Origin of the sequence: Evansella tamaricis (assembly GCF_019042215.1) — a bacterium.
In the GTDB taxonomy this organism is placed as follows: domain Bacteria; phylum Bacillota; class Bacilli; order Bacillales; family Salisediminibacteriaceae; genus Evansella; species Evansella tamaricis.
The window spans coordinates 1-46,915 of the sequence record NZ_JAHQCS010000162.1; the positions used below are offsets into that span (position 1 = coordinate 1).

Here is a 46,915-nt window from a genome sequence, read left to right on the forward strand (position 1 = left end):
CTCCTGCGATTACTCGTCGCAAGGCAGCAAGGATGCAACTCAAGTAGCAGCCTGCCTGAAGTGATCCGAGCCCGTAGGCGCTGGAGCTAGACAATATGAAAAGCGCAAGCGACTATGGTCACGAGCGTAGGGTAGTGGAGGAATGACAACTAGAAGTCCGCTCTTTGACTTCGGTTGTCACTTCCGAAGTGCCCCGCAGCAAGTAGGCGCTGGAGCTAGACATTGCCCGAAGGTGCAAAAACTTATACTTTATCTTTTAAGAAAAGCGCAAGCGCCTATGTGTCTTCCTATTAACCATAATACTGAAATGGGTCCTTCCATGGAATAAACGACACGTCCTGCGGCATCCCGCATATTAGGGATAATAGATGATGAAATCATTAGCTCCGGAAATATTTTTTCCTTTGTTTGATTATTGTTCGGATTTTCAAGTAACACTTTAATTGTTTCTCCGTCCCCGTTCACTAGTAACATCATTCTTCAAACAATTTTTCACCCCGATGTAGTCTCATTGCGATTTTCGCAGTATGGGGCACTTCCCTAGATGTGGGGGCATGTGCTGCTAAATAACGGGTGAGTGCCACTATCATTGTTTCCTGTGCCTTTTTTGCTATAGAAGAGCCTTCTTCTGACCACAAATGATGCTCAATGATTGCACCTTCGAACATTTGGAAGGAATGAAATTCTGCATCTTCACGTAGTAGGGCATGACCAAGTACATTAAATAACTTCTTCTTTTCTCCACCACGTTCTAAGTAGTTAACTACCCATTTCGCCGCTTCATCCGTTTGCTGTTGTAGATTTAAGAGTTCTAGAAAGTCCATTGCTTCCGGTGGCGGATCCATCGAAACACTAGGTTTTGGCCTTTTGGCAGAAGGGATATTGAGGAACCTGTCTAAATAAATGCTCATCGCTCCATGATAAATCGCCCTGACGAGTTCTGAAGTTGTGGATCTTCGTAATGCTTGATGAACTGCATGGGCGTGGGTAAAGGTATGCAGTACGGTTACCCAATCTCGGAATTCATTTTGAACATGAAATCTCGCAACCCTCTCTGCAGCGGCAAGGGTAACCAATTGTGATAAACGGACAGGGGACATACCTTTTTTTAACATTTCTGTCAGCTTGTTAATCGTCTCGATGGGAGTATCACTTAGAAGTTGCTCTACTGTTTCTTCTTCATCAAATATCTCCTCGTGATTACCTCTTCCAATCCCATCATTATACTCAGGAATCTTCTGAAATGCATCTTGTAGTGGCTTTACTAAGTTGATTGGTGACTTCCAGCTATGAGACTCCTCACTCCTGGAAGCGTCTCTTAATTCAGGTAACAAAGAGGTTAAAGTGTATTTGCGGTGTTCATCTCCTAGGTGAGATAGCATTTCAAACGCTTTATTATGGAAGTCAAGCGTATGACCAACATTCATATAAAAGTGATCAGTTATGGAAGTGAACATCATATCAGATAATTGTTCGGTTGATGCACCAAGTTCTATCGCTGTTAACAAAACCCTTTCTGCACCTTGAACATCACGAACTTCCACATTATTTCTATACCATTTAGATAATTGCTCAATTGATGGATGTTTCTCTCCATTTCCCACTGGTAATGGTCCAAGTAAAAACCTTGTTCCCATCCCCGCACTTTCACGGGCAACATGGACCATCCCATGATAGAGAGCCAATATTTTACCGTTTTTATCAAGATATGGAAGGATATTAGTCATTGCGGTTAAAATGGTAAGACCAGACCTCCAGCCATTCCATCGATGTTTCGTTCCATACTCTACACCTATTCTCGCAATGTTTTCTGCTGGTTCTCCCGCTTCCAGCAATCCAACAACTGCTTTCCCAATAACCAGACTTATATTTTGTTCTAATCCATCCATGAGTCTTTTTCTCAGTTTACTGACCGTTTGTATACGAGCAGGTTCCGGATAAACCCAAACTTCCTCACCTTTTATTTCAACTGGATAAGTGGGAACGTCATCTGCCCATGGGTCAAGTGTTCCTCCGCTTTTAATATCAAATCGCGCATGATGCCAATGACATGTCAGAATGCCATCGCAGGAGGTGCCCATATGCAATGGGAATCCTAAATGTGGGCAGCGATTGTCAACAGCATATATTTCGTCACAATGATAAAACACAGCAATCCCGTGTCTTCCTCCTTTGACAACTTTTACACCTTGCTTCATTAACTCTTCTCTTGAAGCAACAAACACTAATTCGCTCATATTTCCTACCTCCATTGATTAAGGATATGGCCCTTGATAATAAGCGCTCACATTCATGATATCATAAAATTCTGAATTTTAACCGACGTATAAGGAAGGGGATTTAATTTCAAGAACAACAAAGGGAGGCTATTGCCCCCCTCCATTTTTCAAATACAAAACAACCGGACAGTGATCACTTCCCAACACATGTGAGTGAATTTGAGCTTCCTGAATGGTGTTTTGAATACGTTTTGACACTAAAAAATAATCAATTCTCCAACCAATGTTACGTTCCCTCACATCTCTCATGTATGACCACCAAGTATAACACTCTTCTTTATCCGGATATAAATACCGGAAGCTGTCAACAAAACCGGATTGGAGCAATAGTGACATCTTATCTCGCTCTTCCTGTGTAAAACCAGAGTTTTTCCTATTTGATTTCGAATTTTTAAGATCGATTTCATTATGAGCAACATTCATATCACCACAGACAATCACCGGTTTTTTCTTATCTAAATCTACCAGATATGCCTTAAGGGAATCCTCCCATTCAAGGCGGTAACTAAGACGACCGAGATCTCTTTGAGAGTTTGGTGTATACACATTTACTAAGTAGAAATGATCAAATTCCAAGGTGATGATTCTGCCTTCCTCTTCCTGCTGCTCGTTTCCAACTCCACCTCTTACAACGGATAATGGTTCTCTTTTTGTAAAAACTGCAGTTCCTGAATACCCTTTTTTAGTAGCATAATTCCAGTATTGATGATAACCATTTAATGTCAACTCGATTTGACCAGCTTGAAGTTTTGTCTCTTGGATGCAAAATATATCCGCATCTGTCTCTTGAAAATAAGTTAAAAATCCTTTTTTTACACATGCCCTAATCCCATTTACATTCCAAGAAATAAGTTTCATATATTATCCCCTTACTACAAATTCATAATTTCATAGATTTTACACAGACAATATCATACTACATGGGGATTTCAAGCGCACGGAATTTCAATCTCAAAATTATACTTTTGGTATTTGCCTTACTCCCATAGCAATGGCCCGAATTTCTCCATCACCATTAGATCTAAACTGAACTAACTGTTCTGATTCTTTCACAAATAAAACAAATCTATTTTTTCCTACTTGACGAAGCTGTATATCAGTTCCATCCTGGGAAAGAATCAGTTGGTCATCTTCCATCTTGATAGTAATAGTTGCCCCTTCTTCCGTGGCATACTCACCTACATAATCAGTAAAGGAATCCTTTTCAGCTTCATATTCTGGATAGCTTATGAACGGGGTTTCTACAGGTAATCCCATTTCCCCATTCAATGCACCTAACATCATCTGAAATGTGGGAACACCCACAAGATTAGTTAACATTATTCCAGCAATCCCCTTTTCAGGAATCATACTAAGCTGGGAAGAGATCGCCTTGAGGCTTCCACCATGTTCCACTAACGTAACGCCATGATAATTGGGAGTCACCATGAGTCCATATCCATACCAGCGGGTTCCATCAATGGCAACATGTGGCTTCATCATTTCAGCCACACTTTCCTGGGACAAGATCTGCGTCTTCCCTATAACACCATTGTTCAAATAAATTTGGGAATAAAGGAGCATATCCTTCATCGTAGAACGTAAGAAACCCGCTCCCCTCATTGCAGGAGCATCCCACCAAACTGGAGCTTCATACACTTCTTTTTCTTTTTCTTTTTCCTGGCTTGCACGAATGGAATACTGGACCGTTACATCCTTTGATGACAGGACATCGCCTAAATAAAAGGTACTGTTATTCATTCCTGAAGGTACTAAGATATTCTCCGTTATAAATTCTTCATATGTTATACCGCTCACTCTTTCAATGATTGCTCCAAGTAAAGCGTAACAATCATTGGAATAACTAAACTCCTCTCCAGGTTTTCCTAATAATTTCACATTACTTTCGCTTATGTGTTCCATTAACGCCTCATACGTCTCAATAGGATTCCCTTTTTTTCCTGCCAAGTCGAGGCCGGGGTAATCCTTTGCAGAAGGATCCCTGTCCATAGTCTGTTTCATTGCATATGCTAAGGAAGATAGAGGCGGTAAGCCTGTCGTATGGGTCATAAAATGATGAATTGTTACTTTCTCAGTATGTTCCGGTTGATCAGGTAATAGAAATTCTGGAAGATACTTTATTACTTTATCATTCACAGAGAGTCTTCCTTTTTCCTGAAGAAGCATTATTCCAGCACAGGTAAAAGATTTTGTAACCGATGCAATTCCAAAAATAGTATTTGAAGTAACTTCCAGTTTTTCATTTAAGTTTCGATAGCCATAGCCATTTTCAAAAAGAGGGTCCCCATTTTTTATGACACCAACAGCAATACCTGGAACATTGTATTTCTGTTGCATTTTTAAAATATAGCCATCATAATCGTCATACCAAGAAGTTTTATCCATATTACATCACCTCAACATATTCTTTTATTTCGTGTTTCTAATTAATTCTTCATGTATTTCCTTATTCCTTCTAAAAAGTTTAAAAGAAAATTATGGCAAATATGATGATTTATTTTTCTGAATTTTAGTATAATTGTAAGAGCGTAACTTTTTTCACTGTAAGGAGTGATTCATAGATGGGGAGTTATCCAGGTATTAGGCGATTAATTAGACATAAATCGAAGGTTCTACTAGGGGCATGTTTTTTATCTATACCTGAGACGATAAAGGTAAGTGAGTTACATAAAATAAAAGTCATGCTGACAACCCGGGAATATAGGCCGTTTGACAAAGTAAAGCAAATTCAGATCGGAGAACATGCCTTTCTACGGTGGCAGGAAAGGGTTGGTCCCCGAATTTCCATTCAAAACCTTTCTAAATTACTACAAGAACTATTATTACTTCCATATCATATTCAAAGAATAACTGACGATACAGGCATAATAGATGATGATATCTTGTTTACTTTTATCATGATTGACCCAGAAACCATCTATATTACAACATTTTACGGAAGACGGTCATTGAATCCAGGTCTGTTTAATATAAAAGATCTTCGTCAATATAATCAAACACAAAATGAATATGTGAAATTGAAAACAGATGAAAAAACGATTAAAAAGCAGAATCTGCCTCCGGTTCCAAAACAGTTCTTACATTTTGGTGGTAGAAAAACGAAGTATACACTGGAAATTTTTCGAGATAAACGCCATACAAAGGAATATTACTTTGCTGTTTTAGTAACATATCACTTGGATCAGGTGGATGGAAAAGTCATCGATTTGCAAAATAAGGGGGAACACGCTCTCACAAAATCTGTACTCCAGGCTTTATATCGCCTTGGCTTTGATGATTTTGTTTTTCATCATTTAAAGTTTCACAAACCAGAACAATTAGAAAAGCTTCAACAAAAAGAGGCCGAATGGAAGAAAGTGAACCAACCAATCTAAAATACGGGAAAAAGGATACGAGTTACTAAAATTTCACTCCATCCTCTTCCTGTTTTATGGAAACTCATCAAAAAAGTCGTATTTTCTCCTTTCTTTCCTGGTCCAATGGCAAGAATCACATATTTGATATTTAAATTCAAAGGGTAAATTTCTTCCACAATGTTTACATTTCTTACGAATTTTTTTTACATCTGTCTTTAATTTTTCATGGACATCATCACTGATTTCTTCTCTCAACCTTTCCCAATAGATGGCTTCTGTTACCCGTCCAAGTCTATACAAAAACAAAAGATGAAGTCCTAGGGCCTTATAGGATAGCTCTAGTTCCTCCAAGCCCCCCGTTTTAATTTGTGGTTCTGGAAGTTCTTCCCCTTTGACTAATGCCTCCATCGTATCCCGCCACTGTTTTATTAGGACTACTTCTTTTGTAGAGAAAGGGAGGTGTAGAAAGCCATATAATTCCATCAAAGGAAGTCTTGCCTCAATTTCTGTATTTTGAACGAAGGTGTACAGTTCCCTTTCCTCGGTTAACGATGCTTTCTTTGTGCCTTTCGGACTTTCGAATTTATCCCACAAGTGAAAAAAATATCCCATATCCCTTGAATAACGCTGAAAACGTTCAAAGATGGCAGTGGTAGGTGCAACTGTAAAGGTATGAACAGGTTCATCTACTTGTTCTAAAAGGCGTGTCATAACTTTGATATCAGTCATGAATGCCACTTTTCCAACATTATAAATCCCTTTCCTTCCTGCACGTCCAGCAATCTGTTTCACTTCCTGGGAGGTCAATCTCCTTCGCCCAGTTCCATCAAATTTCTCGTTTTCTAAAAAAACAATTCTCCTAATGGGTAAATTCAATCCCATTCCAATTGCATCAGTAGATACAATCACTGTAGCCTCTCCATTGATAAAACGTTTCATTTGCTTCTTTCTTGTTTCTGGTGGCATACTCCCATAGACCATACTGACAGAGTGTCCTTCGTTTTCTAATAAAGAAGCAGTTTCCAATACTCGTTTTCGTGAAAAACATACAAGTGCATCCCCTTTGACTGTATGCTTCATCCGAAAAAGTTTTTGTTCCACTTCAAGAGGTACATCCCGTCTGTATTCCTTCACATCCACTTGTGCATCCCCAAGTAACTCCAGCACCATATCTTTTGAATTAAGACTCCCAATAATGTGCACTTCTTTGGCATTTGCTTTTGTAATTGCTTTAAACCATGAAAAGCCTCTGTCTTTATCAGTGATCATTTGCGCTTCATCGATGACAATCACTTCATAAAATTCACGTTCATGGAACATCTCTACAGTACAGGAAAGGTGACTGGTCCCCTCCACCTCTTTTTCCTCTTCCCCGGTTTTTAATCCGCATGGAATCCCTTCTGAATTTAACTTATCGTAAACTTCCAGTGCAAGGAGGCGTAGTGGAGCCAAATATAATCCACTGCTAGCCCGCTTCATTTTTTCCAATGCATGATGGGTCTTACCTGTATTGGTTTCACCGATATGTAATACATATTGTATATTTCTTAGATAGGATGGACTATATTCTCTTCCAAAGATATCTTTTAACATCCGATCTTCTGCTACTTTTTCCCTTTCGATTGCTTCCGCCTCATTCTTTTTCCTCTGTTCCTTCTTCTCCAAATCCAGTTTATAAATTTCTTCGTGAATAACCATATCAAATGGAATTGCTGCTAGAGTGATTAAATCCGCTATATACTCTTCTTTTAGTTTTTCCATAAAAACTGTTTGAATATTGTTGAGTGGTTCTGTCAAAATTTCATAAATATGCCAACAGGATAAGGTTTCATTTGTAATATTGAAAAATTTCTCTTTAAGGGAAACAGGTAATTGATTTAGAATCTTCTCTGATATGTTATCTAATAAAATCTCTTCCAACATTCTGTTGTATTTATCAAAATACCTTTCATATTCCCAATAGATCGTTTTTTCCGTTGACCCTGTTAGTTCATATAGAAAATCTTCCACATTCTTATAATCATTCTCGTTAAAGAGACTGTCAGAAATTAATTTATCACCGTAGTGTCCTTCGTCTACTAATCTATACTTAGAAGTTCTCAAATCTTTTACTATTTGCTTTGCAAGTTCATAACGTAAATAAAGATATAATTTGCTGTTTTCTTTTTCCAAGATGGAGATAACGGATTCATTAAGATGAGAACGAACCTCCTGCTTTTCTTTTTCTAATTGTTCTTTCTTTTGATTTTCTAAAAATTCTTCTCTAGCTTGTACATAACGTTCCTCCCATTTATTTCCCTGATTTAAAAACGTCTCCTTAAGCCAACTCCCTACATCAAAAGGATCATAGGACTTCATTTCGGTCCGAAACAAATGATTAATGTATTTCCGTGGGGCTCCATCCACCTCAAAGTTCCGTTCTTTAAGATATAATTTTTTTTCTTTCCTTGATATATCATTGGATACTTTGTTTAACCAAACATTCATCCATATCTGGTCTATGTAATGGCCTCTTTCATATAAATAATCCCGGAATGGCTGTAATTCTTCCTGTTTACCTAAATAATAATTAATATCCTCTAATACTTTTTCTTTTGTTCGTATGACGGCAAGCTGCCGAACTTCTGAAATAAGATCCATCTTTTGCTCCTTTCAGAAAAAACGAAAAATTATATTGCATGTTCTTAGTTCTTCTTCTCTTATCGTTCACAAATTGCTAAAAAGGATGTGAGTAGATTTTTTTAATTAAATTTTCCATCACGATAGTCTTTATAAGCCTGTTTAATTTCTTCCTCTGAATTCATTACAAATGGACCACCTGCAACTACCGGCTCATGTATTGGTTTTCCTGCATAAAGAAGCAGCTTTACCTTTTCTGTTTCTGTTCGACACACCAATTCACTTAACTCTGTCTGGGAAGAGGCTTCTCCTAACCACAATACTTGACCTTTACAACCTGCTTTTTCATTACTTCCAAAGTAACCTGATCCCTTTAATACATAAATAAAGCCATTATACTCCGATGGAATGTCAATGGAGCAACTCGAATGAACGTCCATCTCAATTTCCATCATAGTTATAGGAGTATGATTTAATGTATCAGAATGATTCCCTTTATACGTTCCCGAAAACAATCTAATTTTAGCGCCTTTCTCCTCAAAGGTTGGAACAGTACCTTTGGAAATATCCTGGTATCGTGGAGAAGTCATTTTTCTCTCGCTTGGCAAATTTACCCAGAGTTGTAGTGTGTGGACCATTGTTCCTTCTACTGGTTCTTCTGCATGAATAATACCGGATCCTGCCGTCATCCATTGTACATCACCAGACCGAAGTAGTCCTTCACCACCTTTATTATCCTTATGTTCCAATTCCCCATCAATCACATATGTCACTGTTTCCATTCCCCTATGGGGATGGAAGCCAAACGTTCCCCGTTTAAAACAGTCCTCTGCCATGAGTAAAAAGGGATCATATTCCGACCAGTGACCTGGTTCCAATATTAATCCTTTGCGATTCCCATTTTCACTTTCTTCGACACTCACATCCCATTTTTTTGAGATGTTTCTTTTATTCGCTTCGAACATGGTTAGTTATCTCCTTCCAAGTTAAATACTGTATTTATCTAAAAACCTATTCCATCTGAAAGAATTCGAGTAGAATATTTACGTTTCATACTATCACAGGAATGGTTTTAGGACATAAAACAATACTTGAATGAGTTAATCAAGAGTAGATTCCTCTTAAATTTATATTTTATCCTTCTATTTGTTACTAATAATTCATAATTTGTAACAAAAAACAGTTCCATTCTGTTATATAATAATAGCGTAACCATCATAACAAAAAGGAGATGGTAATATGTGGTTAGCCTTAATAATTGGATTAGCTGTTCTAATGGTTGTGTTTTCTGTAGTAAACTCCATTAAAAACAAACGTACCAATAAGGAAGGAGGCCCGGAAGAATCAGAGAGAAGTTGTAAAACTTGTATGAAAGAAATTCCTAGTGATTTTAGTAAAGCTTTATGCCCACACTGTAAAAATTTCCTAACTTAACCTCCACAGTCAACACTTACTGATGACCACTTCTCAGAATTCACTAACGAACTAATATACTTGTCTCTCATTTTCAGATTAAATTCTTCATCCTATGATGTAAGCGCTTCACTCAATAGTCCCAAAGTTGATGAAATACATTAAGAAAGGACTAATTCTCGTTAGTCCTTTTTCGTTTATTCTTTTAATAAAAAAGAAGAATCTATTCTTCGTCTATATTGAACTTGTAATGTTAATAAAATATCGATCAAAGCAACAGTTATTATTGCAGGATATATATAGTACCAAAATCCAGAGACCCGTTGGAACAGCATTTCTGCCATAGGGTGTAATAAATATAAGAATACAAGGGATAAAACAAGCCAGTAAAAAGAAAATAACAAGCAAACATGTCCACTTATTTGATAGGGCATTGATGAATAATCCCACCATTTTCGATTAAAAAATTTTTCGAGTAATAATCCACTAACATACTCCACTGTTGTTGGTACGAGCAAACACATTGCTAATACCATTAACAAATGAGTTTCTGGTGTAACTATATACAACAAAAATATAGGTGCGAAACCATACATAGGTTTTAACGGACTATAGAGAAACCCTTCTTTCATAAAAACACCTGTAGTGATGAGGCTATAAACGTTTTCAATAAGCCACCCCATAAATGAATAAAAGAAAAAATAGAAGATCAAAGCTACGAAACCTTCTGTTGCAACATGCGTCCAATCATAAAAAACAGCAATACCTTCTCTCATTTGCTGATCCTCCCTTAAAAAAGTCAAAATAATATCTTAAGGTTGCCAGAATAATAAGGTATTTATTCCTGTTTTAGGTAAGTGGAAGTTAACAAAATTAATTCATCAAATAATTTTATTTTTTGTTTCAATTAATTCGACAGTATCTCCCACTTGAATGGTACCGCCTTTGATAATTTTTCCGTATGCACCACCACGCCATTTAGGATACATCTCATTTTTTAATCCTGGGAAAACTTCATCCATTCTCTCACAAGGTTTTGTTTCACCATAAATTTGGATGGTACAAGTTCCAATTTGAAGAATTTTATTTCTACTATTTTCTAATTGAACCCCACTCACCAGTAAGTTCGCCCGTCGTAACGACGGGTCTAACGAGGTTCCTAAATCTTCCATTAATTCATCCCATACCTCTTGTTCAAGAATGGTAACTTGCCTTTTCCCACCCTGGTTTGCATTGGTTTCAATACCTTTACCCTCTATTAAAACTGCTTCGTTGACGTTGTCCATGGGACCACGCTTCATTCTTTTAATCCAGATTTTTTTTAATTCTCCTGACAAAAGTCTCACCTCCGTAGATATAATAAATGACATTCTGATACTCTTATTGCAAACAACAAAAAAAGTTTTGACTTTTAATAGAACGATTTTTCAGAGGGAAATAAGCCACTCCTATGTGATATTAACTAACCCTTGAACCAGATAATGTCATCGAATCCAAGTTAATTTTTGCTCCAACTTTCTTTAGAAAATCTAAACCGATGACCCCATCCACTTCCTTTCGATAATCATCAATCTCCACTTTAAAATCTTTTACTTTTAATGGACCGACACTAACATAATCAAGTTTCCTTTCCATAGGAAAAGAAAAAGTATTGCACTCAGAAGAAATTAGCCCGATGTCCTTAGCCAGCTTTACTGAAATGCCAGATTTAAGAGATGTTGTATTTACTAGGACTCTGCGCAGGGTCAGAGTTTGTCCATTATAAATTATTGACATCTCTGTATACAATAATCCTTTTTCTAGATATAAACTCTTCATACAATTCACCTTCTTCCAATTAAATGTTCCTTTTCATTATTTTATCATTTATGATTACTTAAAGCCCAAACATTCGGATAAAGTGTCTCATTTTTTCATTAAATTATTTACTGAATCGGTAATAAAAAATTGATATGCCACCCACCTCTCCACCGCTCCACTGATTACTGGCCACAAAATCGCTTTCTTGTTCAACAAGAAAAGCGCAAGCGCCTATGAACACGAGCGTAGGGCAGTGGAGGAATGACAACTAGAAGTCCGAACTTTGACTTCGGTTGTCACTTCCGAAGTGCCCCGCAGTAATTAAGAAGGAACTGAAAAAGTTTAAATCCACTTTTTCAGTTCCTTTTATTTGTATGGCAATGGCTGCGCTCGTCGCTCGCCTGATAGGAGAAAACCACTCCTATCAAGCTTTTTAAAGATTGCGACGGCTACGCTCATTGCTTAGGGACTGTAAAAGTGGAAAAGCACCACTTTTTCAGTTCCCATGCGAGTAGGCGGTGGAGCTAGACAACTTGCCCGAAGGTGCAAAAACTTATACTTTCTCACCTTTTAAATAAAGAAGCATGCATGGCACACTTCTTCCGTTGAGCTTCATTTTTTGTTAATTCATTCGTGGGATGCTTTCCTCCTCCATGCTTTTGGGATATAGACACAAGCAGGTTCACTTTCTAGATAATCCCCTGTTAGTGCATATGCCCTTGAACGGGAGCCTCCACATACATGTTTGTATTCACAAACCCCGCATTTACCTTTATAAGAATCAGGATCCCTTAGGGACTTAAATATTTCAGATTCTCGATAAATTGCCGATAACGGCGTTTCTCTAACATTTCCTGCTTTTATAGGTAATAATCCACTTGGATAAACATCTCCAATGTGCGAAATGAAGACAAAGCCATTCCCATCATTGACACCTTTTGGCGCTCTTCCAAGACCATCAATCCGACCTGTTTCTCCTTTTAACAGTACATCTTTGTATTTAAAAGGCTTATCCTCTTTTGAAAATCCTTTATCTCTCATTTTATTTTGAATAACAACTCTCCGGTAGTGTTGAGCAGCTGTTGTCTTTATATCAAATGGTACTTGTTTTGACAAATCATAAAGCCAATGAAATACTTTTTCATGTTCAACTGGAGATATCATATCTTTTTCTTGTCCCCGGCCAGTGGGTACTAAAAAGAACACACTCCATAACACACAATTAAGATCTTCAACTAGTGCAGCCATTTCATCTAAATAATCATAATTATATTTAGAGATTACAGTGTTAATTTGTATCGGCATCTTTAGTTCATGTAAATAGTTAATCGCATTCATAGTTAACTTAAAAGAACCTGCTGTCCCCCTGAAATGATCGTGTATGACAGCATTAGGTCCGTCCAAGCTAAAAGCCCACCTTGACAAACCGACTTCCTTTGCTTTTTCCATCGCTGCCTTTGTAACATTTGGTGTTGCTGATGGTGTCATTGAAACCCTTACGCCCTTATCAATAGCATACTTTGCTATATCATATACATCATCCCGCATGAGTGGATCCCCACCAGTGAATACTAGCATAGGATTGCCCATCGAATGAATATCATCTATCAGTTTCTTCCCTTCTTCAAACCTCAATTCCAGTGGATGACGTTTATGTTGGGCTTCTGCACGGCAATGTAAACACTTTAATTCACATGCCCGTGTTAATTCCCAAATAACAATAAAGGGATTTTCATTATAATCTTGAGCAAACATAGAATACCCTCCTATTCTTTCATAACTTAAGGGTACCTTTACACAAAAAAAATTGATGTGATTTACCTCACATAACAGAAGAATCAAATACCGTCCTTATTTGGTAATACTTTTATAATCTTTTTTCAATGGCACATTAGAAGGTATGAGACTGAACACTAAAGACAGAAGTTATTTTTAGCTATTTAGCTATTTTGAAAACAATAAAAAGGCTGCTCCTACAATAGAGGAACAACCTTGAATCCGGTAATCACCGTATGTATTCACTTTTTTTTCGCATATTCTTTATGGGTTAATACCGTTCTTGCTAGGGTTCCATTTTTTTGCATTTTATTTAACTCTACTGCAACAGAATTAGTATATACCGCAATTACCTTTGCCTCTTCCCCTTTATCTGGACCAGCAATTATCTTTACTGATTCTCCTATCTCAACGGGTGGTGGCGTATTCTGGTCAATTTTACCCTTTTCCTCTTCCATGACAATCCTCCTCCTTCCTTTGATAGTATTTCCAAGAACGTTCCGTTCAATCGAAAAAAGATAAAATAGGTTTGGGAATTATTACATCACAAGCATTGTATTAAAAATGGCTACCGTATTATATCATGGTTGGACATGCCTATAAATAGTTTATTATCACCATTTGGAGATCATACCAAGAATACTTTTATTTTTTGACTCTGTTATATTTTGTTGTTGATTTTCACTTCAGGCCGCTCGCTTTCCGCGGGCGGTTCGGGAGCCTCCTCGTCGCTGGCTCCTGCGGGGTCTCCCCTGAACTCGCTATTCCCGCAGGAGTCTCGCACCTTTCGCTACAATCAACACTATGTCAAAAAATCACCATTATCCTTTAACATAGCCTATTTTTTAAACCAGACTTTAGATATTTTCCCATTCACTACCTCATAAATGGCGATGGCAAAAACCTCTAATCCGTTTGCTCTCCCCGTTACATGTTCATGATCAATAACAATATTCCCATTTGTGATTCTTTCCAAAAGTGTTGCATGCTGGTTCGGGTTCTCATGAAATAATTTCGAATAAATAATTCTCATTTTTTCAACTCCCACATAAAGCAACTCATTCGAAGGAAAATCCCTAATCTCAACACTCTCACTATATACTGACAAAAATGTCTCTAAATCCTTTTGATTATACGCATCCAATTGTTTCTGAGCAAGTTCCTTCCCCTGCTGTTCAAGCTTTATTCGTTCCACTCTAATCCTCCTAGTTGTAAAGATAAAAATGACAATAATCTTCTTTTATAAGGCAAGACTATTTTACCATTTTTATATTCTACCCTATTCAACTTATCTCACATCTTTTAGATTTTTTTCTCTATCAATTAAATAATGAAAGCACTTAACTATGTGAAATATAAGCATTTTTTTATTGTGAGATAATCTAACTGCAAGCGAGATCCACTAAAGCACACCAAAGCGTTAAAGCTTAAACGCTTTGGTGTGTATATTTGCACGTCAGTTTAATTCATTCTATAATAGTTATCGGTGCAAATATATAACTATATTAAAATATGAATATAATAAATACATATTACTTCATGGGGGTGTTTAAAATACTTAGAATAATATATATGCTCTTAGGTTGTTTCATTGTTAGTGTTGGTATTCTTTTTCTACAAAACTCTGAAGTGATTACTGGAGGTACAGCAGGTTTAGCTTTAAGTTTCTCCTACTTGATGAATTCTTCTTTCGCTGTTGTTTTCTTTCTGATTAATCTTCCATTTTACATTCTTTCTTATTTTAAAATGGGTTGGAAATTTACCGCATCAACAATATTTGCAATTACTTCCTTGTCCATTATGTCAGAAATTGTACAGTTCTTCCCTTCTTTTACTATTCATCCTATTTTCGGATCAATTATTGGAGGAACCATTGCAGGTTTAGGACTTTCTATATTATTTATGAACGGATCATCTTTAGGAGGAGCAAACATCCTTTCTCTTTTCCTCCAACAAAGATTTAATTGGAATCCTGGAAAAACGATGTTCGCATTTGATTTTCTCGTTATCCTTACTGGACTATACTCCGTTGGGTTAGTTAGAGGTTTTTATTCCGTCTTATCGATTTTTGTTATTTCCTACATTATCAGCTTCTTCAAAGTTAAAATTGCAGCAAGGAACGTTCGTCCCAAAACGGCTGTTCAACCGGAACCAAGTGCTTCTTAAAATCAAATCATCATTTTAATTATAAGACTGCCCCTAAAGGTTTTTTTATCTTTAGGGGCAGTTATATATTTGCTATAAAACTTCCTTAGCTGGTTAAATTTGTTCCTATCCTTTTGTGAAAGAATCCACTAAAATAAAATGTTGGGAAGGGGGTTATAGCAATGGCGGAAACAAAACAATATATTTTCTTTGATTTTGAAATGCTCTGTTCCAATCGGGGGATGTCCTTTGAAGAGATGGAAGGAATCCGTTTAGGTGCTGTCAAATATGATTTGAAAACGAAAGAAGTTACCTACTTCGATCAATATATAAGACCATGTAATCCCAGACCTTTAAGTTCTTTTTGCAAAAAATTAACTGGAATTAAGGATGAGGAGTTACAAGGAGCTGAGACATTTAAAATAGTATTCGAAGAGTTCCTATCCTGGGTTCGGGGAATAAAGAAATCACGATTTTTCTCTTGGTCAACCAGCGATCTGACCAGATTAAAATTAGATGCAAAGAGACATGAAGTACCAATTACTACAATAAAAAAAATTGAAATGAGATATATCGATTTTCAAGCTATATTTACAAAGCGGGTTTCGAAAAATAATCCATCTGTAGAAAATGCACTTGAATTTTACGGATTATCGTTTATTGGTGAAAAACACAATCCTATGTACGATTCCTATAATACGTTAAGAATTTATTTAAACTTTTTAAATCTTCCCTTTCAAACTGACATTATCATGTTAAAGCAATTTATTTTTGACGAAGTACCTCCAGTAAAAGAAATTAATAATTTGTTAAATCAGGAGTTTCAAAAAGATATAAATGAGTTTACGCTGGATCTGAAGGAAATTTACCGTATGAAAGATGCGGGGAAAATAATTAAACGGACAAGACGAATGGTAGAAAAATATGAAAATATCCTAATTAATCGATCCGGTATCTTTTCTAAAGAAAACGTATGGGATGTGGGCTGTTTAGTGGAGTTTTACCATGAATTGTTGTTTACTTTCGAAGAACACAGTTTCTATTCATCCAAAGTTATGATTTTGGATGAGCATATCTTACATCCCATTCATCGTTTATATTACAAAGAAGGGTGAATACCCTTCATACATAGCATTTAATCTAAAGTGTTTTTCACTGCTGCTATCATATTCATTTCATATAAATCTTTACAGTATTCATTTGTAACATCAAATGAACCCGGCATTGAATTGGATTCAAACAACTTAAATATTTCTTTCCCCTTATTCAAATACCAATCCCCTTTTATCGGTTCTGGATTATCTATATTCTCCCATGCATGAGTTAGTGTTGGACTGTACATAAATGGTTTTCCCTTATCCCAACAACTGTGCCACTCCTCTTTGATTTGTTCTCCTTTTGAGAACATGTGTGGCCAATAATCTTCCCTTGAACCTGTGTGAGGATTTTCCTTAGCAAAAAAGTAACATTCCTTATAAATCACAGGAATTCCAAAAAGAATCAAATACAGTTGTTTACCGATATTCACCCTTTCTTCCACATTTCTAAAGTTCACCACTTTGTGACCAGCTATTCTCCGAATAGATGACTTAGTCGCATATGGAAAGAGAACATGTACGAGATGAAAAGCTTCCTGAACTTGATATTGCCATGTGTTAAAAACATTTTCTTGGAAGATGTGGTTCTGAACGATCCGTTCTTCAATATAATGTTGTTCATTTATAATGAGAGCAACTGTAAGGAGTTTTGAATTCTTACTCCTGATAAATTCTTCCCAAATGGGGATCATAAATTTAGAGACACCAAAGACAGGTAGCAGATGGGAATAACTTTTTTTGTCTCTTCTGCTTGCCTCATATAATAATAGTTGAGGATAAGCATCGTGAAAAATGGCAGCATTTGCCCTCTCTAAAAAAGTAAAATAACTTTTCTGTGCCCTTTCCGACAGAAAGCCTGATAGAATACTTCCTTTAAGATCAGTCATATTCCAACCACCGTTTCTAGAGACGAAATGAGCTAAAAGCGCCCAGTGAACTTCCGGATACTTATTGAAAACTTTTAAATAGGCAGATGTTCTTGTTAGATTATTTACATTTTCCTTTCTTACACTTGTTTTGATTTCTTGAACTATCTTTTTTTCATTCGGCAATATAACTATAGGGTTTGTATATTTATTAATATCATCCATGCTTTCTTTCAGTTTATCCAACAATTCTTGATCTATTGAAAGATCACTCCAACTTTTTTCGGTACTTTTTTCAATTCCAAGAGTTTCTAATTTTTTTTTTACATATGGAATCATTTTATTTGGAATTTGAGCAATATGCTCCAATAGTGTACTTCTCCGAAAAATTCCCATTTACATCACCTCTAGTGTATATATATCACTTGATCATTAAATTAGAAGTTGTGGTTTAGGGTGGAAAAGATGTCCTAACATATTTTCTCCTCGAAAAACTGATGATAATAATGTTTGGATGGTTCCAGTTCAAACAATACAATCTTAGGGGGATTCATCAAATGAACATGTTCGGGAAAAGGAAAAATAACCGAAATGGATTAATGATGTCATTGGTGGGAATTGGTATTGGTGCTGCAGCTGTTGGTATGATGCGAGGTCGCCAAAACAATAACGGAAATGGAAACAGTAATATGATGCAGCCAATCCAAAATGCTATTGACAAAATGCAAAATCAATATAGCTAAAATGGCTGACAGCTTTCGAACATATGCTGTCACTCCTTTAAATTCATGAGGTGAGTAGCTTGATTAAAAAAAAGGATCAAGAAACAGAAGCTTCTATTGCAACAGGCATTGATGATGATGAAGAATTAAGTCAAAGGGCCACAGAAGAAGAAATTAAAAAGGGTGAATATACACGGGTTACTTCATTAAGATATGACGAGGATCCCAGAGCATAATTACAAGTAATCAAGTAAAAGGTCGTCCCAAACGGTCATAAGAAGACCTTAGGGACGACCTCTCTCCTGATTAAATTATATGAATTCAGACAGTTGTTTTACTTCCCTTTCAATCGTTTCTATTATGGTTTTATCAGCCAGTTCCTCAAATCTTTTCAACTCATTATCACATGCATTATATAAGTTTTTCTTTATCCCTTTTTCTACTTCTGATAACTTAATGTTAAGCTCCCCATGTAAGTCATGAGACATTTTCTTAATTAAGCTGCCGGAAATGTCCACCCCATCAGCAACTAATACTTCCTTCAATTCCTTAACCCTTCCATTCTCAAAAAAGTCTTTTTTATTTTTTAAGTACGAGTAATATTTAGTAGGATCAAGGAACAATACGTGTTCAGAGAATTCCACATCGATCGTACCCCACTCCCATTCCAGTTCACAAGAAAGATGAGGTATGTTTTCCCGTATTTCCTGTAAACTATCAGAGAGCCAATTACGCGAAAGTTCTTTCATTTTCTCTTCGATGCGAATAGTAGTGGAATCCATTTCCTGTATTAAAAACGTTTGAGATTGGCTCAACCATTCTTTTATTGCTGCATCTAGTTGCTGATGTAGTTCTTTTTTTCTGCTCTCTGTAATAACAGCCACATTAATGGATGATGTGAAATAATCATTCATGACAAACTTCATACGTTCTTTTAAATACAGAGTTAATTGGTCTAATTCTTCAAGAACTTGCCTATTCACATTAGTAAAATTAAATTCTTGTATATGTGTTTTTTGCTCTTGGACAGTTTCTTTTAATTGGGAAAATCTTTTAGACTGACTGTCCTCTTCTTCCCTCAGATAATCGATACTTTCCTTCAGCTTTTCAAAAAATAATTGCACTTCACTCTTAATTATTTTAAGACTTAATTGCTTAAGCTCCACAATTGTTTGGTTATTAAAATAGGATTCAAAGTCAGAGAAGGTAGAGTCCGTTTGGTCTCCTATTTTTTTCTGTTTTTCCATTAATCCTTGTTTACTCGACAGATGAAATAGTCTTGGATTAGAAATGCCGTTTTTTAAGAGTTGTTCCCTTACATGATGGCGTACTCCATTTAATTCCCCATCACTGCCAGCCAAGTCAGATGCATTAATGACAAAATATAACTTATCATGCTGAAAACTTTCATTTACTTTCCCTATTTGCTGCAGGAAGTACTGATCAGCTTTTGAAAATGCATGATTATAATAGGTTAAATAAAAAATCGCATCAGATTTACGCATCTGCTGAAAAGCAACATTCGTATGACGTCCATAAATAGAATTAACACCAGGAGTATCTACTAATACGACACCTTTTTCTGTAAGTTCACAGTCATAATATATATCTACTTTTTCCACAAGACATGCCTTCTGTTCATTAGCGACAAAACTTTCCATTTCAGTTAGTGAAATGGATAGCGTACTTCCAAGTTCCTCCCAACGTGCTTGAATACTCCCTTGTATCGTGAGTAGATAAGTCACATACGTTTTTTGCCAATTGGAAATAAAATTTTTCTGTTTTGGATTCCATGTTATAAGACTTTCCAGATCAATGGAATATCCTAAATGCTCGCTGATAATTTTTACTTCTTTGTTTAACGATTCTCTCGTTTTAAAAGTAACCACTGCCGTACCATGAGAATATTCTTCGTTCCCCTTTTGAACTATATTTACTGTTGCTGTAGTAGGATTGGGGGAAACCGGCAATACAACCTCTCCAAGTAATGCATTGGCAAAACTTGACTTTCCTGCACTAAATGCACCGAATAAAGAAATCATATATTGTTTATTTTCAAACCTTTTCAACCTTTTCAAAATCCGATTTCTCTCATCTGACAAGTACCTTTTGTTCTTATAACTATGAAGAACTTCTTTCAATCCATGTAACCATAGATCTGATTTTGTATCTATGTACTCTGTATCAGATATATTAAATTGATCCGTCTCTGTTTTTTTATGAATCACACTATTAGCAGGAATAGAGATGTGCTGAAAACTCTCCCCTACCACATCTGGAAACGGTAATTTCGAAGCTTCCAATACCTCTTTTATAAAGAGATGATTAGGGGGTGTCTTGTTGATTTTATCTTCCATTTTTTCAACTAACGAATTGTAATAAGTTCCCGTTTCGTATAATTTATTACTGAATTCTTCAATTTGAGAAAGTTCTTCTTGGATATTTAATAGAGACTTTTCTTTTTGATAATAATATTCCTTCAGACCACTAATATACACATTAAGAACGTAATTAGCCTGTTTCCGGATCGCCTTTACAATTCTATCTGTCATGTCTTTTGTGAAAGTATAGACATAGTTTCTGCTGGCATGGTCAGCAGAAACGTATTTTTCAAATTGTTCTGGTGTAACCTCATATGTTAAATTATCAAGTTCTTCTACGAATTGATCTTTATTAGACAGTTTTGATCTATCCAATTGTTGAAAATAATCTCTAAGATGGAATAATAGTTGTGTTTTCACTTTATCTTGCAGATCAGTGACTGCTTTGTTTAATCTGTTCGTCTGTTCCTCTTGCGTTTTCTTTTTTGAAAAGAGTAATCCTACTTTAAATCCTGGCTGAATACTCTCTATCCATTGACGTGTAAAATCAGTTGTGGAGTATGGAAACAATGTCACGTTTTTAAATAATGAATCCGTCTTTTCCATAAAGTCCTTCTCGTATTTTCCCTGATAATTCCTTACTTTTTCTAAATTCTGAACAATTTCATGTCTTTTATGCAGTTGTTCTTCCGATAAACCCCTGTCAATCATTTCCTCCACTATTCTAGCTTTTTTATCCTGTTCTTCCTCCTTTATCCTCTGTTGAACAGAACGATAAAACCCCTTTTCCAGTTGACCCCACGCGCTGTCTAAAAGACTGTTACTATTAAATAGGATACCCTTTACTTCTTTCTCAAAGAGAGAAAACTCATTTAAATGGTGTTCTTTATCTTTCATAGTAGTAAAATATAGCTTTGTGAATTGGATTTCCCACTCTTGAAAGACTCGTTCGAGGGACATCTTATAATCAGCGAAAGGAATTTCCATTTCATTATGTTTATCAATTTGGTTAATGACAATATAAAGGAGTTTATTTTCAACAGACAATTGTTTCAAAAAGAATAAATTTGTTTCGGATTGAACATGATTATAGTCCATTACATAGACAATAATATCTGTAGTATAAAGTTGCTCCACCGTCATTTTTTCGTGGGTTTCGTCTGTAGAATCAACACCAGGTGTATCTAAAATTCTGCTGTTTTCCCCTAAAAACGGCAAGTTTGCTGTAATTGTCATTCCTTGAATATCATTACCATTCATCCCCCACTCGCGCACTCTATCCCATGGTATCTCTCCTGACCATTGTTTTTCTTCTTCGATAGAATGAACCTGTAAGCCAAGTTCCCCATTTTGAATAGTGATGATATTTGCACTTGTTGGGATTGGACTTGTTGGTAGAACTTCCGCTCCTAAAAATGTATTTAACATGGTTGATTTACCAGCGGAAAAATGCCCACAAAATGCAACCTCAAAGATGTTTTTTTGAAATTTATCCTCTAATCTTTTTAATCGAAATTTTTCTTCCGTTGTTAGTGAAACGATATCGTTATGATTAATTAGTTTTTTGACGTTCTGCAACTATGAACCCTCCTCATCCCTATTTACTATATCTAATTTTCACACTAATTTGAAGGGATATCTAATTTAAATACAGTATTAATATTAAAAAAAGGGCTATGAATGATTCATATACTTAAATTCAGATATATCTCAAGTCATATAAATAAGCAGAGGAGGACGGGTTTATAATATTCAGTTAAACAAACGCATAATTATACATTTATTTCTTAAGACTAAAGTTATTCCATCGATTCTAAGAAACCGATTTCATCTTATACGGAGGAATACAGGAGTATTTTAAAGAAAAATATTGTTTTCTTTTAATAAATTATATGTTATTATCAAATTTGTTGCTTTATGGTTATAAATGAGGATTCAGCACAATATAATTGTCGAATTTAGGAATAAAATAATTTATAGAAATATACAAAAAAACATTTTATTTTCTGCTGATTTCTTGTAATATACTCTAAGGGAGTATTTAGTTACCATATTAAATAATTTAATATACTATTTAAGTAATCATATAAAGTTGGTTATTTATGGGAAGGCAAATGGTGCGCCACCAGTTTTCAGCTGGTCCTAGTGGGTTCGATTCCCACCCCGGAATTTTTGTGCATTCGAAAAATTTCGAGGGTGAGTCTCACACAACAGGACTGTCCTCATTTGGAGGGATTAAAATGCTAAGAAAACGTGATCTTCAAGAATCTCATGCTCTTTATGAATTGATGGTGCACCCGGATGTCTTCCCTTTTGTACGCCAAAAAGCTTACTCACAAGAAGAATTTATTTTTTTAACAAAACAAACAATCGAAGCGGAAGAGCGTGGTGAATTGATTTCACGGACTATTCTTGATGAGTGGGGCTCTCCAATTGGAACAATTAATTTATTTGATATTGAAGATAATGCAGGATTCCTTGGTACATGGATAGGAAAACCTTATCATGGCAAAGGGTATAACAACCCAGCAAAAGAAGCGTTCTTTAATGAATTATTTTATGAAATGGGAATTGAAAGAATTTTTATGCGCATACGCAAAGTTAATGTACGCTCAAATAAAGCAGCTGAAAAATTATCCTATGTGACTTTAGCGAATGAATCCAGGAAATCATTATTAGATGAATTAAATGCTGGAGAGGATATATATAATTTATATGAAATCTCTAAAGATTTGTATACCCTACACACCATGCGTTCCGTTACTGTGTTAGAAGATCAACACCAGTTGAAAGAAGCTTAAGTCTTGTTTTATAACAAAACGTCCAAGAGCCACATGGCTATCCTAAACAGGAAGTCCATGTGGTTCTTTTCGGTTTGTTGTAATAATTTATGATAATTCTGAGTTGGTAAACTGAAACTCTATTTTTTCTCCCTCTTTATTCCAATGTAAGTGGGCGTTGAATGTTCTCTCACCCTTTTTAAATCCCTTGATAAGATCCGTTCTCCCCGTTGCTAATAATTGTTTTAGTATCGTTTGAGTAATATTTTTCCCTAAAATCCTTTTTGATATGGTGAAATCACACTTCGTTTTTGTATAATTTGAGCAACCATATAATTTTCCCTTATCCACTACATTTCCACCACATTTTTTACAAGTGCCAAAGGAAATGTTTCTCTTTTGTCCTTTACTCCATTTCCCTTTTGGAGACGAGGACTGAATACTTTCCACGTCATATTGATTGAAATCCCAATGCCCTGAATCTTTCACAGCTTCTTCAATCAAGCTGGCAGCAAGTTTTTTTACCTGCTCCATAAACACTTGTGGAGACGCCATACCATCTCCAATTTCTGTCAATCGTTGTTCCCATTTTGCGGTCATTTCAGCAGAAGCCAAAATACTTTCTCCGACAGCATCTATTAGTAACATCCCTTTTTCTGTAGAAAAAACTTGATTTTTCCTGACCTCAATATACTTTCTGTCTTTTAAAACACCGATAATACCAGCACGTGTAGCCTCTGTCCCTAGTCCTTCTGTCTGTTTCAATACTTTAACTAACTGTTCATCCTCAATATGTTTCCCAGCTGTTTTCATTAAGGTAATGAGGTCCCCTTCTGTATAACGCTTTGGAGGTTGCGTTTTGCTTTCTTTCACACTCCCATTCTCAACCGTACCAAGTTGACCTTCTTCGAGTAGTGGCAAATTTTGTTCCTCTACAGAACCGTCTTTCGCCTTTTGTGTCTCAAAAATAACTTTTCGCCATCCATCCTTCAAGGTGACCTTCCCCTTTGATACAAATGTAGCTCGCTTATCTACTAATGTTTGAATCGTCGTGGAATTTACGATTGCCTTTTCGTAATGGGCAGCAATTAATCTCCTAATTATCAAGTCATATATCTTCCCTTCTTCCTCCGGGAGCTTTGAAACATCCTTAACCTGCTCTGTAGGAATAATGGCATAATGATCCTTTACTTTCTTTTCATTTACATACCGCTTGTTCTCCATGATGGAAGGAACCGGCAATGGAAATAATAGGCTGTATTCCTTTAAATTGCTAATTTTTTCAAGAATTTCTGGAAATTGAGCCGCCTCCCCTTTCGTGACAAAATTCGAGTCACTTCTTGGATAAGAGATAATCCCCTTCAAATAAAGTTTTTGAGCAATATCTAAAGTTTTTTTGGGAGAATATCGATACATTTTATTGGCCGTTGCCTGAAGCGCCGAAAGATTAAATAAATAGGGGGGGTGAAATTCTTTTCTTTCCTTCTTTATCTCCAAAACTTCAGCAGGCTTGTCCTTGCAGAATTCCTTGATTTTTTCTGCTAATTCCTTCGTTTGAATTCTCGATTCACCGTCTTTATGCCATTTCCCACTATATTTTTTTCCTTCGATTTGAAAATCTGCGTTCACTTCCCAAAAGGGTTCCGATTGAAAATTTGCAATTTCAAGCTCACGTTTTACGATTAAAGCTAATGTGGGGGTTTGAACACGGCCTGTTGAGAAGACATCCTTCACTCCTTTCTTTTGAAGGAGAAGAGTATATGCCCTTGATGCATTCATACCAACTAACCAATCAGCACAAGCTCTGCTTATTGCTTCAAAGTAGATATTCCTCGTGTCTTCTTCATTTAGTAAATTTTCAAATCCATTGATAACTGATTTTGGAGTTAATGAGGATATCCAGAGCCGTTTCATTGGTTTACGGTTTTTCGCTAGAATAAGGATTAATCTAACAATTGCCTCACCTTCCCGTTCTGCGTCTCCTGCAATGATTACTTCATCTACTTCTTTCCGGTGAAGTAATTCTTTGACTTTATTAAACTGCTTGCCCTTTGATTTAACCACACGATGTTGAAACCGGTCTGGGATTATTGGAAGAGTCTCCATAGACCATTTTTTCCATTTCGGATCATATACTTCAGGCGGAACAAGTTCACACAAATGTCCAACGGCCCAAGTTACATATGCTCCATCTGGAAAAACATGATTCGCAGCAATTTCAAGATAACCATCTTTCTTTTTATGTGTAAAAGGAGTGGCTAATTTTGAGCCTTGGTCCGGTTTTTCAGCAACAATTAATTTCATCTGGAATTCACCTAGTTTCTATAATACTAATGTTCTATAAGTCTTAATTCTTTTGTCTGATAAAATTATTATAACTTATAACAGTAGGTAACTCTCGCAATAATAAATTGTCACTCCCATAATGCTTTTTTATCATACTTGGAAATACTTAAGTGGTCTAAATAATGAAGTAGTGTTCGGTTTACATACTCTTATATCATAGTATTCTCTTCGAGGTAGGATGGAAGTATAGGGGGCTAATCAGGAGAAAATCGTTTGCTAAATGACAGGTAGTACTCCAGGATTGTATTCTGTTTTGGAAAACTGATCTAGAAGCATTCCTTTAGGTAATTCAATCATACGTTAACACCTCCTCTATTAATTAACTCTATTATACACGAGTATACAGAACGAATGTTCGAACAAGATGTGAACGGATGTTGAATTTTAGCTTAAATTATAGTGGAGTAAATATTTTGTTTGGTTATTCTTTTCACCTACTTTATACTTGTAGATATTAGTTGATAGTAAAGGGGAATAGTACGATGATAAACCAGATGACGGTTCCAATTCCATCTATCTTAAAAATAAATAATGACGTTATTTTAAATTTGGAAGAACTTTTGCTGAAACACCGTTTTTCCAATGCGATCATTCTCTTTGATGAATTTACTTATGAGACGTTTGAAAAAGGAATTGTTGGATCCTTTCACTCTGTACCAGTAGTTACGAAGCTCCTTTCCCAAGAATTAGATATTCAAGACCTTGTTGTAAAGTCCTTTGAAATGGATCGATATGACGTTGTCATCGCCATGGGTGGCGGCGCTGTAATTGATTACGGTAAATATATCGCTTTTTCCCGGCGAAGTCCGTTCATCAGTATTCCAACATCTGCCTCCAACGACGGTTTTGCCAGCAGTAATTGCTCCATTTATGTGAATGGCAAAAAAACAACGGTTCCAGCAAGAGTGCCTTATGGTATTATTGCTGACCTATCCATCATCGAACAAGCACCAAAGAAATTTATTTTAGCTGGAATTGGAGATCTTATGTCAAATATTACAGCACTTTATGATTGGGAATTTGAAGAATCCCACCATGTGGATAATGTCAATCCCTTTGCCCTCATGTTAAGTAAAAAAGGTGTGAATAGCTTTATACGTACCCCGATGGAGAATATAAGGAATCCCATATTGTTAAAAGAATTAGTCAGTTCCTTAACTATGAGTGGAATAGCAACTATAATCAGTGGAAACAGTGCCCCTATCAGTGGTTCTGAACATCTCATATCACATGCGTTAGATAAAATTTCCATGAACCCACAAATGCATGGAATACAGGTAGGTATTGCTACCTATATCATGGCCAATGTCCAAAACCATCGTAAAGAAAGAATGTACAAAGTGTTTGACCGTACTGGATTTTTTGACTATGTAAAAGGGTTAGAATTAAATAAAGATGAATACATAGAAGCTATTAAATTGGCCCCAACCATTAAACCAAACCGTTTTACCTATTTGCATCTTGAAAAGTATCGCGAAAAAGCCCTGGAGTTTTTAGATACAGATCCCATATTACAAGACATCTTTACATGAATAAAGTCTCTGTGATTTATTTAGGTAATTAACAACAACCACGCTGTAAATGCGTGGTTGTGCTTTTCCTTTCTGAAATTACTTATTCTTAATCCATTTCACTTTCCCTAGAAATAGGTCTATCCTTTGAATTACTTTCCCTCAAAACGGATTTTATTGCTGTTTCAATTTCTTCATATCCTGTACATCTGCAAATATTTGACTTCAGCCACTCCGATATTTTTTCATCTGTTGCTTTCGGTTCATTCTCAATTAATGACTGACAATTCATAATGTAACCAGGTGTACAGTAACCGCACTGAAACGCAAAATATTCCACAAAAGCCTGCTGAATTGCTGTTCCTTGTAATCCCTCAATGGTTGTTATTTCCTTTCCAGTGCCTTCCACACCCAGCATCAAACAAGACTTCATCGGTTTTCCATCAACGATAACAGTGCATGCTCCACAATCTCCATTTAAACACCCTGGTTTAGATCCTGTTAACCCTAACTCATTCCTTAAAACCTCTAATAAAGTGTCGGCAGAACGAATCATCACAGGACGGTCTTCCCCGTTAATTTTTAGTACGACATATTGGAATATTGACATTTAATGATCTACCCCTTCCAATGTCTTTACAAGATCACTCAATATATTCTTAAGTGTAAATATTCGGAACTGATCTGATCCTTCCGTATCATTTAATATTGGGCCTGGTAACTGTTGTAAAGCGGAGGAAACTCTTTCTTCGACAGAGTTGAAACGATCATTTATACACGATTCAATCCGTTCAGATCGAAATGGAAAAGGGCATAAGCCACTGATTGCGATTCTAATATCACCGTCTTTCTTCATACCTGAAACAGTAATAAGTGGATATCCCGTTGTCCATTGTTTCCTTCTTTTCATATGGAAAAACGGGGCTTTGGTGGATGAAATATCTGTTGTAATATGGACGAGGAATTCTCCCTTATTTAATTGGAGGGTCTGATCAAATAAATCATTAATCGGCAAAGTTTTTTTACCATCCGGGCCCATGATAGTAACCGTACTTTCAGCTAATAAAAATGGTAATACTGCCTCACGGTAAAAAATATTGGCACAAATATTCCCGCCAAGTGTTATTTTAGTTCTTGCGGTATGATCAGCAACTTCTTTGGAAGCACTCGTTAATAGTGGGAAAGGATTTGCGTTCTCAACCTCCGTTAATGGGCAGCAGCCCCCCAATACTAAACGATCGTTTTCCCGTGTCATCACATGACATTCAGGAATACTTTTCAAATCAATGACAGCCCCGGTGTATAGAACATTCAACCGCCCGAGCGTAATAATTTCTGTTCCTCCTGATATATAGACAGGTTCTTTCCCTTCCGAATCAAGTCTTTCATAAAGCGTAACCGCTTCTTCTAATGTATTAGGTTTAATATATTCAAATTCAAATGGGATCACGTATTCAAACCCTCCTTTTTCCTCCAGATGCTTTCAGGTAGAAGAGGTAAGTGATGCAATTCCACCCCTGCTGCCAAGGACAGACTATTCCCTAGTGCAGCAGGCATTCCTAATAACCCTTGCTCCCCGACTCCCCTTGCTCCAAATGGAGAATCAATATGGGGAGTTTCGATAAATTCTACAATGTATTCAGGGTGTTCCCCAAAATGGACAGGGCGATAGGTTCTCAGTTGAGGATTTAATACCCTTGCTTTATCATCAATTACGAATGACTCCCTTCCTCCAAATCCTAAGCCCATACTCATTGCACCCGTCACTTGACCGAGGGCACCTTTATAATTCAGCACTCGGCCAACATCCAATACAGATATGGCTTTAATAATCTTATAAGTATAGTCTCTCCTGTCAAATTCTACTTCCACCACTTGGGCACCCACTGCCCACTCTGGACCTGGGTTGCCTGCACCAGTTTCAGGATCAAGATAGGTAATGTTTCTCAAAATATAATTACCTCGCCCTATAATTTGACCGCCAATTGCATTTCCTTCCGGGAACGTGTATCCATAGACCACATCACGAAAATCCAGTCCCTCTTTCGGATCTTCGCGTAAAAACACTCTTCGATTTCCAATTTCTAAATCATCCGTTCTTACTTTCATAACACAAGAAGCTACTTCTTTAATTTGACGGATCGCATCTTCTGCTGCTGCAAGTACTGCTCTTCCTCCCATCAACGTTCCCCTACTTGCCACTGTTTTCCAGTGCTCTGGGGTGGACTGAGTATCAACTGTCATTTTTACGTAGATATCATTTACACTCATTCGAAATCGTTCAGCTAGAATTTGTGCTAATACTGTTTTGGTTGCTGTACCAATTTCCACAACCCCCGACATGAGATTCATGGTGCCATCTTCATTAAAGGTAATGATTGCACCTGAACTGGATTCAGGAGGTATCGTAGAATTTTTCCATACACAGGCAAGACCTTTTGCCCGGACAGTACGTTCATTTAATTCAATTAATTGTCCCTCTTCCCAGCGACTTAATTGTTTTACTTTCTCTATACACATTGGAACATCTCCTACTGTGCTTCTATTCAATTTTACTTGTGTAGGAGTTGTATGACCTGGTTTTATCGCATTTTTATATCTCAATTCTAGGGGATCCATGTTCAGCTTTCTTGCAAGAATATCCATGGCCCGCTCGAAAACAAAGTGCACTTCCGCATGACTAAAGCCCCGATATGGTGCTGGATATGGATGATTTGTATAAACCGCATAAGAGTCGCACCATATATTTTCAATGAAATATGGTCCAGTACAGTCCACTGCACAAGCGCGACTGAGATGAATAGCTTTATCTGAATAAGCACCACTATCTACTAGATAAGTCAGTTCCGTTGCTTGTAAATACCCGTCAGCAGTACAACCTAACTTCACTTTGGCATCCAATCCCATGTGACAAGGGGACGTAATCATATCCTCTTCCCGCTCATTTATCATTCTTACAGTTCTTCCTTCTACTGCTAAGGAGCCCAAATAAGCTAATATCTCTTGCTGAACCGAAGCTTTTCCGCCATATCCCCCACCGACTAAGGGAGTTTTAACAATGATCTTCCCTACCTCCAGATCAAAATATTGTGAGAGAAGTTCCTTTACCATAAAAGGAGCTTGGGATGATGTGGTAATGAGTACTTTCCCATCTGGTCTTATTTCCGCAGTTGCACTTCTTGTTTCCATTGGAATATGATCTGACGGGGGAAATGAAAAATTTTCCTCAATCACTATCTCACTTTTAGCCCACCCTGATGCCATATCTCCCTTTCTGATTTTTGTATGATTAGCTATATTCGTTTTGGGAACGGGATGAACCCCTTCCTCCCGTTCATATTCTGCCACATTATCATGCACAAGTGGAGCATCCTTGCTTACTCCCTCACTGGGAGAATTCACTACAGGTAATGGATCCACAACCACATTTATCAGACTTGCTGCCCTTTTTGCAATTGCAGGAGTGTCTGCTACAACGAGAGCCACCACTTCACCATGAAATCGGATTTTTTCAAAGGCGATCGGGGGGCGGTCCCTAATCTCTTCCCCAGTTAACGGATATTGTTTACCAGTAATGATCGCTCTTACACCAGGTTCCTTTTTGGCTTCCATCACATCGATACTTTTAATGGTTCCATGTCCATAATGGCTGATTACTGACTTTCCATGAAGCATTTCACCAGACGGGAAATCTGCCGTATATTTTGCCCTTCCAGTAACCTTATCAAGTGCTTCTTTTCTGATCACACTCTTGCCTATGTTAGTCATTCTTCATCCCTCCGAGTAGTAGGTCACTCTTAAAATATATTAGGGAAAATACTATTTAACCCACTTATCATTGAAAAAAGAAAATGTAGTTGTTCATTCATTAATCCTTACATAATGACATCCTGTTTTCCGAACAATAATGCAGTAAAGGAGGAGGGAGTATCGTTGAAGACGTCATCAGGAGAACAAAAAGAAAAACCATTATTATGGTGGCAATTATCATTACTTGGAGTTGCTTGTACAATCGGTACCGGTTTCTTCCTTGGTTCAAGCATCGCCATATCAATGGCGGGACCCTCCGTCATTTTTGCTTTTCTTCTTGCAGCAATTGGTACTTATTTTGTCTATGAAGCATTAGCTAAAATGACGATTAGTGACCCTCAGAAAGGTTCTTTTCGTTCTTATGCAAAAAAAGCTTATGGCCGTTGGGCCGGATTCAGTACAGGTTGGGTTTATTGGTTATCTGAATTATTAATCATGGGGAGTCAAATGACCGCCTTATCCATCTTTTCTAGATTTTGGTTTCCGAATATACCGATATGGATTTTTGCATGTGGGTATGCCGTATTAGGAATCCTAGTCATCTTAACAGGAACAAAGGGTTTTGACAGGATTGAAAATTTACTAGCAGTCTTAAAGGTTGCGGCTATTGTAATGTTTATTATTTTAGCGACAGCTGGTATTTTAGGCTTGCTAGGTGGTGGAACAACCGAAAAAGTATCGATACCTGCAACATATACAGGGCTTTTCCCTAATGGAATTCAAGGACTCCTTCCTGCTTTCATTTTTGGTTTTTATGGATTTGCTGGAATTGAAATTATCGGATTACTATCCATTAGGTTAAAGGAAATGAAAGACGCAACTAAAGCTGGGAAAGTAATGCTTTCCTTATTAGTTATTATTTATATAAGTGCTTTGACTCTCGCTTTACTCTTGGTTCCTTGGGATCAATTTTCGACCGATAAAAGTCCCTTTGTAAAAGCATTAGACAAGTACAATATTGCATTTATTCCCCATGTCTTCAATGGAGTCTTTATTATTGCAGGGTTTTCAACGATGGTTGCTTCCTTGTTCGCCATGATTCGAATTTTAGTATCATTGGCAGAGGATAAGGATGCCCCAGCTATAATGTCTAAAAGGAAAAATAACATTGCATGGCCTGCAATCGGATTAACTAGTATGAGTATTGCCATATCAATTATTTTATCCTTAATCATGCCAGATTCTATCTACGAGTACTTTACTACGGCTGCCGGTTTAATGCTTCTATATAATTGGTTTTTTATTTTAGGTTCTTTTGGTCGATTAAATCAGTTGACGGTTTTGGATCATATCAAAAGGGGGTTAGGTTTCATTCTTGTGTTATTAGCAATTATCGGGACAGCATTTCATGAGACAAGTCGTCCCGGTCTATATGTAAGCTTACTTTTTATCATTATAATTGGATGTATTACATTGTTGATGAAGAATCATTGGAAAAAACATCCAGACAAGTCTCCCCCAGAAAAAATTAGCTCTCTTTTTACGAAAATAAAACACTAGCAGCCTGAATACCAAAATAAATTCCAAACGCAATTAACGACAAACCAGACAGTACAGTGATTACTTTCAGTAATTTGACGGTTAAAAATTTCCTTAAGGAACTCGCTAAAGTTGCCATCGTAATATCCCATACAGTTATCCCTATAAATATGGCAGAACTGTACAGTATAATGTGACTTGTATCGTACGTTGTAACGGTTTTGGCTAAAATAGAGCCGAAAATACCTAACCAGAATAAAATGGTTAACGGATTGAACAATGACATAAAAAATCCTGCAAAAAAGGATTTAGATTTTGTTTCTCTCATATTTTTCTGATGATCCAAAGAGATTTGATTTGTCCCTGATAAACTTTCGATGCCAGTATAGACTAGGACAAAAAAACCAAATAACCATAAAAAAGACTGTACGAAAGGTAACTCAATAAGATGATAGACACCAAAAAACACTAGGAGCATGTAAAATACATCTGCAACAGTAGCGCCAAGGCCCACTAACCAGGAACTGAAAAATCCATGTTTGATTCCCCTGTCAATTTGTGCTGCATTTATAGGTCCAATTGGTGCAGCTAAAGATAATCCTAAAATGATATACGTAAAAAAAATACTCATCACAATCCCCCAAACGATGTGTCTTGCTGATATTGGACAACTTTCTTGCTTGTACATTCTATTCATCGTAGTCCTAACTTACGACTGTTGATTGAGTTTTTTCCATGATAAAAGGGTAAGGAGATATTCCTTACCCTTTCAAGTGCTCACGTGGTAATCCTTTAATAAGTTCTAACAATTGTTATGACAGTTACGGGGGCTACGTTTATTATCGCTCTTTAGTAACTCCGCTTCAAAATCATATTCCGCCGCTGCAAACTCCGTATTAAGATTTTCTCCGTTTAATACCTTCTCATTACGGTTGTTATTTTCTCGACGTAAATCATTCTTTGCCATTGTTAAAACCTCCATTTAAAGGATTGGGTAGAGCATTCCTTAGTATGTACCTTGACAGAAATAATAAGTGTGGAAGTAATTAGGAAATATGGAAGAGTCTCATAATTATCAAACAAACTAAATACACTATATTAATTGGACAAACCATTATTTAAATGGATTTGTTAAAAAATATAAATATCTTTAACTCAGCAGCCTTAAAAATAAATGTGAAGGAACATCCTTATGTCCAAAATTAGCTATCAGAGAGATCAGAATTTTCATAACATCCTAAGAATGACAATGGAAAAATATATATTTATTACATTTGGGGCTACCATTCAAGGGATGGCTATGGCAGTCTTTTTATTCCCAAATAATATACCTTCCGGGGGAGCAGGGGGACTTGCGGTTATTTTTCATTTCTTATTTGATTTACCATTAAGTATTTCCCTTTGGATGATAAACTTCACCATGCTTATCATTGCAATTCACTGGTTAGGTGGAGCAACCACCTTTGGTACAATTTATGGCATTACAATAACATCCTTAAGTATACAATTTTTTCAAACACATTTTTTTATCCCTGCAACAAGCATCTGGTTTGATTTAATTATAGGTTCCGTACTATTAGGATTAGGTGCAGGGATTCTTCTTCGGCAACAAGTGTCAAATGGAGGTATGGGGGTTTTAGCTCTTGTTTTTTCTAATTATTTGGAAATTCCTCCAGGAAAACCCTTATTTATTATTAATGGATTTATTTTTATTCTAATGGCATTCATCATTGATTGGAAAATTATCTTCTTAGCATTCCTTTCTCAATGGTTATCTACTAGGATCGTAGATATTATCTATAACATAAATATTATTCCACCAAAACAAGTTCAAATGGCTTGGCGTAAAAAATAATGATTTTTTTCACTCTAAAAAAGGACTTGCATTTTTTAGAAAGACAACATTCCAACCATTGCACCTGGGCATATGCATGGTATGTATAAAATATTGAAAGGTTGGAATGTTATGCTAAAAAGAATCTTTACATTAGTAATACTGTCCCTTTGTTCGTTATTTATTTTAGCTGGTTGTAATTCAGAAGCTACTGGAGATGATTTCCCTAATAAGAGTATTCAACTTATTGTAGCTTTCTCACCAGGGGCAGCAACCGATACACAAGCGAGAATTATTTCAAAGTATGCCAGTGAATACCTTGGACAAGAATTGGTTATAGTCAATAAGCCAGGTGGAGGAGGTCAAGTAGGCTGGAATGAATTTTCTAATGTGGACCCAGATGGTTATACACTAGCTGCTTATAACCTTCCCCATATCATTACTCAACCATTAGTTGGTCAGACAGCATTTAGTGTTGATTCATTCGAACCGTTAGTGAATTGGGGAGGTGATCCCACCGTTTTTGCTGTAAGGAGTGACAGTCATATTGAGTCCCTTGATGATCTTATTGCGGAAGCAAAAGAATCACCTGGTTCTTTAACGGTTGGAAATGCAGGTCGGTTTGTGGGTCAGCATTTAGCGATTTTGCTTTTAGAACATTCTGCTAATATTGAATTGGAAGATGTACCATATCAAGGTGCAGCCGATGCTATCGCGTCTTTACTTGGTGGACACACAGATGTTCTTTCAGGTAATTTATCTGATGTATACCGATTAGGAGACGAAGTGAGACCATTAGCAATTGCAACCGAAGAACGCCATTCTTTTGCTCCAGATATCCCTACTTTTGGAGAATTAGGTTATCCTGAAGTAATCATGAGTACTGACCGAGGAATAGCAGCAGTGGATGGCACACCTCCTGAAATAATTGATAAGTTGGAAAATGCTTTTTATCTACTCCTCCAAGATGAAGATTTCTTGAAAGAAATGGAGCAGGCAGGTGCTGATATGCTGGTATTAGACAGAGAAGAAGTTATTGAGGATATGAAAATTCGAACGGAAAGTTACAAAGAACTATTGGATTCGATCGGTGTAACAAATTAGAACCTTTATAACTAGGCTATGTTAAAGGCAATTCTATAAGGGGATACTTGGGTGACCCCAAAAGAGGCGCAGGACTCCATAATTGCCCGAAGTAGATTGGAAAATTATGCTAAAATCAAAATTGAACATTAACAGGCTAATAAACTAAGACTTCTGTCTGGATTCCTCCTGGTGAAGTCTTAGTTTTTTTTTTATCTGAGCAATACTCTCTTGAACTACCCACCACTTAATTTCTAACGAAATTTAAAGTGGGTTTCCTTCGAACATTAGCGTAACCGTCATTTATTGAGTCGCTCTACCCGTAGTCTTACGGTGAAAGCAGAAGTATCTTTTCTTGTACTCGCACAGCTTGGTTTTTGCAAATTCGTACGTGTAGGTGATTAGAACGTTGAAGATTTTACCTAGCATACGTTTTCATGCTAGAACCTCATATCTTCAGTTTTCAAAAAACAACTTTCAAGTATATTACACCACGGGAACGAGTGTTTCAGCTAACGGCAACCGACATTCATCTCCCCCTTAACCTCACTCGCTATCGCATAGTTACGGTTTGAAGAGGGAGTCTTCTGTCGGGAAATGATAAATTTTTCCATGCTCCCATTATTTTTAACTTATAATGGTACTCTTAAAACAACTGCAAACACAATGTACATCATTAACGTAAACAAAATCGCGGTAACCACAATCGTACGAGGTTTTGTGTTCTTCCAATTTTTAAAGTACGCAAAGAATGGAACTATTATCATTAATAACAGTACTTGAAAATAAAAACCGATAACTGTTGTTAATAACATAAGGATTGAAATGGATAATAATAAAGATAATATAATCCCTTGATCCTTGCTTTTTAAGTGTTTTTTAGGTTTATTTGGTTGTGTAGTGACAAACAGGGAATTAACGTATTCCACAAAAATAAAAAATAGTAAAAATAGGAGCGTTATTAATGGAAATATCATTTGTTGAAACTCCATCTGAAAAACATAATAGATCAACCAAACATTAATCCCTGCAGCAAACAACCATCTAATAGCGCGAATGCTCATAAATCCTTTCCAAGTGATACTCTTCAAGACAGATAATACTTTCAGATCCCTCTTTAGTGAAAAGCTTTGAAACAAGGAAAATATGACAGTTATCAAAACGAGACAGAACAAAATAATATTTAAAGATCCTGTAAAAAAATAGGAAACGACATTTCCATTTGCTCCTCCCACTTGAATACCGTGTAATAATCCTTGTTCAGCAATAGGACCCAATATAAAGCCTAATGCTATAGGTGCTGGAGAAAAACCATATTTTTGTAAAAAAAACATGGTTAACCCAAGGAAAACAACGGTATAAATATCAAACATATTATTCTGAGTTGTATAAGCACCGATTATAGTAAAGGAGAGGATGACAGGAGCCATCATTTCAGATGGAACTCTCGTTAGCTTCATCATTGGTTTAATAATTGCTAATCCTAAAACTAATAAAACTAATTGAGCAGCAAGGAGACTATATAGGAAGGTATATGCCACATCGGCATTTTCCACAAATAAATTCCTTCCCGGCCAGATCCCGTGAATTAATAGTCCACCTAAAAAAATCGCAGCAGTTGGAGACCCGGGAATACCCAATGTTAACAATGGTATCAAAGAGCCACCAACCATTGCATTATTGGCACTTTCAGATGCGATGACACCTTTTTTCTCCCCTTTTCCAAACTTCCTTTTATTTTTTGAAAACCGTTTTACTTCATTATAAGCTAATATGCTTGCGATATTTCCACCAGCACCCGGTATCATACCTACTAATGCACCCAGGCCACTTCCTATTGATACAGCTTTTGGCTTTTTAATGATATCCATGAAAGAGGCTTTGACCGTTTGCTTCCCTACACTGAACTCTTTAGATTTTTCCTTTTCCTTTAAAGGGAGTTGTTCAATTAATCGCAGAGCTTGGGGAAAAGCAAAAAGGCCAATCAGTACGGCTACAATATGTAGCCCACCCACTAAACTGTCCATTCCAATTGTAAAGCGGGTAGTGCCGGTAATAGAACTTATTCCGATAAAAGATAAAAGGATTCCGATACTTCCACCTATCATATTTTTAGTAACGGATCCTTCTGAAATAGCTGCTATAACAGTGATACCAAATAGGGCTATCCAAAAGCTTTCTGTTGGTCCGAACCGCAATGAAAAATCAGCAAAGACGGGGGCAAAAAACAGCAATAATATCATACCAAAAAGACCGCCAATGACCGATGCAATTGTTGCCAGTTCTAGTGCTTTCCTCCCTTGACCGTTCTTGGTCATGGGATAGCCATCAAAAGTAGTCGCAACCGATGCTGGAGCACCTGGTACATTAAATAAAATTGCTGGAATTGATCCCCCATAAACACTACCGCAATAGATCCCCCCCAAAATGATAAGTCCTTCTGTAGGTCCTAGAGAAAATGTGAATGGGATAGTTAACGCTACCCCCATAGTCGGTGTCAATCCAGGTAAGGCTCCCACAAAAATACCTAATAATAAACCAAATACAAGAAATAACAAATGATGTAATTCAAAAAGTTGAAAAATATCCATATCCTGCCTCCATAAAAAAATACTAGGATATGATATTCACCCAATAACCTATTGGTGTTATTCCTTTTCCACTTCAATTTCAACTTTTTTACCACCTATAGTTAAATAGGATAAAACCTCTAAATCAGACTTCACTTTTGTAAGACCTTGAATATAAGGACTAACTAAGTCTTTAAAATCCTCAGCCACACCTTCCTCTTCCAAATGGCCATAGACATACATTTTTTTCTCCAGTGTCAAAAAAGCAAGATATCCGACGGGTTTATTTTTATCTGTTACAATATTTAGTACTTGACCGTCTTCCCTATAAAACTCTGGTGAAAAGTAAATTTGCAACTTAAATTCCCCCTAATTTGGATCTGTTTTTACTTCAATTTTTCTAAATAAACTACTTGTTGTCTCTTCAGACTTAGAAGGTTCATTAACGTGAATGAATAACAAACAAAGTAACGCTACAATTAAAGTAAGACTTGCGGTACTTAAGAACATTCCGGTTCTAGACCATGCCATTAAAGCCCCATAAACAGGGGGACCGGCAGCAACTCCTAAAAATCGAACAGAACCATATAATGACGTCACAAACCCCCGTCTTGCTTTACCAACCGATCCGGTGATTAAACTATTCAAGCAAGGTAAAACAAGACCAGTTCCAATACTGCTTACTACTAATACTGCAATGAATGGAGTTAACCTAGTAAAGAAAACAAGGGAACCGAATGAGCTTGTCATTAATAAAAGACCAAGTATAATCATTAGCTTCATTTTCTTTAAGTTTTTCCCAATTTTACTTCCTGTTATGTAGGAAGTGGTCATCATAAATAGTAAAGGAATTGCCAAGACTGCTCCTTTAAGAACTCCTACAATATCATATCGTGTCTCTAAACGATCGGATAAAAAAAACAAAATTCCAAATAAAGTAAAAAGACACGTAGCCCCAGCTAAATAAGCTGTAAAAAGCCATCTTCCATCATGCTTGAAAACAGAAAATAGTCCTTTTAAATACTTGCTGAAAGGTGGTGGTTCTTTCTTTTTTTTCTTTTCTTTAATGAAAAAAATCGTTAAAAGGATTGAAATTAAACAAAACAACGGGAAACCCCAAAATGGACCATACCATACTATTAATGCCAATAAGGAACCTACAATAGGAGATAATACTTTTCCAAACCCATTCGAGGCTTCCACTAATCCAAGAACTTTACTCTGTTCTCCCCCTTTAAATAAATCTCCAGTAAGTGCCATAGCAATTGGTGCTGTTCCAGCTGCACCAATTCCCTGAAGTGACCTCCCGACTATTATCCATATATACCCATTGTCAAACCAAGCAGCTGCAATTCCAGCTAGTAAACCTCCTATTCCATACAAAAAAAGGGATGGCACGATGATTACTTTCCTTGAAAATCGATCAGACATATATCCAAGGATAGGAATAAAAATAGCTGCACAAATGGAGAAAATGGTGATTGTTAAACTCACTTGAAAGGCCGTCAATTCTAATTCTGACTGCATTTTAGGAAGAATTGGAATTAACATGGAATTACCCAGTGTCATAATTAAAGGGATGGAACTAATTGCTAGTATAACTAATCCCTTTTTTTCTACTGTGGCCAATTTCCCATTCACTCCTTTAGTTTTATTAAAATCTGTCTAGCCGATTATTCTAATATTAGTATTAGTATTTACCTAAAAAAAATCCTCCAATAAAAATGGAGGAAATAAGGAAAAATTGTATTATATAAGAAATCCTAAAGCAATGATTACAACGGACATGTTAAAAAGTATTTCGAGTAAGTCTTTTGAACCACTATTTAATAAATGAATAAACCGTACTCCACAACGTGCAGCTACTAATATCCAGGCAATAGTCCACAATATACTGGGCATTGTATCACTCCATATACCTAAGTCTCCTAAATAATTTATATGCTGTCCATTGCAAATTTATATATAAAAAAAGACTGCTGGATAAACCAGCAGTCAAAAATTTAAACAAGTCGCTTACGGATATTTGTACTGATCAAATCAATGACAGTAACAGTTAGTACAATAATAAACAACATCATTCCAACTTCTTCAAAATTTCTTTGATTTGCAGCTAATATAAGTGGTGCTCCAATACCGCCTGCTCCTACGATCCCTAAGACAGAAGAGGAACGAACATCAATTTCATATCGGTATAAAGCATAAGAACTGAATTCAGGAATTACTTGTGGAATTACACCATATACCAAAACTTGAAGTTTACTTGCACCGGTTGCCTTTAATGTGGAAATAATCTCCATATCTATGGATTCAATAACTTCAGAGTATAGTTTACCGAGCATACCGATGGAATTAATAGAAATTGCTAATACCCCAGCAAATGGGCCCATTCCCACGGCTGCAACAAAAATAATGGCGAATAAAATTTCAGGGAAAGCACGGACAGCGTTCAAGATTGCTTTTCCTACAAAGGTAAAATGCCCTCCCACATTTCGTGCAGCAAGAAATCCTACAGGAATAGCAAGAATTGCACCCATGAGAGTTCCTGCATATGCAATAGCTACTGTCTCCATCATATATCCAAAGTATTCCGGAATTTTTGCATGAATTTCAGACATGAAGAAAGGGTCCCAAAAGAACCGCTTTAATAGTGGGCCTGATTCCCAAATGGATCGTTGTGCCTGCAGACGTGTTTCTGTGAATGCCACATAGTACAACACCGCCATGAAAATTGTAACTCCAGTAAATGTCCACCAATATTTAGCCCTTTTTGGATTTTTCATGTTATTAATATCTAATTGTGACATTACACTAACCTCTTTCTTAAGCTAGTACTTATGGTATCAATAATTGTTACAGCAATGAATGTAATAAATATAATCATTGCAATATTACCATAATTAAACAGGGACATTTGTTGTCTTAAAATTAAACCAATTCCTCCGGCACCTACGAAACCTAAGACTAAAGAGGCACGAACATTGATTTCTAAAACATATAAACTATACGAAACATATTGTGGTAAAATTTGTGGAACCGCTCCAAAACAAATAATTTGGAAAATATTACCTCCCGTTGCACGAATCGCTTCTAACGGCCCAGGATCGATGGCTTCCACTGTTTCACTAACTAGCTTAACTAATATTCCAAGTGAGAAGAAAAATAGAGCATAAACCCCGGCCAATGCACCGATACCAACCATAGCAACGAACATTACTGCTAAAATCATATCAGGAATCGTACGTAAAACATTTAACAAGAAGCGAACGATTTGATATAGCCAGGCTTTTTTATTGATGTTTCCTGCAGCGAGAAAGCTGATAGGTAAGCAGAATACCACTGCAACAGATGTACTTAATAAGGCAATATTCCAAGTTTCTAATAAAGGAGGTAATACTCTACTGTAATAACTCCAATTTGGAGGTATTAGATCATCTACCACAAAGTAATAAATGTGAGGTATTCCATTGATTAGTCGTTCTGGTGATGAGTTTGTAGCAATGGACGCTAAATAATATAAACCAATTACAATAAGTAAAACGACAAGGGCAAAAATCTTTTGTTTTAGTGGAATAATTGGAATACGTTTTGTGTTATTCATTGGAAGCGTCACCCACCAAGTCGTCTTCTTTGATCGGGCGACCATAAATATCCTCAAATGTTTTTTCGCTAACTGAGCTGGCCGGCCCATCAAAAACGACCTCTCCATTGCGGAGACCGATAATGCGGTCTGCATATTGCATGGATAAATCAATGGCATGGAGATTGACAACCATGGTAATAGCATCTTCTTTGTTAATTCTCTGTAAATCTTTCATTACTGCATGGGAAGTTGGTGGATCTAAACTTGCAACCGGCTCATCGGCTAAAATTAATTTAGGTTGTTGGGTTAAAGCACGTGCAATACTTACCCGTTGTTGTTGCCCCCCACTTAACTGATCTGCTCGAATATATGCTTTTTCTGCAATCCCCACCCGCTCAAGACTATGCAATGCTAATCGAACATCAGCTTGGGAAAACAACGACAAAATGCTACGGAGTGTACCTGTATGTCCTAAACGTCCTGCTAAAACATTTCGCAAAACAGAAGAACGTTTAACCAAGTTATAATTTTGAAAAATCATACCAATATTACGACGGAATTTACGTAATTTACGATCAGAAAACTTCAATGTATTTTCTCCGTCAATCAATAGTTCCCCTTCAGTTGGCTTTACCATCTGATTAATACTTCGAATTAAAGTGGATTTTCCTGCTCCGGATAAACCGACAATAACGACGAATTCCCCTTCTTTAATTTCGAGATTAATGTTTTTTAGTCCTTGATGACCATTAGGATAGGTTAAAGAAACATTGCGAAATTCAATCATATTGATTTCCCTCATTTTTCATAGAATAGGGGAAAAGCATATGCTTTTCCCCTTATGTTTTTAATTAGTTAAGCATATCTTCGAATTCAGCATATGTGGAACGTACAATGTCATAATCTGAAGATTGTGCCTCAGCAATGCCTGTCCAGTTATATACATCGTCCATTACTTGTAGCATTTCTTCGTCATCATTAAAACTTAAGAAAGCATCTCTGATTTTATTTTTCCACTCTTCACTCATTCCAGAACGAAGGGAAATCGTATCATTTGGAATTGGATCAGTGAATCCAATAACCTTCATGTCCATTGCATTTGGATAATCGTCTAAGATAACTTCACGTGCATCTTCAAAAGTTGTAGCAAAGTCAGCTTGACCTTCCAAAACAGCGATTAATGAATTATCATGTCCACCAACTGTTAATTGAACAAAGTGTGCATCAAGGTCTTCCACTCCACCTTGTAAGAACGTGTTTCCAGGGAATAAGAACCCAGAAGTGGAAGTTGGATCTCCATATGCCCAAATATAGCCTTCGTTAGCGATTAAGTCTTCAATAGAATCAATCTCAGAATCAGGAGCTACAGTAAACTGTGCTCGGTAAGAATCATCACCATGACGAATCGCCTTTAAGATAACTTCAACATTTGCTCTTTCTTCCGCTTGTACAAATCCGAAAGGAGGTAGGAAGCCAATATCAATTTGTTGTGTTCTCATACCCTCTACTAAACCAACGTAATCCGTCATTACTTGTGCTTCAATTTCAACACCTAAAATTTCTGCAAGACGTTCTGCAAGAGGTTCAACAGTATCCGCAATATTAGCTGCGTCTTGAGATGGAACGAATCCCATAGTTAATTTTGTAATTTCTTCATCTTCTGCTGCTTCTGTGTCTTCATCTGCTGTATCTTCGTCAGTAGTTTCATCTGCACCATCTGCGCCGTTTGCTGCGTCGTCATCATCTGCTGTACCACATGCAGTGATAACACCTAAAGCCAATACTAATAAAGCCATAAAAAATAATCGTTTTAACACTCTGACCCCTCCAAAAATGTGTTTTTTTTAAATGAACTTCAATGGTACCGCGTCGCCATAAAATCTGATCAGTATGTATTTAATATCAGATTTTATGATTCGTTCATAAAAATTCCAGACACTTGTCTTACTCCTGGAAATGTGTCTGGGTGAGAGTAGGATAAGTTTAAACTAATCACATATCCTCTCCCCTCGTAGAAAAGCTATTTACGGTAGCTTGTAGAGACTTTCGGGCCTTATTCCCAAAACTATACGACGGGTTTGTTTCCATCTTTGAAGTACACTCAAATTATTACTTTTAAATCGGCAAATGTCAACAAAAATTCACATTCTACATATTGTTGTAACATTCAGATTAGCAAAATTATTATATAATATTAGGTATTTTTTCAACCCCTTCCAGTTTCCTTCAATTACCAATTGTAGTGAAACCAACAATTGTAATCCTTTTCATTATTTTAGCCCTTAAAGAAAATTACATTCATATAAGATTTCCTGCATAAAAAAAATCTGTAATATTTTCTTCCAGTGTAATTATGAAATAGAATTTACCCTTTGTTTTTTTCTTATACAAAAAAGAATTGAGTCTTTTTTTTGAATCGAATTCAATAATTTTCATCTTATTTTTTTATAATTCCGTCCGGATATCCCATAATTCTGGAAAAAAACGATGATCTAGTACTTTCTTTAAATAACTGACCCCAGATGAACCACCAGTTCCCCGTTTAAATCCAATTATTCTTTCCACTGTTTTCATATGTCGGAATCTCCACTGCTGCAAACAGTCTTCAATATCCACCAATTTTTCCCCTAACTGATATAAGTTCCAGTATTTGTTCACATTCTTATAAACTTCGAGCCATGCTTTATTTACAGATTGATTAGGTGTATATGTGATGCTATAGTCACGTTCTAATAACCTTTGATCTATCTCAAAGCCTGCATTTGCCAATGCTTTTATGGAAACATCGTACAATCCAGGGGCAATATACGCCTTTTCCAATTCCCGTTGCAGTGTCGGCTCCTTTTTATATATTTGTAAAACATGATCCGTCTTGTATCCTAAAGCAAACTCAATCATTCGATATTGATATGATTGAAACCCCGATGCCTGCCCTAGCTGATCGCGAAACTCCAAATATTCTGATGGTGTTAATGTGGATAATACATCCCACGCCTGGATGATTTGTATTTGGGTTTTTGACACCCTTGCCAATTGTTTAAAAGAAGTCTGAAAGTCCCCAGTCGAAATGGAACTAATAGCTGCATTTATTTCATGTATCATCAGTTTCATCCATAGCTCACTCACTTGATGAATGATTATAAATAACATTTCATCGTGGTGATCAGACAATCCCTTTTGACTAGATAGAATCTTATCCAGTTGAAGGTATTCCCCATATGTCATATCATTTGAAAAATCTGTATAAACTCCCTCGTTTTCTGTAGTAGACATTTCACGTTTTTTCAAAACCATTCCCCCTACCTTGTTCGATTAAACTTACTGGTCTAAGCACAGCACGTACCGGACTTCCATCACCTTCCTCAATAGCAAGTGGAAGGGCTATTAAATCATAGTCACCAGGATTGATATTATCTAACATCACATTTTCCAATATGTGAATTCCATTTTTGTGGAGAGAATGGTGTCCCACTAATTCTTTACTATCAAGAGGATCCACTGAGGGAACATCAACACCGACTAATTTCACTCCATTTTCCCCTAAATAATTCGCTCCTTCTTCCGTAATATAAGGAATAGTTGAAGGGAACTGTTCCGCATTATTTGGAACAGACGTTTTTAACAATATTCTTGTAACACCTGTTATATTTGCTTTACATAATACCGTTTTATTAATCTGAGAATATCCAGATACATCAATTATACGACACATTCCTATATATATATTGATATCTAACTCACTCACTTTTTCCCCATCATTTTTAAAATGGAATGGGGCATCAATATGGGTGCCAATGTGGGTACTTGTAGTTATTTTCCCTATATTGACGGATCCTGTTTCTGCTTTCGTTGCAACAACTTCATAGGAAAAAGGAGTATCTCCAGGCCAATTTGCTATTCTTGATGTCAATGGTTGTGTTATATCAATCCATTCCCCTTTTACCACATCTCTCTCTCCCATATTAAGCAATCACTCCCCGCTCATTTGTATACTTCCTGTACTCCCCATTATCCATTATGCGTTTTAACGTTTGAACCGTTTTCCAAACTTCCACAAATGTATTATATAGTGCCACCGGAGCTAGTCGAATTCCATTAGGTGATCGAAAATCAGGGACGATCCCATTTTCCTTTAATGCTTTACAAATTCGGGCAGCATCTGAATGTTCTATAAATAAGTGACCACCCCTTTGTTCATCTGGAACAGGATTTCGGATGATAAATTCTTCTTTTGCTAATTCCTGTTCTAACAATGTCATCATAAATTCAGTCAGTTTAAGAGATTTTTCCCTTATTTTATGGATTCCAGCTTCTTGGAACATATCGACTGAACCAAGTAAAGGTGCCAGACTTAATATATGAGGAGTTCCCATTTGATAGGCTCCGGCATGATCTTCAGACACTAGTTGGTGGTCCATATCAAATTGATTCTCTTTTTTTGAACTAAACCATCCTGCAAGTCCTGGCTCTCTCCCAAAGTGACGTTGATTTACATATAAGCCTCCGACCGCACCAGGGCCACCATTCAAATGTTTATAGTTACACCAGAATGCAAAGTCCACATCCCATTGGGTAAGTTGATGGGGGATGGATCCAATGGAATGACATAAATCAAAACCTATTAAAATATCTCTTTTATGTGCTTCTTCTGTTAATTTACTCATATTCAATATTTGTCCGCTCCTGTATAAAATACTGGGCAAAATAACAAGGCGAACATCATCCTTCATTTCGCTGATGATGTCTTTTTCTGATAGGGTATGACCATCTCTACTTTTCACCTTTATTAACTCATTGTCAGGATCAAAACCTTTCAATTTTAAATGGCTTTTTATTGCATAAATATCGGTTGGAAATGCCAACTCATCCGTAAGAATTTTTTTCTTATTACCTTGTGGTTCATAAAAGGTTGCTAACAGTTGGTGGAGATTCCCTGTAGTAGAGCCGGTTACGATAACTTCTCTACCGTTTGCCCCAACGAGTGTGGCCATCCTTTCCCCTACACTCTCTGAGACGTAAAACCATGGATTTTCCCCTTCTGTCCAACCTTCTATCCCATAATTCTTCCATGATTTGAGCATTTCAAGTGCCGTTTTTTCAGCTCTTTTCGATAATAGTCCTAAAGAATTACCATCCAAATATATTTTTTCATGATTTATGTAAAACTCTTGTCGGTATTTTGCTAATGGATCCTGATTATCAAGTTGTATTGCATGCTCCATTGTAAAATGTTCCATCTTTTTCCCCCAATTCAGAATATTTGTTTGTTACAGTAAAAGTATAAAGGAAAATTTAATAGGACGTCAAAATAAGAAAAGCACAAGTTTGCGTCAACCATTTGTGGGCATATTTTTTAGTGAGTTCAAGAATGCCTCTTTTTGTTAAGTTTTTGTTGACAACGCTTTCTTGATTTAATGAGTTGTTCAAATTCCTTTAACAAATTTTTTTAAGCAATAAGTTAAATGTTTATACTCGAATCCGTTACAGACGGACGCTTTCCGCGGGCACGGCCTCAGCCTCCTCGC

General features: G+C 36.6%; 41 protein-coding genes and 1 riboswitch. Of the genes, 11 read left to right on the forward strand and 30 right to left on the reverse strand.

The genetic code is table 11. The features are described 5' to 3' along the window. Positions 1–473: 473 nt before the first annotated feature. The 3 genes from KS419_RS20135 to KS419_RS20145 all read right to left on the reverse strand — a co-directional run bounded on the left by KS419_RS20135 (position 474) and on the right by KS419_RS20145 (position 4,664). Positions 474–2,237 carry a Rieske (2Fe-2S) protein gene (locus KS419_RS20135; RefSeq protein ID WP_217068350.1) on the reverse strand — a complete coding sequence of 588 codons (1,764 nt, stop codon included), beginning with the start codon at positions 2,235–2,237 and terminating at the stop codon, positions 474–476. A gap of 129 nt (positions 2,238–2,366) precedes the next feature. Further along, positions 2,367–3,137 carry an exodeoxyribonuclease III gene (locus tag KS419_RS20140; protein ID WP_217068351.1) on the reverse strand — a complete coding sequence of 257 codons (771 nt, stop codon included), beginning with the start codon at positions 3,135–3,137 and terminating at the stop codon, positions 2,367–2,369. A gap of 99 nt (positions 3,138–3,236) precedes the next feature. Further along, on the reverse strand, positions 3,237–4,664 hold the full coding sequence (locus KS419_RS20145) for a serine hydrolase (protein ID WP_217068353.1): 1,428 nt from the start codon (positions 4,662–4,664) through the stop codon (positions 3,237–3,239). Between the two features lie 176 nt (positions 4,665–4,840). Here KS419_RS20145 and KS419_RS20150 point away from each other — a divergent pair, with 176 nt between their 5' ends. Further along, a complete protein-coding gene (locus KS419_RS20150; protein ID WP_217068354.1) occupies positions 4,841–5,653 on the forward strand; it encodes a hypothetical protein in 813 nt (270 codons plus the stop codon). Between the two features lie 54 nt (positions 5,654–5,707). Here the strand turns inward: KS419_RS20150 and KS419_RS20155 are convergent, their stop codons facing one another. Together KS419_RS20155 and KS419_RS20160 are read right to left on the reverse strand one after the other, a co-directional pair. Next, positions 5,708–8,275 (reverse strand): helicase-related protein, encoded by a 2,568-nt coding sequence (locus KS419_RS20155; RefSeq protein WP_217068355.1) that lies wholly within the window; start codon positions 8,273–8,275, stop codon positions 5,708–5,710. Between the two features lie 101 nt (positions 8,276–8,376). Beyond that, positions 8,377–9,219: a pirin family protein gene (locus tag KS419_RS20160; protein WP_217068356.1), complete on the reverse strand. Its 843-nt coding sequence runs from the start codon at positions 9,217–9,219 to the stop codon at positions 8,377–8,379. Positions 9,220–9,493: 274 nt separating this feature from the next. Here KS419_RS20160 and KS419_RS20165 point away from each other — a divergent pair, with 274 nt between their 5' ends. After that, entirely contained in the window at positions 9,494–9,688 is a 195-nt protein-coding gene (locus KS419_RS20165; RefSeq protein ID WP_217068358.1) for a hypothetical protein, read from the forward strand. Between the two features lie 176 nt (positions 9,689–9,864). Here the strand turns inward: KS419_RS20165 and KS419_RS20170 are convergent, their stop codons facing one another. The 6 genes from KS419_RS20170 to KS419_RS20195 form a co-directional block, all read right to left on the reverse strand. Continuing rightward, positions 9,865–10,443 carry a putative ABC transporter permease gene (locus tag KS419_RS20170; protein WP_217068360.1) on the reverse strand — a complete coding sequence of 193 codons (579 nt, stop codon included), beginning with the start codon at positions 10,441–10,443 and terminating at the stop codon, positions 9,865–9,867. A gap of 105 nt (positions 10,444–10,548) precedes the next feature. Beyond that, positions 10,549–11,004 carry an MOSC domain-containing protein gene (locus KS419_RS20175; RefSeq protein WP_217068362.1) on the reverse strand — a complete coding sequence of 152 codons (456 nt, stop codon included), beginning with the start codon at positions 11,002–11,004 and terminating at the stop codon, positions 10,549–10,551. Between the two features lie 121 nt (positions 11,005–11,125). Further along, positions 11,126–11,485 (reverse strand): pepsin/retropepsin-like aspartic protease family protein, encoded by a 360-nt coding sequence (locus KS419_RS20180; protein WP_217068364.1) that lies wholly within the window; start codon positions 11,483–11,485, stop codon positions 11,126–11,128. 609 nt (positions 11,486–12,094) lie between these two features. Continuing rightward, the gene (locus tag KS419_RS20185) at positions 12,095–13,222 is read right to left on the reverse strand and encodes a TIGR04053 family radical SAM/SPASM domain-containing protein (protein ID WP_217068366.1); all 1,128 of its coding nucleotides are present in this window, start codon (positions 13,220–13,222) and stop codon (positions 12,095–12,097) included. Positions 13,223–13,485: 263 nt separating this feature from the next. Beyond that, positions 13,486–13,701: a KOW motif-containing protein gene (locus KS419_RS20190; RefSeq protein ID WP_217068367.1), complete on the reverse strand. Its 216-nt coding sequence runs from the start codon at positions 13,699–13,701 to the stop codon at positions 13,486–13,488. 380 nt (positions 13,702–14,081) lie between these two features. Continuing rightward, complete coding sequence (locus KS419_RS20195; protein WP_217068368.1) at positions 14,082–14,438, reverse strand: nuclear transport factor 2 family protein; 357 nt, start codon at positions 14,436–14,438, stop codon at positions 14,082–14,084. Between the two features lie 377 nt (positions 14,439–14,815). On the opposite strand from KS419_RS20195, the gene KS419_RS20200 reads away from it, so the two are divergent. Then, complete coding sequence (locus KS419_RS20200; protein WP_246594299.1) at positions 14,816–15,409, forward strand: YitT family protein; 594 nt, start codon at positions 14,816–14,818, stop codon at positions 15,407–15,409. 161 nt (positions 15,410–15,570) lie between these two features. Next, positions 15,571–16,503, forward strand: coding sequence for a 3'-5' exonuclease (locus KS419_RS20205; RefSeq protein ID WP_217068369.1), 933 nt, complete (start codon positions 15,571–15,573; stop codon positions 16,501–16,503). A gap of 20 nt (positions 16,504–16,523) precedes the next feature. On the opposite strand, the gene KS419_RS20210 is transcribed toward KS419_RS20205, so the two are convergent. Then, complete coding sequence (locus KS419_RS20210; RefSeq protein ID WP_217068370.1) at positions 16,524–17,747, reverse strand: DUF2515 family protein; 1,224 nt, start codon at positions 17,745–17,747, stop codon at positions 16,524–16,526. 161 nt (positions 17,748–17,908) lie between these two features. Here KS419_RS20210 and KS419_RS20215 point away from each other — a divergent pair, with 161 nt between their 5' ends. Further along, a complete protein-coding gene (locus tag KS419_RS20215; RefSeq protein ID WP_217068372.1) occupies positions 17,909–18,094 on the forward strand; it encodes a hypothetical protein in 186 nt (61 codons plus the stop codon). Positions 18,095–18,153: 59 nt separating this feature from the next. Next, the gene (locus KS419_RS20220) at positions 18,154–18,309 is read left to right on the forward strand and encodes a hypothetical protein (RefSeq protein WP_217068408.1); all 156 of its coding nucleotides are present in this window, start codon (positions 18,154–18,156) and stop codon (positions 18,307–18,309) included. Positions 18,310–18,384: 75 nt separating this feature from the next. Here KS419_RS20220 and KS419_RS20225 read toward each other — a convergent pair whose 3' ends face one another. Further along, entirely contained in the window at positions 18,385–21,972 is a 3,588-nt protein-coding gene (locus KS419_RS20225) for a dynamin family protein (RefSeq protein ID WP_217068376.1), read from the reverse strand. Positions 21,973–22,634: 662 nt separating this feature from the next. On the opposite strand from KS419_RS20225, the gene KS419_RS20230 reads away from it, so the two are divergent. Next, positions 22,635–23,195 (forward strand): GNAT family N-acetyltransferase, encoded by a 561-nt coding sequence (locus tag KS419_RS20230; RefSeq protein ID WP_217068377.1) that lies wholly within the window; start codon positions 22,635–22,637, stop codon positions 23,193–23,195. Positions 23,196–23,282: 87 nt separating this feature from the next. Here the strand turns inward: KS419_RS20230 and KS419_RS20235 are convergent, their stop codons facing one another. Further along, positions 23,283–25,478, reverse strand: a complete 2,196-nt coding sequence (locus tag KS419_RS20235) for a DNA topoisomerase III (protein WP_217068378.1) — start codon at positions 25,476–25,478, stop codon at positions 23,283–23,285. Positions 25,479–26,014: 536 nt separating this feature from the next. On the opposite strand from KS419_RS20235, the gene KS419_RS20240 reads away from it, so the two are divergent. After that, entirely contained in the window at positions 26,015–27,052 is a 1,038-nt protein-coding gene (locus KS419_RS20240) for an iron-containing alcohol dehydrogenase family protein (RefSeq protein WP_380086803.1), read from the forward strand. An 88-nt stretch (positions 27,053–27,140) separates the two neighbouring features. Here KS419_RS20240 and KS419_RS20245 read toward each other — a convergent pair whose 3' ends face one another. Genes KS419_RS20245 through KS419_RS20255 form a run of 3 tightly spaced genes read right to left on the reverse strand, consistent with a single transcriptional unit; the run spans position 27,141 to position 30,799 of the window. Further along, positions 27,141–27,641: a (2Fe-2S)-binding protein gene (locus KS419_RS20245; protein WP_246594300.1), complete on the reverse strand. Its 501-nt coding sequence runs from the start codon at positions 27,639–27,641 to the stop codon at positions 27,141–27,143. Then, the gene (locus tag KS419_RS20250; RefSeq protein ID WP_217068380.1) at positions 27,642–28,481 is read right to left on the reverse strand and encodes an FAD binding domain-containing protein; all 840 of its coding nucleotides are present in this window, start codon (positions 28,479–28,481) and stop codon (positions 27,642–27,644) included. Beyond that, positions 28,478–30,799 carry a xanthine dehydrogenase family protein molybdopterin-binding subunit gene (locus tag KS419_RS20255; protein WP_217068382.1) on the reverse strand — a complete coding sequence of 774 codons (2,322 nt, stop codon included), beginning with the start codon at positions 30,797–30,799 and terminating at the stop codon, positions 28,478–28,480. Before KS419_RS20255 ends, KS419_RS20250 begins: the two co-directional genes overlap by 4 nt. A 165-nt stretch (positions 30,800–30,964) precedes the next feature. Between KS419_RS20255 and KS419_RS20260 the strand changes: the two genes are divergently transcribed. Continuing rightward, the gene (locus tag KS419_RS20260) at positions 30,965–32,341 is read left to right on the forward strand and encodes an amino acid permease (RefSeq protein WP_246594301.1); all 1,377 of its coding nucleotides are present in this window, start codon (positions 30,965–30,967) and stop codon (positions 32,339–32,341) included. Here the strand turns inward: KS419_RS20260 and KS419_RS20265 are convergent. After that, positions 32,322–32,951: a LysE family transporter gene (locus tag KS419_RS20265; protein WP_217068384.1), complete on the reverse strand. Its 630-nt coding sequence runs from the start codon at positions 32,949–32,951 to the stop codon at positions 32,322–32,324. The genes KS419_RS20260 and KS419_RS20265 overlap by 20 nt on opposite strands. A gap of 171 nt (positions 32,952–33,122) precedes the next feature. Then, positions 33,123–33,287, reverse strand: a complete 165-nt coding sequence (locus KS419_RS20270; protein WP_217068385.1) for a hypothetical protein — start codon at positions 33,285–33,287, stop codon at positions 33,123–33,125. Positions 33,288–33,512: 225 nt separating this feature from the next. On the opposite strand from KS419_RS20270, the gene KS419_RS20275 reads away from it, so the two are divergent. Then, positions 33,513–34,175 (forward strand): YitT family protein, encoded by a 663-nt coding sequence (locus KS419_RS20275; RefSeq protein ID WP_246594302.1) that lies wholly within the window; start codon positions 33,513–33,515, stop codon positions 34,173–34,175. Between the two features lie 111 nt (positions 34,176–34,286). Continuing rightward, on the forward strand, positions 34,287–35,258 hold the full coding sequence (locus KS419_RS20280; RefSeq protein WP_217068386.1) for a tripartite tricarboxylate transporter substrate binding protein: 972 nt from the start codon (positions 34,287–34,289) through the stop codon (positions 35,256–35,258). A gap of 611 nt (positions 35,259–35,869) precedes the next feature. On the opposite strand, the gene KS419_RS20285 is transcribed toward KS419_RS20280, so the two are convergent. The 11 genes from KS419_RS20285 to kynU form a co-directional block, all read right to left on the reverse strand. Beyond that, entirely contained in the window at positions 35,870–37,828 is a 1,959-nt protein-coding gene (locus KS419_RS20285; protein WP_217068387.1) for a tripartite tricarboxylate transporter permease, read from the reverse strand. A 57-nt stretch (positions 37,829–37,885) separates the two neighbouring features. Then, a complete protein-coding gene (locus KS419_RS20290; RefSeq protein WP_217068389.1) occupies positions 37,886–38,164 on the reverse strand; it encodes a hypothetical protein in 279 nt (92 codons plus the stop codon). Positions 38,165–38,176: 12 nt separating this feature from the next. After that, positions 38,177–39,376, reverse strand: a complete 1,200-nt coding sequence (locus KS419_RS20295; protein WP_217068401.1) for an MFS transporter — start codon at positions 39,374–39,376, stop codon at positions 38,177–38,179. A 180-nt stretch (positions 39,377–39,556) separates the two neighbouring features. Beyond that, positions 39,557–39,709: a hypothetical protein gene (locus KS419_RS20300; protein ID WP_217068390.1), complete on the reverse strand. Its 153-nt coding sequence runs from the start codon at positions 39,707–39,709 to the stop codon at positions 39,557–39,559. Between the two features lie 101 nt (positions 39,710–39,810). Then, positions 39,811–40,614 carry a phosphonate ABC transporter, permease protein PhnE gene (phnE, locus tag KS419_RS20305; RefSeq protein ID WP_246594304.1) on the reverse strand — a complete coding sequence of 268 codons (804 nt, stop codon included), beginning with the start codon at positions 40,612–40,614 and terminating at the stop codon, positions 39,811–39,813. Next, positions 40,614–41,408 carry a phosphonate ABC transporter, permease protein PhnE gene (phnE, locus tag KS419_RS20310; protein WP_217068391.1) on the reverse strand — a complete coding sequence of 265 codons (795 nt, stop codon included), beginning with the start codon at positions 41,406–41,408 and terminating at the stop codon, positions 40,614–40,616. The genes phnE (KS419_RS20305) and phnE (KS419_RS20310) overlap by 1 nt, the downstream gene beginning before the upstream one ends. Next, complete coding sequence (gene phnC / locus KS419_RS20315; protein WP_217068392.1) at positions 41,401–42,177, reverse strand: phosphonate ABC transporter ATP-binding protein; 777 nt, start codon at positions 42,175–42,177, stop codon at positions 41,401–41,403. The genes phnE (KS419_RS20310) and phnC overlap by 8 nt, the downstream gene beginning before the upstream one ends. A 64-nt stretch (positions 42,178–42,241) precedes the next feature. Then, complete coding sequence (locus KS419_RS20320; RefSeq protein WP_343215103.1) at positions 42,242–43,207, reverse strand: phosphate/phosphite/phosphonate ABC transporter substrate-binding protein; 966 nt, start codon at positions 43,205–43,207, stop codon at positions 42,242–42,244. 175 nt (positions 43,208–43,382) lie between these two features. Beyond that, positions 43,383–43,483, reverse strand: a riboswitch (purine riboswitch). Between the two features lie 352 nt (positions 43,484–43,835). Further along, on the reverse strand, positions 43,836–44,684 hold the full coding sequence (kynA, locus tag KS419_RS20325; RefSeq protein WP_217068395.1) for a tryptophan 2,3-dioxygenase: 849 nt from the start codon (positions 44,682–44,684) through the stop codon (positions 43,836–43,838). Further along, the gene (kynB, locus tag KS419_RS20330) at positions 44,665–45,336 is read right to left on the reverse strand and encodes an arylformamidase (protein WP_217068407.1); all 672 of its coding nucleotides are present in this window, start codon (positions 45,334–45,336) and stop codon (positions 44,665–44,667) included. Before kynB ends, kynA begins: the two co-directional genes overlap by 20 nt. 16 nt (positions 45,337–45,352) lie before the next feature. Continuing rightward, positions 45,353–46,627 (reverse strand): kynureninase, encoded by a 1,275-nt coding sequence (kynU, locus tag KS419_RS20335; protein WP_217068396.1) that lies wholly within the window; start codon positions 46,625–46,627, stop codon positions 45,353–45,355. Positions 46,628–46,915 lie beyond the last annotated feature (288 nt).

Bases quoted from the DNA above. Each gene is read 5' to 3' on its own strand.
- KS419_RS20135 (WP_217068350.1), bottom strand. From the start codon at position 2,237: ATGAGCGAATTAGTGTTTGTTGCTTCAAGAGAAGAGTTAATGAAGCAA.
- KS419_RS20140 (WP_217068351.1), bottom strand. From the start codon at position 3,137: ATGAAACTTATTTCTTGGAATGTAAATGGGATTAGGGCATGTGTAAAA.
- KS419_RS20145 (WP_217068353.1), bottom strand. From the start codon at position 4,664: ATGGATAAAACTTCTTGGTATGACGATTATGATGGCTATATTTTAAAA.
- KS419_RS20150 (WP_217068354.1), top strand. From the start codon at position 4,841: ATGGGGAGTTATCCAGGTATTAGGCGATTAATTAGACATAAATCGAAG.
- KS419_RS20155 (WP_217068355.1), bottom strand. From the start codon at position 8,275: ATGGATCTTATTTCAGAAGTTCGGCAGCTTGCCGTCATACGAACAAAA.
- KS419_RS20160 (WP_217068356.1), bottom strand. From the start codon at position 9,219: ATGTTCGAAGCGAATAAAAGAAACATCTCAAAAAAATGGGATGTGAGT.
- KS419_RS20165 (WP_217068358.1), top strand. From the start codon at position 9,494: ATGTGGTTAGCCTTAATAATTGGATTAGCTGTTCTAATGGTTGTGTTT.
- KS419_RS20170 (WP_217068360.1), bottom strand. From the start codon at position 10,443: ATGAGAGAAGGTATTGCTGTTTTTTATGATTGGACGCATGTTGCAACA.
- KS419_RS20180 (WP_217068364.1), bottom strand. From the start codon at position 11,485: ATGAAGAGTTTATATCTAGAAAAAGGATTATTGTATACAGAGATGTCA.
- KS419_RS20185 (WP_217068366.1), bottom strand. From the start codon at position 13,222: ATGTTTGCTCAAGATTATAATGAAAATCCCTTTATTGTTATTTGGGAA.
- KS419_RS20190 (WP_217068367.1), bottom strand. From the start codon at position 13,701: ATGGAAGAGGAAAAGGGTAAAATTGACCAGAATACGCCACCACCCGTT.
- KS419_RS20200 (WP_246594299.1), top strand. From the start codon at position 14,816: ATGCTCTTAGGTTGTTTCATTGTTAGTGTTGGTATTCTTTTTCTACAA.
- KS419_RS20205 (WP_217068369.1), top strand. From the start codon at position 15,571: ATGGCGGAAACAAAACAATATATTTTCTTTGATTTTGAAATGCTCTGT.
- KS419_RS20210 (WP_217068370.1), bottom strand. From the start codon at position 17,747: ATGGGAATTTTTCGGAGAAGTACACTATTGGAGCATATTGCTCAAATT.
- KS419_RS20215 (WP_217068372.1), top strand. From the start codon at position 17,909: ATGAACATGTTCGGGAAAAGGAAAAATAACCGAAATGGATTAATGATG.
- KS419_RS20230 (WP_217068377.1), top strand. From the start codon at position 22,635: ATGCTAAGAAAACGTGATCTTCAAGAATCTCATGCTCTTTATGAATTG.
- KS419_RS20235 (WP_217068378.1), bottom strand. From the start codon at position 25,478: ATGAAATTAATTGTTGCTGAAAAACCGGACCAAGGCTCAAAATTAGCC.
- KS419_RS20240 (WP_380086803.1), top strand. From the start codon at position 26,015: ATGACGGTTCCAATTCCATCTATCTTAAAAATAAATAATGACGTTATT.
- KS419_RS20245 (WP_246594300.1), bottom strand. From the start codon at position 27,641: ATGTCAATATTCCAATATGTCGTACTAAAAATTAACGGGGAAGACCGT.
- KS419_RS20255 (WP_217068382.1), bottom strand. From the start codon at position 30,799: ATGACTAACATAGGCAAGAGTGTGATCAGAAAAGAAGCACTTGATAAG.
- KS419_RS20265 (WP_217068384.1), bottom strand. From the start codon at position 32,951: ATGAGTATTTTTTTTACGTATATCATTTTAGGATTATCTTTAGCTGCA.
- KS419_RS20270 (WP_217068385.1), bottom strand. From the start codon at position 33,287: ATGGCAAAGAATGATTTACGTCGAGAAAATAACAACCGTAATGAGAAG.
- KS419_RS20275 (WP_246594302.1), top strand. From the start codon at position 33,513: ATGTCCAAAATTAGCTATCAGAGAGATCAGAATTTTCATAACATCCTA.
- KS419_RS20280 (WP_217068386.1), top strand. From the start codon at position 34,287: ATGCTAAAAAGAATCTTTACATTAGTAATACTGTCCCTTTGTTCGTTA.
- KS419_RS20285 (WP_217068387.1), bottom strand. From the start codon at position 37,828: ATGGATATTTTTCAACTTTTTGAATTACATCATTTGTTATTTCTTGTA.
- KS419_RS20295 (WP_217068401.1), bottom strand. From the start codon at position 39,376: ATGACACTGGGTAATTCCATGTTAATTCCAATTCTTCCTAAAATGCAG.
- KS419_RS20300 (WP_217068390.1), bottom strand. From the start codon at position 39,709: ATGCCCAGTATATTGTGGACTATTGCCTGGATATTAGTAGCTGCACGT.
- phnE (WP_246594304.1), bottom strand. From the start codon at position 40,614: ATGTCACAATTAGATATTAATAACATGAAAAATCCAAAAAGGGCTAAA.
- phnE (WP_217068391.1), bottom strand. From the start codon at position 41,408: ATGAATAACACAAAACGTATTCCAATTATTCCACTAAAACAAAAGATT.
- phnC (WP_217068392.1), bottom strand. From the start codon at position 42,177: ATGATTGAATTTCGCAATGTTTCTTTAACCTATCCTAATGGTCATCAA.
- kynA (WP_217068395.1), bottom strand. From the start codon at position 44,684: ATGGTTTTGAAAAAACGTGAAATGTCTACTACAGAAAACGAGGGAGTT.
- kynU (WP_217068396.1), bottom strand. From the start codon at position 46,627: ATGGAACATTTTACAATGGAGCATGCAATACAACTTGATAATCAGGAT.